Source organism: Streptomyces sp. RG80 (genome assembly GCF_040446465.1).
Classification (GTDB): Bacteria; Actinomycetota; Actinomycetes; order Streptomycetales; family Streptomycetaceae; genus Streptomyces.
The window spans coordinates 517999-574895 of record NZ_JBEAAJ010000003.1 but is presented as its reverse complement, the minus strand read 5'-3'; the positions used below and the strand labels follow the sequence as shown (position 1 = coordinate 574895).

At 71.3% G+C, this 56897-nt stretch carries 51 protein-coding genes (2 of these 51 only partly in view); 22 read left to right on the top strand and 29 right to left on the bottom strand.

Annotated elements, in window-relative coordinates:
* Positions 1–969, bottom strand: partial view of a DUF2278 family protein gene (locus tag ABKA17_RS12655; RefSeq protein WP_353692330.1) — the 5' portion only. It extends 42 nt beyond the left edge of the window; only the first 969 of its 1011 coding nucleotides appear in the window; it begins with the start codon at positions 967–969; its stop codon lies off the left edge, out of view.
* A gap of 184 nt (positions 970–1153) precedes the next feature.
* Between ABKA17_RS12655 and ABKA17_RS12650 the strand changes: the two genes are divergently transcribed.
* Entirely contained in the window at positions 1154–1594 is a 441-nt protein-coding gene (locus tag ABKA17_RS12650) for an SRPBCC family protein (RefSeq protein WP_353692079.1), read from the top strand.
* Positions 1591–2166, top strand: coding sequence for a class I SAM-dependent methyltransferase (locus ABKA17_RS12645; RefSeq protein WP_353692078.1), 576 nt, complete (start codon positions 1591–1593; stop codon positions 2164–2166). Before ABKA17_RS12650 ends, ABKA17_RS12645 begins: the two co-directional genes overlap by 4 nt.
* 177 nt (positions 2167–2343) lie before the next feature.
* On the opposite strand, the gene ABKA17_RS12640 is transcribed toward ABKA17_RS12645, so the two are convergent.
* The 5 genes from ABKA17_RS12640 to ABKA17_RS12620 all read right to left on the bottom strand — a co-directional run bounded on the left by ABKA17_RS12640 (position 2344) and on the right by ABKA17_RS12620 (position 9153).
* Entirely contained in the window at positions 2344–3498 is a 1155-nt protein-coding gene (locus ABKA17_RS12640; protein WP_353692077.1) for an XdhC family protein, read from the bottom strand.
* Between the two features lie 46 nt (positions 3499–3544).
* Positions 3545–5002, bottom strand: a complete 1458-nt coding sequence (locus ABKA17_RS12635) for an NCS2 family permease (protein ID WP_353692076.1) — start codon at positions 5000–5002, stop codon at positions 3545–3547.
* Between the two features lie 254 nt (positions 5003–5256).
* Complete coding sequence (locus ABKA17_RS12630; RefSeq protein ID WP_353692075.1) at positions 5257–7650, bottom strand: xanthine dehydrogenase family protein molybdopterin-binding subunit; 2394 nt, start codon at positions 7648–7650, stop codon at positions 5257–5259.
* Between the two features lie 4 nt (positions 7651–7654).
* On the bottom strand, positions 7655–8263 hold the full coding sequence (locus tag ABKA17_RS12625) for a (2Fe-2S)-binding protein (RefSeq protein WP_353692074.1): 609 nt from the start codon (positions 8261–8263) through the stop codon (positions 7655–7657).
* On the bottom strand, positions 8263–9153 hold the full coding sequence (locus ABKA17_RS12620) for an FAD binding domain-containing protein (protein WP_353692073.1): 891 nt from the start codon (positions 9151–9153) through the stop codon (positions 8263–8265). The genes ABKA17_RS12625 and ABKA17_RS12620 overlap by 1 nt, the downstream gene beginning before the upstream one ends.
* A gap of 367 nt (positions 9154–9520) precedes the next feature.
* Between ABKA17_RS12620 and ABKA17_RS12615 the strand changes: the two genes are divergently transcribed.
* Together ABKA17_RS12615 and ABKA17_RS12610 are read left to right on the top strand one after the other, a co-directional pair.
* On the top strand, positions 9521–11194 hold the full coding sequence (locus ABKA17_RS12615) for a PucR family transcriptional regulator (RefSeq protein WP_353692072.1): 1674 nt from the start codon (positions 9521–9523) through the stop codon (positions 11192–11194).
* A gap of 127 nt (positions 11195–11321) precedes the next feature.
* Positions 11322–12095, top strand: coding sequence for a hypothetical protein (locus ABKA17_RS12610; RefSeq protein WP_353692071.1), 774 nt, complete (start codon positions 11322–11324; stop codon positions 12093–12095).
* 37 nt (positions 12096–12132) lie between these two features.
* Here ABKA17_RS12610 and ABKA17_RS12605 read toward each other — a convergent pair whose 3' ends face one another.
* Entirely contained in the window at positions 12133–12969 is an 837-nt protein-coding gene (locus ABKA17_RS12605) for a GntR family transcriptional regulator (protein ID WP_353692070.1), read from the bottom strand.
* Positions 12970–13138: 169 nt separating this feature from the next.
* Here ABKA17_RS12605 and ABKA17_RS12600 point away from each other — a divergent pair, with 169 nt between their 5' ends.
* Both ABKA17_RS12600 and ABKA17_RS12595 read left to right on the top strand, forming a co-directional pair.
* The gene (locus tag ABKA17_RS12600; RefSeq protein ID WP_353692069.1) at positions 13139–13984 is read left to right on the top strand and encodes a (2Fe-2S)-binding protein; all 846 of its coding nucleotides are present in this window, start codon (positions 13139–13141) and stop codon (positions 13982–13984) included.
* A 303-nt stretch (positions 13985–14287) separates the two neighbouring features.
* A complete protein-coding gene (locus ABKA17_RS12595) occupies positions 14288–15331 on the top strand; it encodes a DUF2637 domain-containing protein (protein ID WP_353692068.1) in 1044 nt (347 codons plus the stop codon).
* Positions 15332–15390: 59 nt separating this feature from the next.
* Here the strand turns inward: ABKA17_RS12595 and ABKA17_RS12590 are convergent, their stop codons facing one another.
* Positions 15391–15843 carry an ATP-binding protein gene (locus ABKA17_RS12590; RefSeq protein ID WP_353692067.1) on the bottom strand — a complete coding sequence of 151 codons (453 nt, stop codon included), beginning with the start codon at positions 15841–15843 and terminating at the stop codon, positions 15391–15393.
* Positions 15844–16652: 809 nt separating this feature from the next.
* Positions 16653–17267 (bottom strand): hypothetical protein, encoded by a 615-nt coding sequence (locus ABKA17_RS12585; RefSeq protein ID WP_353692066.1) that lies wholly within the window; start codon positions 17265–17267, stop codon positions 16653–16655.
* A gap of 225 nt (positions 17268–17492) precedes the next feature.
* On the opposite strand from ABKA17_RS12585, the gene ABKA17_RS12580 reads away from it, so the two are divergent.
* On the top strand, positions 17493–18959 hold the full coding sequence (locus tag ABKA17_RS12580; protein ID WP_353692065.1) for a helix-turn-helix domain-containing protein: 1467 nt from the start codon (positions 17493–17495) through the stop codon (positions 18957–18959).
* Positions 18960–18963: 4 nt separating this feature from the next.
* Here ABKA17_RS12580 and ABKA17_RS12575 read toward each other — a convergent pair whose 3' ends face one another.
* Both ABKA17_RS12575 and ABKA17_RS12570 read right to left on the bottom strand, forming a co-directional pair.
* Positions 18964–20706, bottom strand: coding sequence for a pyruvate dehydrogenase (locus tag ABKA17_RS12575; RefSeq protein ID WP_353692064.1), 1743 nt, complete (start codon positions 20704–20706; stop codon positions 18964–18966).
* 64 nt (positions 20707–20770) lie between these two features.
* Positions 20771–22168 carry a protein phosphatase 2C domain-containing protein gene (locus ABKA17_RS12570; RefSeq protein ID WP_353692063.1) on the bottom strand — a complete coding sequence of 466 codons (1398 nt, stop codon included), beginning with the start codon at positions 22166–22168 and terminating at the stop codon, positions 20771–20773.
* A 314-nt stretch (positions 22169–22482) separates the two neighbouring features.
* Between ABKA17_RS12570 and ABKA17_RS12565 the strand changes: the two genes are divergently transcribed.
* Positions 22483–22965 carry a DUF456 domain-containing protein gene (locus tag ABKA17_RS12565; protein WP_353692062.1) on the top strand — a complete coding sequence of 161 codons (483 nt, stop codon included), beginning with the start codon at positions 22483–22485 and terminating at the stop codon, positions 22963–22965.
* 101 nt (positions 22966–23066) lie between these two features.
* The gene (locus ABKA17_RS12560) at positions 23067–23447 is read left to right on the top strand and encodes a PPOX class F420-dependent oxidoreductase (protein ID WP_353692061.1); all 381 of its coding nucleotides are present in this window, start codon (positions 23067–23069) and stop codon (positions 23445–23447) included.
* Here ABKA17_RS12560 and ABKA17_RS12555 read toward each other — a convergent pair.
* From ABKA17_RS12555 to ABKA17_RS12520, 8 genes are all read right to left on the bottom strand, one after another.
* Positions 23424–23930: a methylated-DNA--[protein]-cysteine S-methyltransferase gene (locus tag ABKA17_RS12555; protein ID WP_353692060.1), complete on the bottom strand. Its 507-nt coding sequence runs from the start codon at positions 23928–23930 to the stop codon at positions 23424–23426. The genes ABKA17_RS12560 and ABKA17_RS12555 overlap by 24 nt on opposite strands.
* On the bottom strand, positions 23927–25294 hold the full coding sequence (locus tag ABKA17_RS12550; RefSeq protein ID WP_353692329.1) for a DNA-3-methyladenine glycosylase 2 family protein: 1368 nt from the start codon (positions 25292–25294) through the stop codon (positions 23927–23929). The genes ABKA17_RS12555 and ABKA17_RS12550 overlap by 4 nt, the downstream gene beginning before the upstream one ends.
* Before the next feature lie 155 nt (positions 25295–25449).
* Entirely contained in the window at positions 25450–26562 is a 1113-nt protein-coding gene (gene rsgA / locus ABKA17_RS12545; RefSeq protein WP_353692059.1) for a ribosome small subunit-dependent GTPase A, read from the bottom strand.
* Positions 26563–26814: 252 nt separating this feature from the next.
* Positions 26815–27120: a hypothetical protein gene (locus ABKA17_RS12540; RefSeq protein ID WP_353692058.1), complete on the bottom strand. Its 306-nt coding sequence runs from the start codon at positions 27118–27120 to the stop codon at positions 26815–26817.
* A gap of 217 nt (positions 27121–27337) precedes the next feature.
* A complete protein-coding gene (locus ABKA17_RS12535; protein WP_353692057.1) occupies positions 27338–28816 on the bottom strand; it encodes a cellulose binding domain-containing protein in 1479 nt (492 codons plus the stop codon).
* A 264-nt stretch (positions 28817–29080) separates the two neighbouring features.
* Positions 29081–30400: a radical SAM protein gene (locus ABKA17_RS12530; RefSeq protein ID WP_353692056.1), complete on the bottom strand. Its 1320-nt coding sequence runs from the start codon at positions 30398–30400 to the stop codon at positions 29081–29083.
* Between the two features lie 59 nt (positions 30401–30459).
* Positions 30460–31125, bottom strand: a complete 666-nt coding sequence (locus tag ABKA17_RS12525; RefSeq protein WP_353692055.1) for a pyridoxamine 5'-phosphate oxidase family protein — start codon at positions 31123–31125, stop codon at positions 30460–30462.
* Between the two features lie 120 nt (positions 31126–31245).
* A complete protein-coding gene (locus ABKA17_RS12520; RefSeq protein WP_353692054.1) occupies positions 31246–32253 on the bottom strand; it encodes a hydroxyacid dehydrogenase in 1008 nt (335 codons plus the stop codon).
* A 108-nt stretch (positions 32254–32361) separates the two neighbouring features.
* On the opposite strand from ABKA17_RS12520, the gene ABKA17_RS12515 reads away from it, so the two are divergent.
* From ABKA17_RS12515 to ABKA17_RS12475, 9 genes are all read left to right on the top strand, one after another.
* On the top strand, positions 32362–33615 hold the full coding sequence (locus ABKA17_RS12515; RefSeq protein WP_353692053.1) for an FAD-binding protein: 1254 nt from the start codon (positions 32362–32364) through the stop codon (positions 33613–33615).
* Positions 33616–33727: 112 nt separating this feature from the next.
* Positions 33728–34972, top strand: a complete 1245-nt coding sequence (locus tag ABKA17_RS12510) for an ROK family transcriptional regulator (protein ID WP_353692052.1) — start codon at positions 33728–33730, stop codon at positions 34970–34972.
* Positions 34973–35202: 230 nt separating this feature from the next.
* Complete coding sequence (locus ABKA17_RS12505) at positions 35203–36459, top strand: ABC transporter substrate-binding protein (protein ID WP_353692051.1); 1257 nt, start codon at positions 35203–35205, stop codon at positions 36457–36459.
* A gap of 20 nt (positions 36460–36479) precedes the next feature.
* A complete protein-coding gene (locus tag ABKA17_RS12500; RefSeq protein ID WP_353692050.1) occupies positions 36480–37445 on the top strand; it encodes a carbohydrate ABC transporter permease in 966 nt (321 codons plus the stop codon).
* Positions 37442–38329, top strand: coding sequence for a carbohydrate ABC transporter permease (locus ABKA17_RS12495; protein ID WP_353692049.1), 888 nt, complete (start codon positions 37442–37444; stop codon positions 38327–38329). The genes ABKA17_RS12500 and ABKA17_RS12495 overlap by 4 nt, the downstream gene beginning before the upstream one ends.
* Before the next feature lie 39 nt (positions 38330–38368).
* A complete protein-coding gene (locus ABKA17_RS12490; protein WP_353692048.1) occupies positions 38369–41233 on the top strand; it encodes a glycoside hydrolase family 2 TIM barrel-domain containing protein in 2865 nt (954 codons plus the stop codon).
* A 124-nt stretch (positions 41234–41357) separates the two neighbouring features.
* Positions 41358–42353, top strand: coding sequence for an ABC transporter ATP-binding protein (locus tag ABKA17_RS12485; protein ID WP_353692047.1), 996 nt, complete (start codon positions 41358–41360; stop codon positions 42351–42353).
* A gap of 1 nt (position 42354) precedes the next feature.
* Positions 42355–43158, top strand: coding sequence for an ABC-2 family transporter protein (locus ABKA17_RS12480; protein WP_353692046.1), 804 nt, complete (start codon positions 42355–42357; stop codon positions 43156–43158).
* Positions 43159–43163: 5 nt separating this feature from the next.
* On the top strand, positions 43164–43964 hold the full coding sequence (locus ABKA17_RS12475; RefSeq protein WP_353692045.1) for an ABC transporter permease: 801 nt from the start codon (positions 43164–43166) through the stop codon (positions 43962–43964).
* Between the two features lie 39 nt (positions 43965–44003).
* Here ABKA17_RS12475 and ABKA17_RS12470 read toward each other — a convergent pair whose 3' ends face one another.
* Complete coding sequence (locus ABKA17_RS12470; protein ID WP_353692044.1) at positions 44004–46001, bottom strand: calcium-binding protein; 1998 nt, start codon at positions 45999–46001, stop codon at positions 44004–44006.
* A 130-nt stretch (positions 46002–46131) separates the two neighbouring features.
* Here ABKA17_RS12470 and ABKA17_RS12465 point away from each other — a divergent pair, with 130 nt between their 5' ends.
* Positions 46132–46683: a hypothetical protein gene (locus ABKA17_RS12465; RefSeq protein WP_353692043.1), complete on the top strand. Its 552-nt coding sequence runs from the start codon at positions 46132–46134 to the stop codon at positions 46681–46683.
* A gap of 7 nt (positions 46684–46690) precedes the next feature.
* Here the strand turns inward: ABKA17_RS12465 and ABKA17_RS12460 are convergent, their stop codons facing one another.
* The 5 genes from ABKA17_RS12460 to ABKA17_RS12440 all read right to left on the bottom strand — a co-directional run bounded on the left by ABKA17_RS12460 (position 46691) and on the right by ABKA17_RS12440 (position 50242).
* Complete coding sequence (locus ABKA17_RS12460) at positions 46691–48049, bottom strand: MFS transporter (protein WP_353692042.1); 1359 nt, start codon at positions 48047–48049, stop codon at positions 46691–46693.
* The gene (locus ABKA17_RS12455; protein WP_353692041.1) at positions 48046–48645 is read right to left on the bottom strand and encodes a helix-turn-helix domain-containing protein; all 600 of its coding nucleotides are present in this window, start codon (positions 48643–48645) and stop codon (positions 48046–48048) included. The genes ABKA17_RS12460 and ABKA17_RS12455 overlap by 4 nt, the downstream gene beginning before the upstream one ends.
* A 67-nt stretch (positions 48646–48712) precedes the next feature.
* Positions 48713–49183: a hypothetical protein gene (locus ABKA17_RS12450; protein WP_353692040.1), complete on the bottom strand. Its 471-nt coding sequence runs from the start codon at positions 49181–49183 to the stop codon at positions 48713–48715.
* Positions 49184–49196: 13 nt separating this feature from the next.
* Positions 49197–49520: a hypothetical protein gene (locus ABKA17_RS12445; protein ID WP_353692039.1), complete on the bottom strand. Its 324-nt coding sequence runs from the start codon at positions 49518–49520 to the stop codon at positions 49197–49199.
* Positions 49502–50242, bottom strand: a complete 741-nt coding sequence (locus tag ABKA17_RS12440) for a VOC family protein (RefSeq protein ID WP_353692038.1) — start codon at positions 50240–50242, stop codon at positions 49502–49504. Before ABKA17_RS12440 ends, ABKA17_RS12445 begins: the two co-directional genes overlap by 19 nt.
* Before the next feature lie 204 nt (positions 50243–50446).
* Between ABKA17_RS12440 and ABKA17_RS12435 the strand changes: the two genes are divergently transcribed.
* A complete protein-coding gene (locus ABKA17_RS12435) occupies positions 50447–51034 on the top strand; it encodes a TetR-like C-terminal domain-containing protein (protein ID WP_353692037.1) in 588 nt (195 codons plus the stop codon).
* 52 nt (positions 51035–51086) lie between these two features.
* Here ABKA17_RS12435 and ABKA17_RS12430 read toward each other — a convergent pair whose 3' ends face one another.
* Both ABKA17_RS12430 and ABKA17_RS12425 read right to left on the bottom strand, forming a co-directional pair.
* Positions 51087–51545, bottom strand: a complete 459-nt coding sequence (locus ABKA17_RS12430; protein ID WP_353692036.1) for a hypothetical protein — start codon at positions 51543–51545, stop codon at positions 51087–51089.
* Between the two features lie 54 nt (positions 51546–51599).
* Complete coding sequence (locus tag ABKA17_RS12425) at positions 51600–51983, bottom strand: VOC family protein (protein ID WP_353692035.1); 384 nt, start codon at positions 51981–51983, stop codon at positions 51600–51602.
* Between the two features lie 78 nt (positions 51984–52061).
* Between ABKA17_RS12425 and ABKA17_RS12420 the strand changes: the two genes are divergently transcribed.
* Together ABKA17_RS12420 and ABKA17_RS12415 are read left to right on the top strand one after the other, a co-directional pair.
* Complete coding sequence (locus tag ABKA17_RS12420) at positions 52062–53453, top strand: hypothetical protein (RefSeq protein ID WP_353692034.1); 1392 nt, start codon at positions 52062–52064, stop codon at positions 53451–53453.
* 110 nt (positions 53454–53563) lie between these two features.
* Complete coding sequence (locus tag ABKA17_RS12415; RefSeq protein ID WP_353692033.1) at positions 53564–53773, top strand: hypothetical protein; 210 nt, start codon at positions 53564–53566, stop codon at positions 53771–53773.
* Here ABKA17_RS12415 and ABKA17_RS12410 read toward each other — a convergent pair.
* Together ABKA17_RS12410 and ABKA17_RS12405 are read right to left on the bottom strand one after the other, a co-directional pair.
* Positions 53745–55718: a PE-PGRS family protein gene (locus ABKA17_RS12410; RefSeq protein WP_353692032.1), complete on the bottom strand. Its 1974-nt coding sequence runs from the start codon at positions 55716–55718 to the stop codon at positions 53745–53747. The two genes, ABKA17_RS12415 and ABKA17_RS12410, sit on opposite strands and share 29 nt — an antisense overlap.
* A gap of 23 nt (positions 55719–55741) precedes the next feature.
* Positions 55742–56897 carry the 3' portion of a DUF2264 domain-containing protein gene (locus tag ABKA17_RS12405; RefSeq protein ID WP_353692031.1) on the bottom strand. Its footprint extends 515 nt past the window's final position, so only the last 1156 of its 1671 coding nucleotides appear in the window; the start codon falls outside the window, past its right edge; it ends in the stop codon at positions 55742–55744.

Genomic DNA, 56897 nt, shown 5'->3' with positions numbered 1-56897 from the left:
GGTGTACGAGACTCCGTGCACCTTCAGCCCCTTGGCGTCGAAGAGGGTGATCTCGCCACCGTGGTTGCCCAGTTGGGCGCCGCCCGCGAGCGGAACCGTGAGACAGGCGCCGGCGGCGAGCGGGCCGGAGGGCACCGGGGACTTCTGGCCCAGCCGGTCGCCGACGCGCCAGCCGGTGAGGTCGACGGGGTCGGGCGAGGCGTTGAGCAGGGTGACCGTCTCCGCCTCGGGTGCCGGGCCGCGCGGGTTGACGAGGGCCGCCACGATCCGGACGGGCAGCGTGCCCGGCTCGGGCCGGTTGCCCTCCACGTCCTCCAGGGCGTGGCCGGTGACGTCGTCGGTGTGCCAGGACTGGCTCTGGAAGGCGAGGAAGACACCCACCCAGCGGTCCTGGGCCGGGAAGTGGATCAGGATCCCGCCGTCCTGCCAGACGCCGTCGTCCTTGCTGAACTTGCGACTGTTGCCCTGGTTCATATGGATGTCGTGGACGCCGTTGCCCGGCAGGAAGCCGAACACCTTGTCCTTGACGCCGGGTTCGGGCCCGAAGCGCTCGCCGAAGACGTACAGCCGGGCCTCCGGGTCGTCGACGGCACGCCGTACCCAGTGGTCGAGGACGTCGGCAAGGTCGTTGTCGACGCCCGGGGCGTCCGGGGGCAGCGTGCGCATCTTCGCCGGGTCGAAGAGGTTGCCGCGCACGAAGTCGAGGTTGGGGCCGCCGGGGCCGGGCGGCAGGGTGTTCCAGCCGCCGGCCAGTCCGGCGAGCCGGGCGGTGACGGGGTGCCGGAAGTCCTCGTCGACGAGGTAGAGCAGCTCCGAGGGGCGCTCCTGGGACAGTACGTTGACGGCGGCCCGGTAGTGGACGTTCTGATCGTCCGTCAGATGGATCTGGTAGTGCGGGGTGTCGACGGCGCCCTCGCGCCGGGTGTCGACCGCCCTGGTGATCAGTACGCCGTAGGCCTTCAGTGGCATGGTGACCAACTCCCCCTGGGGGTGGGCGGAATGCCCACCCATGGCCGGAATCGTAGGGGTCGCGGGCGTGGGGGCGGGCCGGATTCACCGCGGGTACGCCCACTCGACTACCGCCCGCTCGGCCAAGTATGTGAGGCGGCTGTGCATACGCCGCTGAGCTGGCCGGATTCCATAAGATCGGCGCGTGGTCACCTTCATGCTCGAACGCACGGCGCCGCTGCCCCTCGACGAGACCTGGCGCCGCCTCACGCGGTGGTCCCGCCATGGCGCGGTGGTCCCGCTGACCCGCGTCACGGTGGAGACCGCGGAACCGACGCGCGAGGGCACGGTCTTCGTGGCCCGCACCGGCGTCGGCCCGCTCACCTTCGACGACCGCATGGAGGTCACGGAGTGGCGGCCCCCGACGTCCGGCGCGGCCGGTCTGTGCCGGCTGGAGAAGCGGGGCCGGGTGGTGACCGGGTGGGCCGAGATCGAGGTCGGTCCCGGTCCGGGCGGACGCACCCGGGTGGTGTGGCGGGAGGAACTGGGCTTCCGGTTCCTGCCCGGCCTGCTGGACCCGGTGGTGCGGCGGACGGCCCGGTATGTGTTCGGGCGGGCGGTGAACCGGCTGCTGAGGACGCCGTGACGTCGGGGCGGGACGACTGGGAGGAACGCTTCGCGGCGGGGCGGGGCTTCCGGGGCGTCGACGCGCACGAGCTACGGCTCTTCCGGCAGGCGGTGCGGCCACGGCCCGGGGCCCGGGTCCTGGACGTCGGATGCGGCCTCGGCGGATACCCGGCCGCCCTCGCCGGCCTCGGCTGCGACACCCTCGCCGTCGACTGGACGGACGCGGCGGTGGCGGCGACCCGCGACCGGTACACGGATCTGGAGCCTCGCCTGCGGGTGCAGCGGCTGGACTTCGAGGACGCGGCCGAGGTGGCCGCGCGGCTGCCCCGGGCGAGCTACGACGTGGTGACGATGCGGCTGGTGCTCGCGTTCATGGCCGACAAGGCCGCGGTGACCGAGACGGTACGTGGCCTGCTGGCTCCCGGTGGGATGTGGGTGGTGACGACACCCTTGGCGGGGCGGCTGCCCGAGGAGCGGCAGCGCATCGGGGTGACGGCCGAGGACGTCGCGGTGGTCACGGACGGGTGGGAACGGGGGCACTGGTACGACCTGGAGCCGGGCGGGGTGCGGTGCTTCGTGCTGCATGCCTGAGGGAGCCGTAGGGACAGGGCTGCGGCTGGTGGGCGGAACGCCGCTGCTGGACCCGGCGTGCCTGGTGAGCGAGGACGGCGCGGAACGGCCCGAGACACCGGCGTCGGCGGCGGCACTGCCGCGAGACCGGCCGACGGGGCACCCCGTGCCGGTGCGCTTCCCGCTCACGGAGGCTGCTCAGGCCACCGACCCGATCCGCCCGACCGCCGACGACGACGTCACATCGTGGTGGATAGGCGTGTGCGCCCCCGTCAGTGAGACCCCGCTCCCACCCCGCCGGTTCGCGACGATCTCCGCCCCGATCGACAGGGCCGTCTCCTCCGGGGTGCGGGCGCCGAGGTCCAGGCCGATCGGTGACCTCAGGCGGGCCAGCTCCATCTCGGTCACGCCGACTTCGCGGAGGCGGTCGTTGCGGTCGAGGTGGGTGCGGCGGGAGCCCATCGCGCCCACGTAGGCCACCGGCAGGCGCAGCGCCAGTCGGAGGAGCGGGATGTCGAACTTGGCGTCGTGGGTGAGGACGCACAGGACCGTGCGGGCGTCGACCTGGGTGCGTTGCAGGTACTCGTGGGGCCACTCGACGACTATCTCGTCGGCCTCGGGGAAGCGGGCGGCGGTCGCGAAGACCGGCCGGGCGTCGCACACCGTCACCTCGTAGCCGAGGAACTTGCCGACCCGTACGAGCGCCGACGCGAAGTCGATCGCGCCGAAGACGATCATCCGGGGGGCCGGCACCGAGGACTCCACCAGGACCGTGAGCGGGGCCCCGCAGCGGGAACCCTGCTCGCCGATCTCCAGCGTGCCGGTGCGGCCGGCGTCCAGGAAGGCGCCGGCCTCGGCCGCCACCGTGCGGTCCAGCTCGGGATGGCCGCCGTAGCCGCCGTCGTAGGAGCCGTCGGGGCGGACCAGCAGGGCGCGGCCCATCAGGTCCGAGGGGCCCGACACGATCCGGGCGACGGCCGCCGCCTCGCCAGACGCCGCGGCGGCCAGCGCCGCCGTCACCACCGGTCGGACGGGGTCGCCCGCCCGTACCGGGGTGACCAGGATGTCGATGACGCCGCCGCAGGTCAGACCGACCGCGAAGGCGTCGTCGTCGCTGTAGCCGAAGCGCTCCAGGACCGTTTCGCCGTCCTGGAGGGCCTGTTGGCACAGTTCGTACACCGCGCCCTCCACACAACCGCCGGAGACCGAGCCGAGCGCCGTGCCGTCGGCGTCGACCGCGAGGGCGGCGCCGGGCTGGCGGGGGGCGCTGCCGCCGACGGCCACCACGGTGGCCACGGCGAAGTCGCGTCCCTGCTCGACCCACCGGTGCAGCTCTTCGGCGATGTCCAGCATCTGTCGGTCTCCTAACGGAAGGCGGTTGCGTCGGGTGCGGGGTGGGCTAGTGCACGCCCATCCAGCTCTCAATGGGATTGAGGGCGAAATAGACGAAGAAGATCACTGTGAGGGCCCACATGAAGGCCCCGATCTCCCGCGCCTTGCCCTGGGCGGCCTTGATCGCGACGTACGAGATGACGCCTGCGGCGACGCCGGCCGTGATCGAGTAGGTGAACGGCATGATGACGACAGTCAGGAAGACCGGGATCGCCGTCGCGCGGTCCGCCCAGTCCACGTGCCGGGCGTTCATCATCATCATCGCGCCGATGACCACCAGGGCCGCGGCCGCGACCTCGCCCGGCACGATCGCCGTCAGCGGGGTGAAGAACAGACAGGCCGCGAAGAACAGGCCGGTGATCACGGAGGACAGGCCGGTGCGGGCGCCCTCGCCGACTCCCGTCGCCGACTCCACGAACACCGTCTGGCCCGAGGCTCCCGCCACGCCGCCGATCGCGCCGCCCGCGCCGTCGATGAACAGCGCCTTGGACAGGCCCGGCATCCGGCCCTGCTCGTCGGCGAGCTTGGCCTCGGTGCCGACGCCGATGATGGTCGCCATCGCGTCGAAGAACCCGGCGAGCACGAGCGTGAAGACGATCATGCCGACCGTCATCGCGCCGACCTCGCCCCAGCCGCCGAACTCGACGTTGCCGAAGATCGAGAAGTCCGGCATCGAGACCGCGCTGCCGTGCAGTTCGGGTGCGCCGCTCGCCCACTGCTCGGGGTCGATGACGTCGAGCGCGTTCAGCACGACGGCCAGGACCGTGCCGCCGACGATGCCGATCAGGATCGCGCCGGGGATGCCGCGGGCCTGGAGCATGAAGATGGCGAGGAGCGTGGCCGCGAAGAGCAGCACCGGCCAGCCCGCGAGTTCGCCCGCCGGACCCAGCGACACCGGGGTCGCCTTGCCCTGGTGGACGAAGCCGGCCTTGTAGAAGCCGATCAGGGCGACGAACAGGCCGATTCCCATGGTGATCGCGTGCTTGAGGGCCAGCGGGATGGCGTTCATGATCATCTCGCGGAGGCCGGTGACGACCAGCAGCATGATGACCACGCCGTACATCACGCACATGCCCATGGCCTGCGGCCAGGTCATCTGCGGGGCGACCTGCGAGGACAGGACGCCGGAGACGGAGAGGCCGGCGGCGAGGGCCAGGGGCACCTTGCCGAAGAAGCCCATCAGCAGCGTGGTGAAGGCCGCCGCGAACGCGGTCGCGGTGATGAGGGCCTTCTGTCCGAGCGTGTCCCCCGCCGCGTCCTTTCCGGACAGGATCAGGGGGTTGAGCAGGAGGATGTACGCCATCGCCATGAAGGTCGTGACGCCGCCGCGCACCTCGCGCGCGACCGTGGATCCTCTCCTGGATATGTGGAAGTACCGGTCGAGCCAGGACCGTCCGGCCGGGACGCGGGTGCCTTCTCCCGCGTCTTCGGCGACGGTCTTCGGCTCCATGGACTGCTGGGTCATGTGGGCCTGCTCCCAAGGTTCAAAGGGACACCCGCATCGATCAACCGACTGGGCGGCTGCGGGATTTGGGAAGGTGCTGCGGCCGCACGACCCGGGGGACGGCCCGAGACGAACGATCAGGATCTGGTACTGCACTGAACGAACTGCACTGAACAACTGGCCCAGGTGCCGCGAGCGGTGCGGTCCTTGGTACTCCGGGCGGCGCGGCGAAGTGTGACGTTCCCGGCGCCGCCCGGAGAGACTTAATGGATGCCCTACGCCATGCCCGTGAGGTGTTCGGGCCTGACCGGCGTCCGGTCGAGCTCCAGCCCGGTCGCGTTCCGGATCGCCGCGAGGACGGCCGGGGTGGACGACAGGGTGGGGGCCTCGCCGATGCCGCGCAGCCCGTACGGGGCGTGCTCGTCGGCGAGTTCGAGCACGTCGACGGGGATGGTCGGCGTGTCGAGGATGGTGGGAAGCAGGTAGTCCGTGAAGGACGGGTTGCGGACCTTCGCGGTGACGGGATCGACGACGATCTCCTCCATCACCGCGATGCCCATGCCCTGGAGGGTGCCGCCCTGGATCTGGCCGATCACGGAGAGCGGGTTGAGGGCCTTGCCGACGTCCTGGGCGCAGGCCAGTTCGATGACCTTGACCAGGCCGAGCTCGGTGTCGACCTCGACGACGGCGCGGTGCGCGGCGAAGGAGTACTGGACGTGGCCGTTGCCCTGTCCGGTGCGCAGGTCGAAGGGGACGGTGGGCCGGTGGCGCCACTCCTCCTCGACCTCGACGCTCTCGTCCTCCAGTACGTCGACCAGGTCGGCCAGCACCTCGCCGCCGTCGGTGACGACCTTGCCGCCCTCCAGCAGGAGTTCGGCGGTGGCCCACGCGGGGTGGTAGGTGCCGAGCTTGCGGCGCCCGATCTCCAGGACCTTCTCGCGCACCAGCTCACAGGCGTTCTTGACGGCGCCGCCGGTGACGTACGTCTGACGCGAGGCGGATGTGGAGCCGGCCGAGCCCACCTGGGTGTCGGCGGGGTGGATGGTCACCTGGGCGACGCCGAGTTCGGTGCGGGCGATCTGCGCGTGGACGGTGACGCCGCCCTGGCCGACCTCCGCCATGGCGGTGTGCACGGTGGCGACGGGCTCGCCGCCCACGACCTCCATGCGCACGCGCGCGGTGGAGTAGTCGTCGAAGCCCTCGGAGAAGCCGACGTTCTTGATGCCGACCGCGTAGCCGACCCCGCGGACGACGCCTTCGCCGTGCGTGGTGTTGGACAGACCGCCGGGCAGCTGACGTACGTCGGAGCCCTCGCTGGACTCCCACTGGCGCTCGGGCGGCAGCGGCATGTCCTTGACGCGGCGCAGGAGTTCGGCGACCGGGGCCGGGGAGTCGACCGGCTGTCCGGTCGGCATGATCGTGCCCTGTTCCATCGCGTTGAGCTGACGGAAGGCGACCCGGTCCATGCCCACCTTGTCGGCGAGCTTGTCCATCTGGGCCTCGTAGGCGAAGCACGCCTGGACCGCGCCGAAGCCGCGCATGGCGCCGCAGGGCGGGTTGTTGGAGTAGAGCGCGATCGCCTCGATGTCGACGTCGTCGATGACGTACGGGCCGACGGACAGGGACGAGGCGTTGCCGACGACCGCGGGCGACGCGGACGCGTAGGCGCCGCCGTCGAGCACGATCCGGCACTTCATGTGGGTGATCTTGCCGTCCTTGGTCGCCCCGTGCTCGTAGTAGAGCTTGGCGGGGTGACGGTGGACGTGCCCGAAGAAGGACTCGAAGCGGTTGTAGACGATCTTGACGGGCTTGCCGGTGCGCAGCGCGAGCAGGCACGCGTGGATCTGCATCGACAGGTCCTCGCGGCCGCCGAACGCGCCGCCGACGCCGGCCAGCGTCATGCGCACCTTGTCCTCGGGCAGGCCGAGCACCGGGGCGATCTGCTTGAGGTCGCTGTGCAGCCACTGGGTGGCGATGTACAGGTCGACGCCGCCGTCCTCGGACGGTACGGCGAGACCGGACTCGGGGCCGAGGAAGGCCTGGTCCTGCATGCCGAAGGTGTACTCGCCCTTGACGATGAAGTCGGCCTTCTTGGCGGCCTCTTCGGCGTTGCCGCGGATGATCGGCTGGCGGTGCACGATGTTCGGGTGCGGGACATGGCCGATGTGGTGGTCGTCGCGGTTCTCGTGGACGAGGATCGCGTCCGGCGCGGTCGCGCTCGCCTCGTCGGTGATGACCGGGAGTTCGCGGTACTCGACCTTGATCTTGGCGGCGGCGCGGCGCGCGGTCTCCGGGTGGTCGGCGGCGACCAGGGCGACGGGCTCGCCGTGGTGGCGGACCTTGCCGTGCGCGAGGACCGGGGTGTCCTGGATCTCCAGACCGTAGTTCTTCACGTCGGTCGGCAGGTCGTCGTAGGTGAGGACCGCGTAGACGCCGGGCGTCGCGAGGGCCTCGCCGGTGTCGATGGAGAGGATCTCGGCGTGCGCGACCGGGGAGCGCAGGATCTGGCCCCAGAGCATGTCCTCGTGCCACATGTCGGAGGAGTACGCGAACTCGCCGGTGACCTTGAGGGTGCCGTCGGGTCGGAGCGTGGACTCGCCGATGCCGCCCTTGGTGTGGGCGCCCTGGGTGACGTTGGCGGGGATGCCGGTGGTACGGGTGTCGGCCATGGCGTCAGACCCCTTCAGGCTCGGACTGGCGGGCCGCGGCGAGCCGTACCGCGTCCATGATCTTCTCGTAGCCGGTGCAGCGGCACAGGTTACCCGAGAGCGCCTCGCGGATGTCCGCGTCCGACGGGTTCGGGTTGCGCTCCAGCATCTCGTCGGCGGCGACCAGCAGACCGGGGGTGCAGAAGCCGCACTGGACGGCGCCGGCGTCGATGAACGCCTGCTGGATCGGGGAGAGTTCGGTGCCCTCGCCGGTCTGGGAGTCCTGGCCCTTGGCGGCCCACTGCTGGGCGTCGTTGAGGGACGTACCGGACTTGCCCGCCGTACCGCAGGCACCGGACGCACAACCGCCGTGCTCGGCGCGCTGCTTGGCGAAGTCCGCGAGACCCTCGACGGTGACGACGTCACGGCCCTCGACCTGGCCCGCGGCGACGAGACACGCGCACACCGGCACGCCGTCGAGGCGGACCGTGCAGGAGCCGCATTCGCCCTGCTCGCAGGCATTCTTGGAGCCGGGCAGGCCCATGCGCTCACGCAGCACGTAGAGCAGGGACTCGCCCTCCCAGACGTCGTCGGCTTCCTGCGGGCGTCCGTTGACAGTGAAGTTGACGCGCATCAGGCGACTCCCTCCGAGCGGGCGGCGGTGCCGCGGTACGACTCCCAGGTCCAGGTCAGCGTGCGGCGGGCCATGATGCCGACCGCGTGGCGGCGGTAGCTCGCCGTGCCCCGGACGTCGTCGATCGGGTTGCAGGCGGCGGAGCACAGGTCCGCGAACTGCTTGGCGACCGACGGGGTGATGATCTTTCCGTTGTCCCAGAAGCCGCCCTCTTCGAGCGCCGCGTTCAGGAACTCCTCCGCGGTCTTCGCCCGCACGGGGGTGGGCGCCGCCGAGCCGATGCCCGTACGGACGGTCCGGGTCTCGGGGTGCAGCGCGAGCCCGAAGGCGCACACCGCGATGACCATGGCGTTGCGGGTACCGACCTTGGAGTACTGCTGCGGTCCGTCGGCCTTGTTGATGTGCACGGCCCGGATCAGCTCGTCGGCGGCGAGCGCGTTGCGCTTCACGCCGGTGTAGAACTCGTCGATCGGGATACGGCGGCTGCCGCGCACCGACTCGACCTCGACCTCGGCGCCGGCCGCGAGGAGCGCGGGGTGGGCGTCGCCGGCCGGGGAGGCGGTGCCGAGGTTGCCGCCGACGCCGCCGCGGTTGCGGATCTGCGGGGAGGCCACCGTGTGCGAGGCCAGGGCCAGGCCCGGCAGCTCGGAGCGGAGGTTCTCCATGATGGCCGTGTACGGGACGGAGGCCCCGAGCCGCACCGATTCCTCGCCGACCTCCCACTCGGTGAGGTCGGTGACGCGGTTCAGGTCGAGCAGGTACTCGGGCCGCCGGTGGTCGAAGTTGATCTCGACCATCACATCGGTGCCGCCCGCAATGGGCACAGCGGTGGGGTGCTCAGCCTTGGCGGCGAGCGCCTCCTCCCAGCTGGCGGGGCGAAGGAAGTCCATGACCGGCTCTCTTCTTCGTCTCGTGGGTCGTTCAGATTGAGCCAGATCGTGTGCGGCGGGCCCGGCTCGTTCATGTGCTGTTTACGCGGAGTGGGCTCAGTACACAGCGCCGTGCTCCGACCGGGTCAGTCACGGAAACTCTGAAGGAGTTGGCTGGTCGGGGCAGGCATCTTGTAGATTCGTATGAACGGAGGTCCTCAGTAACCTCCATGTTTTCCTGTGGAAACGCGCGACACAGTGGGCGTGACCTGGGACACAGCCCGGGAGACCGGGAGCGGTGATCTTCGGCCCGTCCGACGGGCCTCCGGCACCACGACACCCTCCCTGTTCATCGTAGATTTCGAGACAAAGATCGGCGGCGACGAGAATGCGGCTGCGCGCACTGCTGGACACCGACGCGCTGGGCCTGCGGCTGCTCGGCGGCGAGGACGAGCTGGACCGCACCGTGCGGGGTGTGATGACCACCGACCTGCGGGACCCGAGCCGCTATCTCTCGGGCGGGGAGCTGGTCCTCACGGGTCTGGCCTGGCGCCGGGACGCCGAGGACTCCGACGCGTTCGTACGGATCCTGGTGCAGGCCGGGGTCGCCGCGCTGGCCGCCGGTGAGGCCGAGCTGGGCGACGTCCCGGACGACCTCGTGCTGGCCTGCGCCCGCAACAGGCTGCCGCTGTTCGCGGTGCACGAGTCGGTGGCCTTCGCGACGATCACCGAGCACGTCGTACGGCAGGTCTCCGGCGAGCGCGCCGGGGACCTCGCGGCGGTCGTCGACCGGCACCGCCGGATGATGACCTCGGGTCCGGCGGGCGGCGGCCCGGACGTGGTCCTGGACCTGCTCGGCTCGGACCTGGACCTCAGGGCCTGGGTGCTGTCGCCGACGGGCCGGCTGATCGCGGGCTCGAAGACCACGGGCCCGGCGCTGCCGGCCGACATGTGCGCGAAGCTGGCGGCGGAGCACCTGGCCGCCGCCCGCACCGGCCGCCGCGGACCGCACCGGCTGACGCTCGGCTCCACGACGTACTCGCTCTTCCCGGTCCGCAGCAGCGGCCGCGCGCCGCAGGCCTCGCGGGACGTCCGGGAGACGGTGCTGTCGGACTGGCTGCTGGCCGTCGAGGCGGACGCCGGGGACTGGCCCGAGGAGCGCCTGGACCTCCTCCAGGGCGTCACCCAGCTGATCTCGGTGGAACGGGACCGCAGGGATGCGGCCCGTACGGTCCGTCGCCGGCTGGCACAGGAGGTCCTGGAGCTGGTCCAGACGGGTGCCGCGCCCGCCGAGATCGCCGCGCGCCTTCGGGTGGCCGCGCCCGTCCTGCTGCCCGGCCTCGGGGCGGCCCCGCACTGGCAGGTCGTCGTCGCCCGGGTCGAGTGGGACGGCGGCGACATCGAGGGCGGCGCGGTCGCCCAGTCGCTGCTCGAGGAGATCCTCGTCGACCCGCTGTCCGCCGGGCCCGAGCACTCCGACCGGCTCGCCGTGGCCCACACGGGTGACGAGGCCATCGCGCTGGTCCCGCTGCCGGCCGTCTCGACCGAGCACGACGGCTCCGAGGCGGGCATCCTCGCCGACGTGCTCCTGGAGTCCGTACGGGACCCCCTGGCCGCCGGTCTGGACGACGACGGCCGGGTCACCCTCGGCGTGAGCGCGGCCGTGCACTCGGCGGAGGGGCTGCGGGGCGCCCTGGAGGAGGCGCGGCACGCCCGCCGGGTGGCGGCGGCGCGGCCGGGCCGGGTGTGCGCGGCGGGCCACCAGGAGCTGGCCTCGCACGTCCTGCTGCTGCCGTTCGTCCCGGACGACGTCCGCAGGGCCTTCACGGCCCGTCTGCTGGACCCGCTGCGCGACTACGACCGCCGCCACCGCGCGGAGCTGATCCCGACCCTGGAGGCCTTCCTCGACTGCGACGGCTCGTGGACCCGCTGTGCGACCCGTCTCCACCTGCACGTCAACACGCTGCGCTACCGGGTCGGCCGGATCGAGCAGTTGACGAGTCGTGATCTTTCGAGGCTGGAGGACAAGCTGGATTTCTTCCTGGCGTTGAGGATGAGCTGAAACCTGGCGGGGCCAGGGATCCCACGACTTTGTGAAATCCTTCACCCACCCCCTTGGCCGAGCCACGGAATTCGTGCTGAGATGCGGCCACCACTCAACAGCTCAATGGTGTGCCGGGGAGGGCGAGGTGGCGTATACCGCCATGTCTGGTAACGGAACGACCCCTGACGATCCACTCCAGACCGCGGTATGGCGGTTGCGCTCACGCGCCTGCTGGGCCGACGCGGCTGCGCTGCTCCAGCCGGTGGAGGCGGATGCCGCGTTGCAACGGGCGTCCTTGCTGGTCGAGCGATGTCTCTACACCGAGCAGGGCTGGCAGGACGCCGAGGACGCGCTGCGTATCGCCGAGGCGATGGCGCACACCGACGACGAGCGGGGTGCGGCCGCTTGTGAACGCGGGCAACTTGCGTACGCGGCCACGCTGCACCAGGTGCGGGACCGGGCCGACGAGGCGCGGGCCGCGCTCGGGCGGGCGGCGGCGCTGATCGCTCCGGGGGCTCCGGGGCGGGCGTTGCTGGACTTCCGGCGCGGGTTGCTCGCGGAGAACCTGTCCCGTTCGCCGCAGGCCGCTCGCGCGGCGTACCGGCGGGCGCACGCGGGCGCGGTGGCGCACGCCGATCCGCTGCTGCTCTCCTTCACCTGGCGCCATCTCGCCGGACTCGCCCTGCGGGACGGGGAGTTGGCGGAGGCGCGGCACGGGTTCGCCGAATCGCTGCGGATCCGGGAAGAGTTGGGGTACCTGGTCGGGACGGCTCCGGCGCTGGCGTCCCTGGCCGACGCGGAAGTCGAGCCGGAGGCCTCGCGGTTGCGGGAGGAGGCGCGACGGCTGTACCGACTGCTGGGCGGTGTCCCGACCTGGCTGTCACGCCAACTGGCCCCACCACCGGCGGCGACGGCCTGAAGCAGGGGGTGAGTAAGGGCGGCGGGGGCGAAACCCCTCAGTTCCCGCCCCTGAAGTGCTCCCCCACCAGCGCCCGCACCACGTCCACGTTCCCGGCGATCAACGCGTCCAGCAGCGCGGTGTGTTCCGCCGCGTCCGCCACGAGTTCCGCGCGACCGCGTGAGCCCGGGCCGCCGCCGAGGGGCCACTGCGCGCGGCGGTGGAGGTCGTCGGCGACCTGGACGAGCTGTTGGTTGCCGGCAAGGGCGAGGACCGCGCGATGGAAGGCGCGGTCGGTCTCGGCGTACGTGGCCCGGCAGCCGCCGGAGGCCGCCCGTACCGTCGCCTCCGCGAGCGGCCGCAGCTCCGCCCACCGCTCGGCGGGCACGGTACGAGCCAGTCGCAGCAGCACCGGGACCTCGATCAGGGCCCGCACCTCGGCCAGCTCACCGAGCTCGCGCGCACCCCGCTCCACCACCCGGAACCCGCGGTTGGGCACGACCTCGACGGCCCCCTCCAGCGCGAGCTGCTGCATGGCCTCACGGACCGGCGTCGCGGACACCCCGAAGCGGTCGCCGAGGACGGGCGCGGAGTAGACCTCGCCGGGGACCAGCTCGCCGGAGACCAGCGCGGTGCGCAGCGCGTCGAGGATCTGACCGCGGACGGAGGACCGCTGCACGACGGGACGGATGGGCCGCTCCGCGGGGGGCCGCTCGGCACGCGCCCGCTCGCCGTGGGTGTGCTCACCGCGGGTGTGTTCACCGCTGACCGCACCGGCGGCGGGACCGGTCGGTCCGCCCCGCTCCCGGTCCACGTCCGCCGCCATCATCTGCGGCGGCACCCGTACCGCCCGCGGAAGCCCGGTCCCGGTGAAGCCCTGCGTGCCCTGCTCCACGGGGTCCTCCTCCGGACGTGTCGGTACTTGGGGTCATTACGGCGGGTTGTTACTCGTCCGTCAAGCACCTTAGGCGCAGATGCGCCTGGTTCAAATCCCGACGATCTTGGGTAAGGTTAGGCTTACCTTCAAAACAGTCGTCACAACTGTCTTGGATCGGTGGCCCCGCATGACCGTGCGCACCTCGGCCCTCACGGACGCCTACAACCGTCTGACCGAGGTCTACCCGGGACTGACCGTCGCGGAGCTGGACAGCGGGGAACAGGCCCCCCGGGGTGGCGGTTGGGTCACCGCCGCCTCGCTCGCGGAGGGCGGGGCCGGCCTCGAGGCCTTTCTGGCGTGGGACGACGCACAGGTGCTGCGGGACCACGGGCGAAGCGGCCGCCCGGACGTCATCGCGAGCTTCGGGCTGCACCGGTACGCCTGGCCGGCCTGTCTGCTGATCACCGCGCCGTGGTTCCTGCACCGCCGGGTGCCGCGCCTGCCCGTGACGCATGTCTCGTACGACCGGACGGCGGGCCCGATGGCCTTCGCCGTACGCACCGGCGCCTTCGCCTGCCTGCCCGGCGACCCCGCCGCCGCACTGCCCGGCGCCCGGGTCGTCGCCGACGAGGAGGCGCTGCGGGCCGAGGTGCGGGAGGCGATAGCCGAGCACATGGAGCCCGTGCTCGGCGGCTTCGGGCCGCGGACGCGGCGCCGCGGACGGGCGCTGTGGGGCATGGTGACCGACGAGATCGTGGAGAGCCTCTGGTACGTCGCCCAGCTGCTCGGCGAGAGCGAGCAGGCCCGGGCCCGGCGGGAGCTCGAGCTGCTGCTGCCGGGCTCGACCACGCCGTACGTGGGCGCGGCGGCCTTCCGGCAGCTGACGGGACCGCGCGGCGAGGCGCTGCCGACCCGGGACCGGGCCAGCTGCTGCATGTACTACACCCTGGAGCCCGAGGACACCTGCGCGACCTGTCCGCGCACCTGCGACGCCGACCGGGTCGTCAAACTGCTGGCCGAAGCCGCCAGTTGAGCACCCCTGGGGCAGAGGCGGAACCGAACGTCCCGTAAGATCATCCGCGAACAGGGCTGCCACTCGGTTACAGGCGATTCACAATTTCCTCACCTGCCGCAGGAACTTTCCGTGGAACCACCCGTACGGGTAGTCTTATTCGAACTCAACTCCCGCCCCTCACGCGGCAGTTCGAGCAGAACGCCGCCCTGGGCATTCCCTTGCACCTCCTTGGCGGCCTCTTGCCCCGAAACCCCCTGAGGGCCAGTGGGATTGGGCCACTATGGCGGGCGTTACGCCCTATCCCAATGCAAGGGACCCCAGATGAGACTGACCGACATATCGCTGAACTGGTTGCTTCCGGGCGCCGTACTGCTCCTGGGCATGCTGGCAGCGATGGCGGTGCTGGCGCGCGGCAAGCGGTCCGGCGGGGAGCATGCGAAGACCGAGGACTCTTGGGAACGCAGCGAGGAACGCCGCAGGCGCAAGGAAGCCATATACGGCACCGCCTCCTATGTCCTCCTCTTCTGCTGCGCCGCGGTCGCGGCCGCGCTCTCCTTCAAGGGCCTGGTCGGCTTCGGTGAGCAGAACCTGGGCCTCGACAACGGCTGGCAGTACCTGGTGCCGTTCGGCCTCGACGGCGCGGCCATGTTCTGCTCGGTGCTCGCGGTGCGCGAGGCCAGCCACGGCGACGCGGCCCTCGGCTCCCGGATACTCGTGTGGACGTTCGCGGGTGCCGCGGCCTGGTTCAACTGGGTGCACGCGCCCCGGGGCCTCAGCCACGCGGGTGCCCCGCACTTCTTCGCCGGCATGTCCCTCTCCGCGGCCGTCCTCTTCGACCGCGCGCTGAAGCAGACCCGCCGGGCCGCCCTGCGCGAGCAGGGTCTGGTGCCGCGTCCACTGCCGCAGATCCGCATCGTCCGCTGGCTGCGGGCGCCTCGCGAGACCTACAAGGCCTGGTCGCTGATGCTGCTGGAGAACGTGCGCAGCCTGGACGAGGCGGTCGACGAGGTCCGCGAGGACAAGCGCCAGAAGGAGACCGCCCGACTGCGCCGCCGCGAGCAGGAGCGCCTGGAGCGCGCCCAGCTCAAGGCCATCAGCCGCGGTCACCGCGGATTCATCGGCCGCGGTGGCGGTCGCTCGGGAGAGACCCAGGCCCTGGAGCGGGGCTCCGACATGGTCTCCGCGGAGCCTGCCATATCGACGCCGGAGCAACTGCCCGTGCGCTCACGGCCGTCTCTTCAGCCCGTCCGCAAAAATTCTGACCCCATCACCGTCGACCTCACCTCGGAGGACGACACCATGGCCCTGCCGCGCCTCGACTCCCTGGAGCGCAAGCTCAAGGACCTCGAGCAGCAGTTCGGCTAGAGCCTTCGGGCACCACGGGAGGGGGTACGGCCAGGCGGCCGTACCCCCTCCCGTTTGCCCTACACGGCCCCGGCGTCGAGTTCGAACCAGACCGACTTGCCCACCCCGTGGGCCCGTACACCCCACGCGTCCGCGAGGGACTGGACGAGGACCAGGCCCCGGCCGTGCGTACCGTCGTCGGCGTTCGGTACGCGCAGTCTGGGCCGGCGGGCCACGAAGTCCCGTACCTCGACCCGGAGTCCACCGGGTCCGACGGTGGCCGTCAGTACCGCGTCGTGGTCGGTGTGGACGAGTGCGTTGGTGACGAGCTCACTGGTGAGCAGTTCCGCTATCTCCGATCGCCCGGGCCTCCCCCATTGCCGTAGCAACTCACGCAGGGCCCGGCGGACTTCGGGCACCGCCCGCAGATCCGCCCGCCCGAGTCTGCGCCTGAGCTGAGGCGCCTGCCCCTGTTCCCCGGCGCCCGCGGTCACTTCCTCCACTGTCTGTGCCGAGAAGGCCCCGATCGCCATGGGACCGCCTCCTCGCGCCTGCCTCTTCATGACCCCCGCCCGCGTGCCGATGTCGGTTCCCCTCCTGCTCGAACACGTTCACGGGATCCATGCCCCGTCGGACCGGCGGCAGTCATGTCGAATCGTCAACGACCAGGTGTTCGGCCATGGTTGGGCGGCGCCGGAAGGAGGGCGGAGCGGCGCTGTCCCGGCGCCTCGGGGCGCAGGGCGGGGCGGCCGGCATGCGGTGCGGATGGGGCCGGGGCGCCGTGCGAGACGGTCCGTGCGGCGCGGTCGGGGCGGGGCGCGCGTGCCCACGGTTGCGGCGGGTGACCTGTGCCGCTCGGCGGCCGACCCGCCGGGACGAGGCCCGGGCGCGGGGAAACCGCTGGTCGATCCGCGGGTTCCGGTTGGCGGCCGGGAAGGCGTCCATGGCACCCGCCCACCTGGTCCGTCCGCTGTTCGGCACCCCGGTCGCCCGCGTCGACGGTGGCAGCCCGCGGACCCGCGCCCCGCCAGGAGCGGAGGCGGGCCGGTGCATCTGCCCTCGCGGGCGACGGCCGACCCGGTGCCACGGAATGGGTTCGGACCTCCACACCGGGGCGACGCGAGGACCGCGGGCGTCGGTCGTTCCGTCTACCCCCGTCTGCCGAACCGGCCGTACCCGACGAAGCGGTGGGGCCGCTGGTCCTGGACGCCGGGGCGCGGCGGACCTTCGCCCGCCTTTGAATCTGGCCTGAATCCGCCGCTCGCGCACCGGATGTCACACAGCGGAAGCCGCCCTCCCGTACCCCCGTCGCAGGAGGGCGGCTCCGCTTCTTCGGTTGGTCTCAGTAGAGCTTGGCGACCGCGGTGGTCGTCGTCTTCTTGAACGCCTTCACCGGTGCGTCGTCGAAGTCGCCCATCTGCCCCCACTGGACGACGGTGACGGTCCGCCCGTCCCGGCCGACCGACAGCAGGTGGATGTCGGTGGCGCCCCAGGAGGCCTCGGTGTGCAGGCCGTGGACGCGGGCGCCCTCCTCCACCGGCAGCTTGCCGTAGCTCTTGTAGGTGGCTTCGACCTCCGGGTCGGCCTGCTCGATGCGCGTGGCGCAGGAGCGCATGTCCTTGTCGAGGCGGGTGGCGAGCGCCTTGGCCTTGGCGGCGCTGCCCACGACGATCGTGAGCTGCTGGGCGTTGGTCTCCAGATCCGTGGTGAACGAGCGGTAGCGGGAGTCGTAGCCGGGCATCGTCTCCCGCACACAGCTCAGGAGTTCGTCCGGGACGCCGTCGGTGACCTTGCCGGCCTTCCAGTCGGACGAGGGGTGCGGCGGCAGCTGGGCCGCCGACAGGAACTTCGGCGTGGTCGTCGGTGCGGCGTCCGCCGGTGCGGCGAGCGTCGCGCCGAGGGCGAGGCCCGTGGCGGCGACTGCGAACAGGGCGCCAACTCGGGTGCGCATGGGCATGGGTGTCCCCCGTGTACGAGTGAGTGCTTGGATGTGAGACGCCGCCGACGGCGGATGGTCGGTCCGGCCCGGTCGGTGCGACACCAAGAGCATCAGCCGTCACAGGCGGCCTGCGCAACAGCCGGCGCCCGATCCACCACGGTGGAACCATCCCAGCCCGTCTGACGTGCAGGTATATGGGGTGCCTGGGATGGGGACACGGGTCCGGGAGACACAGGGGGAACGTTGTCAGGACAGGATGACGTCAGGGAGTTCGCGGCGCTGCTCACAGGGTTGAAGGAACGCACCGACCGCAGCTACGGCCAGTTGGCCCGCCGGCTGCACATGAACACCTCGACACTGCACCGCTACTGCGCCGGCGACGCGGTGCCGCTCGACTTCGCCCCCGTGGAGCGCTTCGCCGCGCTGTGCGGGGCGGCTCCGGAGGAGCGGCTGGAGCTGCACCGGCGCTGGCTGCTCGCGGTGGCGGCGCGACAGAGGCCTCGGGTGCCGGGGGCGGAGGACGGGACGGAGGGCGAGGCGGCGACCGGGACCGGGTCGGAGGTGGTGCCCGAGCCGGTGGCGGTGGCCGGGCCTGAACTGGCGGCGGAAGCCGAGCCCGTGCCCGTACCGCCCGTCGAGTCGTACCCCGAGCCCACGCCCGCCACCGAGCCCGAGCCCGCGTCCACCTCGTCCGCCGTCGAGCCGGATCCGGCGCCGGATCCGAGCCCGGTCCTGGAGGCCGACCCCGTCACGAATCTGGGTGTCCCTCCCCGTCCTCTCCCCTGGTACCGCCGGCGCAGGGTGCTCGTGACGACGGCCGTCGCCGTCGCGTCGGCCGCCACGCTCGCCGGTCTGTCAGCGCTGTCGAACGACCGTTCCCCCTCCGCCGACGCTGTACGCCCCACCGACCCGGCGGTCACGACCTCGGCGGCGCCCAACTCACCGGACCCCTCCTCCTCGAAGAAGTCGAAGAGCCCCTCCCCCTCCCCGGACCGGAGCTCGCCGTCCGCCTCCCCCGGCAAGGGCGGACCGGCCCCGGCCCCGTCCGCCAAGGACCCCGGCAGCCCGACCGGTGGCGCGGACCCGGGCGCCGCCGTGCCCCTGGCCTGGACCGTCAACTCCCATGTCTGGAACGCCGGCTGCGGCCACCAGTACGTCGTCGACAAACCTCCGGCCCAGGTCCCGCCGCCCCCGACCGCGCAGGACGCCGCGGCCTGGGCGGCGGCGCAGGGCGCGCTGCACGGCGGCGACACCATGGTCCAGATCTCCGTGCAGGGGCGCAGCTCCACGGCCGTGGTCCTCGAGGCGCTCCGGGTGCGGGTCGTCGGTCGCGCGGCCCCGGCCGGGGGCAACTCGTACGCCATGGACAACGGCTGCGGCGGCGCGCTCACACCTCGTTCGTTCTCGGTGGACCTGGACGCGGACCGGCCGGTGGCCCGCTCGGAGGCGGGGCACGACGGCGAGAACGTGATCCCGGCGATGCGGATGCCCTACCGGGTCTCCGCCGAGGACCCGGAGATCCTGCTGGTCACCGCGCGCACGGTGACCTGCGACTGCAGCTGGTACCTCGAACTGGACTGGTCCTCCCAGGGCCGCAAGGGCACCGCCCGCATCACCGACAACGGCGCCCCGTTCCGCACGACCGGCGACAAGAGGCTGCCGCAGTACGCGTACGACTACGTCAACCGCCGCTGGGCGTCGGAGGATTAGGCCCCTAAGGCCGGGGGACGTTGCGCAGGTTGGACCGGGCCATCTGGAGCATCCGCCCCACGCCGCCGTCGAGCACGATCTTGGAGGCGGACAGGGCGAAGCCGGTCACCATCTCGGTGCTGATCTTCGGCGGGATGGACAGCGCGTTGGGATCGGTGACGACGTCGACGAGGGCCGGGCCCTTGTGCCGGAACGCCTCCTTCAGCGCGCCGGCCAGCTGCTTGGGCTTCTCCACGCGTACGCCGTGGGCACCGCAGGCGCGGGCCACGGCGGCGAAGTCGGGGTTCTTGTTGGTGGTGCCGTACGAGGGCAGGCCGGCGACCAGCATCTCCAACTCCACCATGCTCAGCGAGGAGTTGTTGAAGAGGACGACCTTCACGGGGAGGTCGTACTGCACCAGGGTCAGGAAGTCGCCCATCAGCATGCTGAATCCGCCGTCGCCGGACATCGACACGACCTGTCGCCGACGGTCGGTGAACTGCGCGCCGATCGCCATCGGCAGCGCGTTGGCCATCGAACCGTGCGAGAAGGAACCGATGACGCGGCGGCGCCCGTTGGGCGAGATGTAGCGGGCGGCCCAGACGTTGCACATGCCGGTGTCGACGGTGAACACGGCGTCGTCGTCGGCGAGTTCGTCGAGTACGGCGGCCACGTACTCGGGGTGGATCGGGACGTGCTTGTCGACCTTGCGGGTATAGGCCTTCACCACCCCCTCCAGCGCGTCGGCGTGCTTCTTGAGCATCTTGTCGAGGAAACGCCGGTTCGACTTGGCCCGCACCCGGGGCGTCAGACAGCGCAGGGTCTCCTTCACATCGCCCCACACCGCGAGGTCGAGCTTGGAACGGCGGCCCAAGTGCTCGGGCCGGACGTCGACTTGGGCGATCTTCACGTCGTCGGGCAGGAAGGCGTTGTACGGGAAGTCGGTGCCGAGCAGGATCAGCAGATCGCACTCGTGGGTGGCCTCGTAGGCGGCGCCGTAGCCGAGCAGCCCGCTCATGCCGACGTCGTAGGGGTTGTCGTACTGGATGTGTTCCTTGCCGCGCAGCGCGTGTCCCACCGGGGACTTGATCTTCTCGGCGAACTCCATGACCTCGGCGTGCGCGCCGGCGGTGCCGCTGCCGCAGAAGAGGGTGACCTTGTCGGCCGCGTCGATCATCTCGACGAGCCGGTCGATCTCGGTGTCGCCGGGGCGGACGGTGGGCCGGGAGGTGACGAGGGCGGTCTGGAGCGGCTGGTCCGGGGCGGGGTCGTCGGCGATGTCGCCGGGCAGGGAGACGACGCTGACGCCGGAGCGGCCGATCGCGTGCTGGATGGCGGTCTGGAGCAGCCGTGGCATCTGCTTCGGGCTGGAGATGAGCTCGCTGTAGTGGCTGCACTCGCGGAACAGCTGGTCGGGGTGGGTCTCCTGGAAGTACCCGAGCCCGATCTCGCTGGAGGGGATGTGCGAGGCGAGGGCGAGGACCGGGGCCATGGAGCGGTGGGCGTCGTAGAGGCCGTTGATGAGGTGGAGGTTGCCGGGACCGCAGGAGCCCGCGCAGGCGGTGAGCTTCCCGGTGATCTGGGCCTCGGCGCCCGCGGCGAAGGCGGCGGTCTCCTCGTGCCGGACGTGCACCCAGTCGATGGCGGAGTTGCGGCGTACGGCGTCGACGACCGGGTTGAGGCTGTCGCCGACGACGCCGTAGAGGCGCTCGACTCCGGCGCGGACGAGGATGTCGACGAACTGCTCGGCGACGTTCTGCTTGGCCATGGATCCATGCCCCTCTGGTGTCCTCGGGGTCTCCCTTGGGTCCATCAATCCACAAGGGGACCGGTTACGCCTCCCACACGGCGGCGGCCGTACGGTCGTCGGCGTACCCCTTCACCCGGACCTGGGTGTCGGCGAGGAACGCGGCGAGGCCGGGCGGGGTGGGTCCTGACCACCGGCTCGTGAGGTACTCGCCCAGCTCCGGTTCGCCGCGCAACGGCTCCGCGAGGCCGCTGCTGCACATCAGGAGCGTGTCACCCGGGCGGGCTACCGAGGCGCGGAAGCGGAAGGGTTCGCGGGGCGGGGCGGGGGCGGCCTCGTACGGGCTCGGCGGGGTGGGGATGCCTAGGTCCATGGTGAGCCGGTCGCCCTCGGGGGTCTCGGCGGGCAGCGAGCCGAAGCCGACGACGGGTTCGCCGGCGATGTCGGAGACCCGCGGCTCGATGTCCTGCCACTCGCCCTCCCTGAGCCGGAACAGTCCGCCCGCGCCGACGCCGAAGAAGACACGGGTACGGCAGTCCGTGTCGGCCGGCAGGAGCAGACAGCGCAGGGTGGCGGAGTACTCCTCCGGGTCGATGCCCTGCTCGGCGGCGCTGGCACGGAGTTTGCCGAGACTGCGGTCGGTGAGACGGTGCAGGCCTGACTTCAGGTCGCCTCGGCGGGCGGCGCGGAGGTCCTCGGCGAGCCGTGCGTGACTGCGGCCGACGGCCCGGCCGATCCAGTGGCAGGCCTCGGCGGCGGCGCGGTGCGCGCCGGGGGTGGCACGGGCGCCGGTGGCCATCGCGACCAGGACGAGGGCGTGTTCGCCGGTGCCGAAGCGGGCGGTGAGCAGGGAGTCCCGGCGCGGTTCGCCACGGAAGCGGGCGGAGTCGCCCCGGACGGAGGCGGCGCGCAGGGTGCTGCTGCCGTACCGGGCGCCGTCCAGGACGGTGTCGGCGACGAGATCGTCCAGGTCGTCGGGGTCCGCGGGCGGGAGGGCGGTGGGCTCGGCGTCGTAGGTCGGGGGGCCGGAGCCGACGTAGTCGAGGGGGGTGGGAGGGAGCGTGGGGAGGTCGACGCGGGTGGGTGTGCGGACCGGGGGCGGGTCGGTGGAGGGAGGACGGTCGGCGGGGGCGGGGGGCGGGTCGGCAGGGCGCGGGGGTTCGGCGTCACGCGGCGCCGCTGTCGATGCCGGCTGTCCCGGGGCCGGTCCCGGTGCCGCTGTCGGTCCCTGTCCCGGCCCCTGACCCGGAGCCGGTGCCGGTTCGTGTTCCGGGGGGTTGCCCGAGAGGCGGTCGAACGCCGGTGATTCCGTGGACGCCCGCGGTGCGGGAACCCCCTCGCCCACCGCCCCCGCCGCCGAGGCGAACCTGTCGTCCAGGGTGTCCGGCGCGGGTGTGGGGCCCGCGTCCTCGGTGGTTTCGTCGTACAGCTGCCCCCACCAGTCGTCCTCGTGACCGGTGGGCTTTCCCCCCTGCTGGCTCATGCCCCTAATTGTCCACCGCACGGGCCGTATGAAAACGGGGCATCCGGAAAATCCCGCCGCGCGTGACTCCTCGAACGGTGTTGCGAAACAGGTCGCCGGGCGGTCCCACCCCCCACGGGAGAACCGCCCGGCGACGTACGAGTGACCGAGTCGCCGTTCGCGTCGGTCAGGTCGGTCCTGAGTGTGACCTGCTTTCCTGTCGCCGCGCTGTGGTCGTCGAACGGTCGGTCCTCGACCTGCCCGACGGTCACCGAGCTGACTCGGGCGCGCCCATCTGACCTGCGGGTTCTTCCGCTCTCCGGCACCCTGGACAGATGGGAGCGTGGGATCTCCTGCTGGTCGGCCTCGTGCTCTTGCTCGGCCTGTGCGGAGTACTGGTGCCCGGGGTGCCGGGGTCGTGGCTCGTGTGGGCCGCGGTCTCGTGGTGGGCGCTGAAGGATCCCCGACCGGTCGCCTGGTGGGTGCTGGTGGGGGCCACGGTCGTGCTGTTCCTGTCCCAGGTGGTGCGCTGGGCGCTGCCGCCCCGCCGTCTTCGCACCAGCGGCGCCACTCCCCGGATGGGCGTGTACGCCGGGATCGGCGCGTTCCTCGGCTTCTTCCTGGTCCCGGTGCTGGGCGCGATCCCCGGCTTCATGGCCGGCGTCTACGTGCACGAACGCCTCCGTCTCGGTCGGCACGCCGAGGCGACGGCGGCCCTGCGCACGGTGATGCGCTCGGGCGGCTCCAGCGTGCTGGCGGAGCTGTTCACCTGTCTGCTGATCGCGGGCGCGTGGCTGGGGGTGGTGCTGTGGGGGTGACGCGGGGGTGCGGGGCTGTGGCGTAGCGCTACGGCGTAGGGCCGCGGCCCTAGGCCCGGGAGCCGATGTGCCGGGCCCGGCGGGCGTGCTTGGGTGACGTCATGACCGAATTCAGCGAGGCCGAGCGGGCGTATCTGAAGTCGCAGCGACTGGGGCGGCTCGCCACGGTGGACCCCCACGGGCAGCCGCAGGCGAACCCGGTCGGTTTCTTCCCGCAGGACGACGGGACGATCCTGGTCGGCGGCTACCAGATGGGCCACAGCAAGAAGTGGCGCAACCTCCGGGAGAACCCCAAGGTCGCCCTGGTCGTCGACGACATCGTCAGCCTGCGCCCCTGGACGGTCCGTGGCATCGACATCCGCGGTGAGGCCGAACTCCTCGTCGGACCGCACGAGTTGGGACCGCACTTCAGCGAGGAGGTCATCCGGATCCATCCCCGGCGGATCCACAGCTGGGGTCTAGAGGACACCCTCGAGGGTTAGCAGCGTCGTCTTGCACTCCAGTCCGCCCGCGTACCCCGTCAGGGACCCGTCCGCCCCGATCACCCGGTGGCACGGCCGGACGAGGAGCAGCGGGTTGGCGCCGATCGCGCCGCCGACCGCCCGCACCGCGGCCCTGGGCGCGCCGATCCGCGCGGCGATCGCGCCGTACGTCGTCGTACCGCCGTAGGGGACGTCGTCGAGGGCCGCCCAGACCCGCTCGCGGAACTCCGTGCCCTCGGTGCGCAGCGGGAGCCGGAACTCCTTCAGCTCACCGGCGAAGTACGCCGCGAGCTGCTCCTCGGCCTCCCGGAAGAGGGCGGGGTCGTGCGTCCACCCGTCCTGGACGGTACGGCCGCCCTTCTGCCCCGGCACCGACAGGGAGGTCAGGACGCCGACCGGGGTGGCGGTGAGCAGGAGCGGGCCGACGGGGCTGTCGACGGTCGTCCAGTGGGTGGGTGTCGGGGTGGGCGGCGAGGTGTTCATCGGGACTCCAACTCCCCTGCGGTGCGCAGGTGTTGTACGGCGTACGAGCGCCACGGGCGCCAGCTGTCGGGGATGTCCAGGGCGTTGTCCGGGCCGGGCGGGGCCACGTCGGGGTCGCCCAGGGCACGGGTGCGGATGACGGCGACGGTACGGGGGTCCATGCCGGGCAGGGCGAGCAGCGCCGCCTGTGCCTCGTCGCGGTCGGCGCCGGGGTCCAGGCGGACGGCTCCGTCGGCGAGGGCGGCGGTGAGTGCGCCGAGGGTGCCGTCGGGCTCGGCCTCGGCGAGGACCGCGGGTTCGGGGAAGAGGTGGGTGAGGGTGCCGCAGGGCGCGTCGAGCGCCTTGCCGTACCGCCGCACCAGTCGCTCCGCCGCCGGTCCGGCCAGCGCCCGCACCGCGAGCTCCTCCGGGTCCGCGGCTCCCGGCGACCGCAGTCCCGGCCGGGCCGCGACCAGCGGGGCGAGCCGCGGGTCGGTGCCGAGCCGTTCGTCGACGGCGTAGGGATCGGCGTCGAGGTCGAACAGGCGCCGCAGCCGCTGTACGGCGGTGGTCAGGTCGCGCAGGTCGGTGAGGTGGAGCCGGGCGTCGAGCCATCCGCGGGGCCGCTCGTCGACGGCGACGATCCCGGTGCCGTACGGCAGCCGCAGGGTGCGCCGGTAGGTGCGCCTGCCGCTCGGGCCGCCGACCTCCTCGACGCCGGGGACGGCCTCGGCGGCGAGCACGTCGAAGAGGGCGCCCGCCTGGTACGCGCCGCGGTAGGCGAGCCGCAGCGGGACGCCGGCCGCCGGGGTGGCGGTACGGCGGGAGGCGGGCGCGGCGGCGCGCAGCTCGCTCGGGGTCGAGGCGTACACCGAGCGGATGGTGTCGTTGAACTGCCTCACGCTGGCGAAACCGGCGGCGAAGGCGATGTGGGTGACCGGGAGCTCGGTGGTCTGGAGCAGGACGCGTGCGCTGTGCGAGCGCTGCGCGCGGGCGAGCGCGACCGGCCCGGCGCCGAGTTCCGCGGTGAGCTGCCGCTGGACCTGCCGGGCGCTGTAGCCCAGCCGGTCGGCGAGCCCCGCGACGCCCTCCCGGTCGACGACGCCGTCGCCGATCAGCCGCATCGCGCGCCCCACGACATCGGCCCGTACGTTCCACTCCGCGGACCCCGGCACGGCGTCCGGCCGGCACCGCCGGCAGGCCCGGAATCCGGAGCCCTGCGCGGCGGCGGCCGTCGCGAAGAACCGCACATTGCGCCGCTTCGGCGTGACGGCGGGGCAACTGGGCCGACAGTAGATCCCGGTCGTCTCGACGGCGAAGAAGAACTCCCCGTCGAACCGCCCGTCCCGGCTCCGCACCGCCTCGTACCTGCTGTCTTCGTCCATCACACAGTCCAGTGTGCGGCCTGGGCAGGGACGGGGCTGGCGGATTTCGGACACGGCGCTGGTAGCGCCCCCGAAGGGGCGCGGGGAACGGCGCGACCAGCCACGACGCTACCCGCACCCGCGAACGGACACAGCGAGGCACCCCAAGAAGCGCCCTACCGCATCCTCCCCCGCTTCGCCTCCATCGCGGCCTTCCCCTCGGCGCCCCGTCGCTTCCAGTCCTTCCGAAGCTCCGCACGGACCCGTGCGTCGGTCTTGGCCACGATCCGCTGGTTCTCCCGGATCAGCTTCCGGTAGCTCTCCAGCCGTCGCTCGGCCAGCTCACCGGTCTCGATCGCGTCGAGCACCGCGCACCCCGGCTCGGCCTCGTGCGCGCAGTCGTGGAACCGGCACCGCTCGGCCAGCTCCTCGATCTCGGCGAAGACCTGCCCGACACCGCTCTCGGCGTCGAAGAGGCCGACCCCCCTGAGCCCCGGGGTGTCGATGAGCACGCCCCCGTCCGGCAGGGCGAGGAGGTTGCGGGTGGTGGTGGTGTGCCGGCCCTTGCCGTCGACGTCCCGCGCGGCCCGGACGTCCATGACGTCCTCGCCGACCAGGGCGTTGGCCAGGGTGGACTTCCCGGCACCGGACTGTCCGAGCAGCACCGACGTACCGCCGGAGACGATCGCGGTGAGCGTGTCGAGCCCGTCGCCGTCGCGCGCGCTGACCGTGAGCACCGGCACGCCCGGCGCCGTGGTCTCCACGTCCTGGACGAGATGCGCGAGCGTCACCACGTCCGGCACGAGGTCGGCCTTGGTGAGCACGACCACGGGCTGCGCCCCGCTCTCCCAGGCGAGCGCGAGGAACCGCTCGATGCGGCCGAGGTCGAGTTCGACGGCCAGCGACACGGCGACGATCGCGTGGTCGACGTTGGCGGCGAGGATCTGCCCCTCGGACCGCTTGGAGGAGGTGGAGCGCACGAAGGCGGTACGGCGCGGCAGATACGTACGCACATAACGCGGGTTGCCGCCGGGCTCGACGGCGACCCAGTCCCCGGTGCACACGACGCGCAGCGGGTCGTGCGGGGTGACGAACGCGGTGTCCGCGCGCAGCGTCCCGTCGGCGGTGACGACGTCGCACTGCCCACGGTCGACGCGGACGACGCGGCCGGGCAGGAGGCCCTGCTCGGCATACGGAGCGAACTCGGCCTCCCAGTCCGCATCCCAGCCGTACGGCGCGAGGAGATGCGAGAAGGACGAGGACGAACTCAGGAGAGAAGAGGAAGACAAGGGGTGACCCTTCACAGGGGTGGCCCCGGCACCGCGCGCACAGGCGCGGAAGAAGCAGAGAGGTCAGCCGGAGGCCACGGGAGTGGACTGAATGAACTTCCGGATGCGGGCAGCGCCCATCTCAACGACAGCCATCGGTCACACCTCCCAGACACACTCAAGTCACCGGCAACCCCGGGTCACCGCTTCGACAGAGCCGACCCTAGACGCACCCGGGACAGTGACGCCACCGAATTACGCCTTCGGCGACGGTCACGCCATGCCGTAGAGCGCCTCCAGGTCGACGAGCCGGACATCGGGACCTGCCTGTGCGGCCGCGCACGCCTTGTCGTCGAAGCCGGCGCCGCTGAAACACATGAGCCGGGTGCCGGTGGTGTCGTAGCGTCCCGCCTGGGTGATGAGATCGCGAACGTGCCGCAGGCGCTCGATGTGGGCGACGCCCATCGTGTCGTTCCATGTGGCCTCGCCGATGGCCAGGAGAGGCGGCTTGGAGCCGTCGCCGATGCCGACGACCGCCACGTCCACCTCGTGTCCGACGCGGGCCTTGGGATCGTGCACCACCCGATCACGACGGGAACGGGCCGCTCCGTGCCCAGCGCGAGGAGCGCGTCGACGCCCTCGGCCCAATCGGCGAAGTGGTACAGGCTGGCTGGTCCCACATGCGCGGTGAGCGAAGCGCCGATACGCCGTAGCGACTCGGCATCGGCGGCCTCGGTCGCCCCGAAGCAGAACCCGCCCGCGGCCCGGCAGGCCGCGTCGAGAAACGCAGATCGGTTCAGGCCTTCGTACAGCGGTGTCCGTTCAGCGTGAAGTCGTACGCCGGGGAGTTCGTGCCCTGCCAGGAGGCGAGGAAGCCGAAGGCGAGGTTGTCGCCGGCGGCCACGGTCCGGTTGTAGTCGGCGGCGGTGGCGGTGACGCGGGAGCCGGACTGGGAGTAGTCGCCGTCCCACATCTGGCTGACCCTCTGGCCGTCCTTGAAGGCCCAGGTGACGCGCCAGTCCTCGAGCGCCTCTTTCGTGGTGACGGTGACCGTGGCCTGGAAGCCGTCGGGCCACTGGTTGACCAGGTCGTAGCGGACCTCGCAGGTCGCCGGCTCGCTCGTCGTGGACGCCGTGGGCTTCGGCTTGTCGTCGTCGCGGGCGGCGGAGGAGGTGGTGCCCTGGGGTTCGGGGTCGGGGTTCTTGCGGGTGGGGGTGTCGGCGCTCGCGGACGGGGTCGGGGACGCCGACGGCCGGGAGGTCGGGGACGGCGAGGGCAGGGCGCCGCCGGGATCCGCGACCGGCTGGCGGTCGGTGGGCGCCGAGGCCCCGTCGTCCATGGAACCGCCCCCGGGCATCATCGACACGGCGAGGGCCAGCAGCGACACCAGTACGGCGGTGACGAGCAGCCCGCTGCGCACCACACGTGCCTTGTGCGCGCCGGGGTTCGGGGGGCCGGCGTCGGCCGGTTCCGGGCGGCCGGCGCCCATCCGTACCTCCGCGGCCCGGCGTCTGCGCTCCAGGTAGGCGAGCCCGCCCCAGCCGATCACGCCGCCGGCGAGCGCCCCGGGCAGTCCGCCGCCGTGCAGCCGCAGACAGGCGGCGGCCTCGGCGCACTGCACACAGGTGGCGAGGTGGCGTGAGAGGTCCTCGGGGGTGTCGGCGGCGGCCGAGCGGGTGACCGCGTCGAGGAGACGGGCGTAGCTGCGGCACTGCGGGGCCATCGGCGCGTCGAGGTGGTCGCGGTGGCTGCGGTCCCGGAACAGCCCGCGCACCTGGGCCAGTTCCTCCGGCACGTTGGCCGGGTCCAGACCGAGCCGGCGGGCCACCACGGACAGCGGCAGCGCCTCCACCTCGGCCAGCCACAGCAGGTCCGCGTCGTGTTCCTGCATGTCCCGCAGACCGCGCAGGGCGAGCGGGCGTTGCAGGGGCGGTCCGGTGTAGCGTGCGGCCTTGTCGGAGTTGAGCCACAGGCGCAGGTCCGGGTCGAGCCGGTGCCCCTGACCGGCGGTCTCCCAGGCGGCGGCCGTGGTGCGAACCGCGGTCAGCAGCAAGGGGATCACGGGCAGTCGGGGCGCGCGTCGGCCGGCGCTCCGGGTGGTGCCGCCGGCGTCGGTGCGGGCCTCGCGCATACCGAGGGCGAACGCCTCCGTGGCCAGTTGGGTGGCCGCGGTGGAACCGGCCGTGCACAGGTCGGCGTAGGAGAGGACGGCGTCCCAGCACTCCGTGAACAGCGCGGCCTCGGTGGCGTCCTGGGGGGTCGGCAGGTCGGGCATCAGACTCCTGCATCGGGAGCGAGGTCAACTCACCTTATTGGCAACGGAGTTGTGGGGAACCTCGCGACAGTGCACGAGCTTTTCACGGGTTTCACACAACTGACAAGCTCACCATTCAAATCGGTTACCCGGAGTTCGAGCCCTCCCACAGCTCGTTGCCGTTGTTGCGCGTGTTACTCCTGGAGTACGCAGAAAAGGCCCGGACGTCTCGATCCGGGCCCTGTCTGTTCGGTCGGTTCTCGCCGCGACCGGTTCTCGCCGCGACTACACGTCGGCGGGCTCCTTCGCCGGGAGGCTGTCCATGAAGGAGCTCACGGAGAAGACGGCACGGCCGGGGCCGGGCTCACCGTAGCCGGGGGGCGAGGAGAGGCCGAAGTCCTCCATCGTCTGGCGATAGGCCTGGAGCAGCCGGATGTGGTACTCCAGCGGCGCGCCCTGCGGGTTGGCCTTGCCGAGCGGGGTGGTCGGCTCGGGGCACCACGTGGTGAAGCGCGGCGTGATGCCGTGCGACATGAAGAAGCGCAGCCCCTCGGTGGTGGAGTCGATGGCCTCGTCGACCGTCTTGAAGCCGAAGGGCTCGGCCATCTCCACACCGGCCACGAAGTTGGGGATCACGTTGCGCGCGCCGAAGATGTCCGCCGAGTCCAGGATCCGCTTGTGCCACTCGTCGCGGCCGACGTACCGCTCCTTGCCCGGGCAGTACATCTTGAACAGGTACTCGTCCCACACCTCGTAGTTGGGGTGGTAGATCTGCACGCCGTAGTCCTTGAACCGCTGCACGTCGTCCTTCGGCAACGCCTGTGCGACGACCTTGCCGATCCAGCGGCCCGGGAAGTGCTCCTCGATGGCCTTGGCGTACCGCCCGTAGAAGTCCGCCTCGTCCCGTCCGCCGACCGTCTTGGTGATCGCGCCGCCGGTCAGGGTGTAGGCGGTGGACGCCTTCTGGGTGTCGTACCGGTCGATGATCTCCAGGGCTTCGAGGACCTCGTCGACGTCCTTGACCCCGGTGTACGGCCGCCCGGCCGCCTTGTGCTGACGCCAGTTGTGGTTGATGTCGCAGTACTGGCACTCCTCCTTGGCGCCGAAGTACTGGCAGACCCGGAAGACGGTCAGATAGATCAGGTAGCCCCACTGGATCGTGGGGGCGACCTCCATGACGGACTTCCCGTTGGAGAGCTTGTGCTTGTAGTACTCCGGCATCGGCGGCACCCCGACGTCGGCGATGCGCTTGCCGTCGAGGTAGAGGCCGAGCACCCCCTCGTCGTCGGCGGCGACCCGGTAGGGCGACGCCGGGTTCACCCGTACGGAGACGACGGTGCGGCGCAGGTCGTACGGTCCGCCGGTGAGGATGATCTCCTCCGGCGGGCGGCGCAGCGCGGCCTCGCCGAGCTCGGGGAGGGTGCCGTGGTCGAAGGAGAAGATGAAGTACGACTTCGGCTTGACCTCACCACCCTCGTTGTCGCTGAGGGCGGACGGATCGAAGGCCACCCCGCCACGCAGCAGATCCTCCTTGAAGACGGCTTCCCGCGGTACGTGCGGGAATCGCTCCATCAGATCTTCGACCAGTGCGGTGCGGCTGCCCATCCGTAAATCTCCTCCCGGCTCAGGCGTTCGACTCCTCACGGTATGCCCCCGCCCGCCCGTCACGCGTACCGGGTCCCCTCGCGTCGAGCGATGTGTTCCGGTACAGGCGTTTCGTCCGGCAGTACGGGGTCTCCGACCGGCGCGCCCCACGCCGAGGTCAGCGGCAGGACGCCGGCCCAGAGGCCGAGCTCCGCGTCGGGTCCGTCGCCGTCCTCCGGCGGGCCGGTACGGATCTTGACGGAGGCCTCTTCGAGGGAGAGGGCGAGGAGGGTGGTGGCGGCGAGTTCCTTGCGGTTCGGGCCGCGGGCGTACGACCACTGCCCCGGGGTCGCGTGTTCGGTGAGCCGGCGCAGGCCCGCGAGCTTCTCGTCGGGGTCGGTGACCTTGCGGGCCTCGCCGTGGATCATCGCGCTGCGGTAGTTCACGCCGTGCTCGAAGACGGACCGGGCAAGGACCAGCCCGTCGATGTGGGTGACCGTGACGCAGACGGGGGTGCCGCCGGCCAGGCTGCGGCTCGCCACCGAGCCGTGGAGGTAGAGCTGCCGGTCGTCGCGGCCGTAGACGGTCGGGACGACCAGCGGCCGGCCCTCGACGACCACGCCCAGATGGCAGACGAAGCCCGCGTCCAGGACGGCGTACAGGTCGGCACGGTCGAGGCTGCCCTGGTCGCGCAGCCGGCGGTGCCGGGTGAGGTCGGTCTCGGGGAGGCGTGGGTCGAGAGTCACGACGAGGGAGAGTACCGATATCGCAGCCGTACGACCAGATACCCGCGGATAACGTTAGGTCCGATCGCCGACATCAACGAAATCCGTACCCGCATCGGAAATCCACACCCGGACCGTCGGTCAAGCGCCGTGCTCCAGCGCCGCCCGCTCCACCGGGTACGCCACTCCCCCGCCCGCCGCCAGGCGTTCCGCCTCCTCCGCCACGGTCGCGCCGAGGCGGGCCAGCTCGTTGCCCTGGGAGCCGGCGAGGTGCGGGGTGACGAAGGCGTTGGGGAGGTCGTAGAGGGGCGAGTCGGCGGGGAGCGGCTCGGGGTCGGTGACGTCGAGGATCGCGCTGAGCCGCCCGGTGCGGAGCTCCGCCACGAGGGCGTCGTGGTCGACCAGTCCGCCGCGCGCGGTGTTGATCAGCACCGCCCCGTCGGGCATCAGGGCGAGTTCGCGGCGGCCGACGAGGTGGCGCGTCTCGGGGGTCTCGGGGGCGTGGATCGTGACGATGTCCGAGCCGCGCAGCAGCTCGTCCAACTCGACGAGCGGTACGCCGAGTTCGGCCGCCCGGCGCTCGTCGACGTACGGGTCCGTGAGAACGGGCCGCAGGTCGAAGGGGCGCAGGAGTTCCAGGACGCGGCGGCCGATGCGGGAGGCGCCGATGACGCCGACCCGGCGGCCGTGGTTGCCGATGCCCGGGACGATGCCCCAGCCGGGGTGGGCACGTGAGGTGCGCAGGTGTTCGCGGGCGACGAAGAGGTCCTTCCCGGCGAGCAGGATCATGGCGAGGGTGTACTCGGCGACGGGCAGCGCGTTGGCGTCGGCGGCCGAGGAGACCACGAGGCCGCGCTCCCAGATCTCCGGCGTGGCGAAGCCCTTGACCGAGCCGGCGGAGTGCAGGACCGCGCGCAGCTTCGGCGCCGCGTCCAGGACGGCCGTGTCGATACGGGGGCAGCCCCAGCCGGTGACGAGGATCTCGGTGCGGGCGAGGGCCTTGGCGACGCGCGGGTCGGTGAAGTCCTCGGCGACGAGGTCCGGGTCGATGTCCACCGCCTTCCCGAGCCGCGCCATCACCTCCGGCGGGAAGACATGCGGGAGGTTCTCGGCGGTCATGGCGAACAGCGCCTGGGGACGCTCGGGCACAGTGGTGACCCCCGGTCGAGGAAAAGGGATAGAAACCGCTCTCTACGTTAGGCGGCGGTGAATGAGAGGGTCAACGCACAGGACTGCCATCGAAAGGGACGAACAGGGATGACGGAGACGGTCACCAACTGGGCGGGCAACATCACCTACGCCGCGAAGGAGCTGCACCGCCCGGGCTCGCTCGACGCGCTCCGGGCCCTCGTGGCCGACAGCGCGAAGGTGCGGGTGCTGGGCAGCGGCCACTCGTTCAACACCATCGCCGAGCCGGGCGCCGAAGGGGCGCTGGTTTCGATCGCCGGGCTGCCGCCGGTGCTGGACGTGGACACCGCGGCCCGGACGGTACGGGTCTCCGGCGGTGTCCGGTACGCGGAACTGGCCCGCGCGGTGCACGGATACGGCCTCGCGCTGCCCAACATGGCCTCGCTGCCGCACATTTCGGTGGCCGGTTCGGTCGCGACCGGCACCCACGGCTCGGGCGTCGGCAACGGTCCGCTGGCGTCGGCGGTGCGCGAGGTGGAGCTGGTCGTCGCCGACGGGTCGACGGTGACCATCGGGCGCGGCGACGCGCGCTTCGGCGGTGCCGTGACCTCGCTGGGCGCCCTCGGTGTGGTCACCGCCCTCACCCTGGACCTGGAGCCGGCCTTCGAGGTCGAGCAGTATGTGTTCACCGAACTGCCGCTGGCCGGGCTGGACTTCGAGACCTTCTCGGCGATCATGTCGGCCGGGTACAGCGTCAGCCTGTTCACGGACTGGCGGGCGCCGGGCTTCCGCCAGGTGTGGCTCAAGCGGCGCGCGGACCAGCCGCTCGCCGCCTTCCCGTGGGCCGCGCCCGCCACCGAGAAGCTGCACCCGGTGCCGGGGATGCCGGCGGTCAACTGCACCGAGCAGTTCGGGGTGCCCGGGCCCTGGCACGAGCGGTTGCCGCACTTCCGGGCGGAGTTCACGCCGAGCAGCGGGGCCGAGCTCCAGTCGGAGTATCTGCTGCCGCGCGAGCACGCCGTCGACGCGCTGTATGCGATCGACCGCATCCGGGAGACCGTCGCCGGTGTACTGCAGACCTGCGAGGTGCGCACGGTCGCCGCCGACGAGCAGTGGTTGAGCCCGTCGTACGGACGGGACACGGTGGCGCTGCACTTCACCTGGATCGAGGACACGGCGGCCGTGGTGCCGGTGGTGCGGCGGCTGGAGGAGGCGCTCGACGGCTTCGGGCCGCGGCCGCACTGGGGGAAGGTGTTCACCACGCCCGGCGAGGTGCTGCGCGGGCGCTACCCCAGGCTGGAGGAGTTCCGGGCACTGGCGCGAGGTCTGGACCATGAGGCAAAATTCGCCAACGCATTTGTCCGGGACGTGCTCTCCGACTGACTTTATAAACCCCCTTTCCTAACCCCTTGTCGAAAGTCCCGGCGGGCCATAGCCTTGCGCCGCGCCGGTGCCGATGTCGTCCCGGCAAGAGCTGGAGGGACGGGGCCGACCGGTGAAGCGCACATCACGTGACATCCGCACCGCGAACCGCTACGAGGTGCTGCGCCAGATCATCGCCGCGTCGCCCACCTCCCGGCAGGAGCTGGCGGCCGCCACCGGGCTGAGCCTGGCAACGGTCGCCACGCTCGTCGGCGAGCTGCTCGACCTGCGGATGATCACGGAGGTCGGGTTCGAGGACTCGGCGGGAGGCCGCCCCCGGGGACTCGTCGCGGTCAACGCGTCGGGGGGCGCGTTGATCGGCGTCGACATCGCGGAGACCTACGTCCATGTCGAGCTGTTCGACCTCGCGCTGAACGTGCTGGCCCGCGCCGAGGAGGACGTCCGCCCCGGCGAGAGCCGCCCCGAGCAGGTGGTCGGCCATGTCGCCGCGGTCGTCGGCTCGGTGGTCGCACAGGCCGGCGTCGAGGGCGCCCGGGTCCTGGGCGTCGGGGTGAGCGTGCCGGGTCAGGTGGACCGGGACACCGGCTTCTCCGAGTACGCGCCCAACTGGGACTGGCACGACGTGCCGTTGCTCGACCTGCTCACCGAGCACATCGCCTACCCGCTGTACCTGGACAACCCGCTGCGCGCCTCCGCGGTGGCCGAGCTGTGGTTCGGGGCGGCGCGCGGGCGCGGGAACGCCGTGGTGGTCAACCTCGGGACCGGCGTGGGCGCCGGGCTCGTCCTGGGCGGCGGGCTGCACCGCGGGGTCAGCAACAGCGCCGGCGAGTGGGGCCACACCACGATCGTGCTGGACGGCCGGGAGTGCCGGTGCGGCAAGCGTGGCTGCGTCGAGGCGTATGTCGGCGCGTCCGGAATCATGCTGAACCTACGGGAGTTGAGCCCCGACAGCCCCCTGCTGCACGACGACGACCAGACCGCGACCATCGCCGCGCTGGCCGAGGGACTGCGGCGCGGCGACCCGGTGGCGGTGGACGCCGTCCGGGACACCGTCCGCTACCTCGGCGCCGGTGTCGCCAATCTGGTCAACCTGTTCAATCCCGAGGTGATCGTGCTCAGCAGCTGGGTCGCGGCCGCCCTCGGCGAGCCCCTGGTCACCCAGGTGCGCGAGGCCGTCGCCCGGCATGCGCTGCCCAGGCCCATGGCCGCCACCGAGATCGTCCTCTCCCCGATCCCCACGGATCCGGTGTGCCTGGGCGCGGCGACGTTCGCGCTCGAAGGTGCCCTGGAGTCGGTCGGGCAGAGGTCGCCCAAACGCACCGCCACCCCACGGGCGAAAGCGCACAACCGGCAGTAACTCACAGTGTCCGAAGGGGGTTTCGGGCCGCTGGTGCGGCGGTCCGCGACTTGTGACGTCCGGTATCCCGAACGCTCCACAACGCTTCGAACAGGCTTCGTCCAACCCCTTGCCGAAGCCTTAGCCGAAGGTTAACGTCCCGCACCGCAAGTCCATTTGAGCCACCTGGCGCTGAGCCGCTCCAGGCAGGGGCGCAGAGCCGCAGCCGTACTCGAGACAAGGACGTCAGCATGTCGGCAATGAGGAACGTCAACTGGGACCGCCGCACCGTTCTGCGGGCCGCCATGGGTGCGGCCGCCGCCGGCTCCCTCGCCGCGTGCGGTGGGAACACCGGCCGGAGCAGCTCCGGCGACAGCCTCACGCAGTACTTCCACGCGTACGGCGAGGCGGGCACCGAGCAGGCCATCAAGCGGTACGCGAAGGCCTACAAGGAAGCCAACGTCACCACGCAGTGGATCACCGGCAGCAACTTCGAGAACAAGCTGTTCCCGGCGCTGCTCACCAAGAACGCGCCCGACGTCTTCGAGTTCCACCCGCAGCTGCAGCTGGTGACGAGCGGTCAGGTCGCGGACCTGTCCGACATCATCAACCCGGTCAAGGACGACTTCAACCCGGCTGACATCGCCTCGCACACGGTCGACGGGAAGATATACGGCGTCCGGATGATCGACGACCCGCAGTTCTTCTACTACCGGCCCTCGCTGTTCGAGAAGGCCAAGGTCGAGGTCCCCCAGACGCTGGAGGAGCTGATCGAGGCGGCCAACAAGCTCACCACGGACAAGGTCAAGGGCGCCTTCCTCGGCAACGACATGACCACCGTCCAGAACCCGCTGATCTGGTCGGCCGGCGCGGACACCCTGAACGACAAGAACGAGATCGCGTACCACACGGACGCCGTGGCCGACGGCCTGAGCCAGCTCCGCAAGCTGTTCACCAGCGGCAACCTGCTCCTCGACGCCCCCGCCGACTGGTGGGACCCGTCCGCCTTCACCCAGGGCCTGACCGCGATCCAGTGGTGCGGCATGTGGGCCATGCCGGTCATCCAGAAGGCGCTCGGCGACGACGTCGGCATCTTCCCGTTCCCGAAGGTCGGCTCCGCCGGCAAGTTCTCGGTCACCAACGGTGGTTGGTCGATGTTCGTCAACGCCAAGGGCAAGAACGTCGACGCGGCCAAGGAATACGTCAAGTGGCTGTGGATCGACCAGAAGAAGTACCAGGAGGACTGGGCGCTGTCCTACGGCTTCCACATCCCGCCGCGCACCTCGATCGCGGAGTCGGCCACCAAGCTGAAGTCGGGTCTGCCGGCCGAGGGCGTCAAGCTCTTCACCGACTACGGGCACTTCGACAACATCGGCTGGACGCAGGCGATGATCGCCGCGATCAACGACGTGATCGCCAACTCCGTGCGCAAGGGCGGCAGTCCGGACGCCGCGCTCGACGCCGCCGACAAGAAGATCAACGCAGAGCTCAAGAAGCTCTTCGGATAGACCGGCGGGCGGATCACACCATGTCGACCACCACCAAGATCGACCTCGCGAACTCCGCCCCGGCCAAGCCTGTCAAGGCGCGGCCGCGGCGGAGTCTGCGGGCCAACGCGACCCTCAACTTCTGGCTCTTCACCAGCCCGTTCCTCATCGGCCTGATCATCTTCGTGTTCGTGCCGATGGGCTGGAGCATCTACCTCAGCTTCTTCGAGGCCCGCTTCACGGTCTCGCCGAGCAGCTTCATCGGCTTCGACAACTACAAGGCGATCCTCGACAACCCCGACTTCACCGGGGCGCTGGTCACCTTCACCGTCTTCGCCGCGTTCATCGTGCCCACCACCTGGGCGCTCTCGCTGGGCCTGGCGCTGCTGGTGCACCGCATCCGGTTCATGAAGGCGTTCTTCCGGTCGGTGTTCTTCCTGCCGACCGCGGTCTCCTATGTCGCCGCGGCGCTGATCTGGAAGATGTCCATCTTCAACGGCGTCCGCTTCGGTATGGCGAACACGATCATCGGCTGGTTCGGCGTCGACAACGTCGCCTGGCTCGCCAACCCCGACCCGCCCTGGTACTGGCTGGTCATCGTGACGCTGCGACTGTGGCTTCAGGCCGGCTTCTACATGATCCTGTTCCTGGCGGCCCTCCAGAACATCCCGGCCGAGCTCTACGAGGCCGCGTCCATCGACGGCGCCAAGCCGGGCTGGCAGACCTTCCGGTACATCACCCTGCCCCAGCTACGCGCCACCTCCACCGCGGTGATCCTGCTCCTGCTGATCGCCGCATACCAGGCCTTCGACGAGTTCTGGAACCTGCTGAGCAAGGCGACCTGGGGTCAGCCGCCGCTCGTCGAGCTGTACAAGACGGCACTGGGCGAGAACCAGGACTACGGCCAGGGCAGCGCGGGCGCGGTCATCCTGACCCTGCTCATCCTGATCATCACGCTGTTCCAGGGCAAGATCATGGGCTTCGGAAGGGGTGAGGAGTCCAAGTGACCACCACCGCACCTGACATGAGGAAGACTCCGGCGGCTCCCGCGAAGAAGAAGCGCGGGGGCGGGGTCCTCGGCAACACCGGCCTCTACATCGCCACGGGTGTCGCCGCCCTGCTCTTCCTGATCCCCTTCTATCTGATCGTCCGCAACGCGCTGATGACGGACCCGGAGATCACGGGCGAGAACTGGAAGTGGTTCCCCACCGACATCCAGTGGGGCAACATCACCGAGCCGTTCAAGGACGAGACCGTCGACTTCGGCCGCGCCCTGTGGAACTCGTGGGTCGTCGCGATCCTGCACACCAGCGGCATCCTGCTGATCTGCTCGCTCGCCGGCTACGGCCTCGCCCGGATCCCGTACCGGCACACCAACAAGATCTTCTACGCCGTGCTGGTCACCCTGATGATCCCGACGGCTGTGACCTTCGTGCCGAGCTTCGTGCTGGTGTCGTCGCTGGGCTGGGTGGACACCTACCGCGGTCTGATCATCCCGGGGCTCTTCAGTGGTTTCACCTGCTTCCTGTTCCGGCAGTACTTCCTGGGGTTCCCCAAGGAGCTGGAGGAGGCGGCGCGGGTGGACGGGCTCTCGTACTGGGGGGCGTACTGGCGGGTCGTCGTGCCCAACTCGCTGAACTTCTTCGCGGCGATGGCCACGATCACGTTCATCAGCGGCTGGAACTCCTTCCTGTGGCCCCTGGTCATCGGCCAGGACCCGAGCGCCTGGACCATCCAGGTGGCGCTGTCGGCGTACATGACGAACCAGACGGTGAACTACCACCTGATCTTCATGTCCACGGCCATCTCCATCCTGCCGCTGGTGCTCGTGTTCCTCTTCCTCCAGCGCTGGCTGGTTCAGGGCATCGCGCAGACCGGCATCAAGGGCTGATCCCCGAGTCACACGACGTTTCACACGACCTGGAGACCGATGTCTTTCCGCACCACCGACGTCGACTACGTAGAGGACGTATCGCCGGGCAGCGGGGCCCTCGCGCCCCGCGCCTGGTACGCGTCCTCGGACGCCAAGTCCCTTTCCCTGAACGACAGCTGGCGCCTGCGTGTCGCACCGACCATCGACGCCGAGGACGACTCGTTCGCCGCGGAGGGCTACGACGCCGGGGACTGGGCCGAGGTCACGGTCCCCGGGCACTGGGTCCTCCAGGGCCACGGTTCGCCCATCTACACCAACCATCTGTACCCCTTCCCGGTCGACCCGCCGCATGTCCCGACGGCGAACCCGACCGGCGACCACCTGCGCGTGTTCGACCTGCCCGAGGACTGGCCGGACCTCGCTCAGGGCGGCGCGGTCGTTCGCTTCGACGGGGTGGAGTCCTGCGCCCGCGTCTGGCTGAACGGCACGGACATCGGTGAGTTCAAGGGCTCCCGGCTGCCGCACGAGTTCGCGGTCGGCCATCTGCTCAAGCCGAAGGGCAACGTCCTCGCGGTCCGCGTCCACCAATGGTCGGCCGGCTCGTACCTGGAGGACCAGGACCAGTGGTGGCTGCCCGGCATCTTCCGTGACGTCACCCTGCTGCATCGCCCGGCGGGCGGCGTCCTGGACTTCTTCGTGCACGCCGACTACGACCACGTCACCGGCGCGGGCACCCTGCGGGTCGACTCCGACGTCGACGGGCGGGTGCTCGTGCCCGCGCTGGACATCGATGTCGCGACCGGCGAGCCGGCGACGGCTGCGGTCGAGCCGTGGTCGGCGGAGTCACCGAGGCTGTACGACGGTGAGCTGGTCACCGAGGGCGAACGGGTCCCGCTGCGCATCGGGTTCCGTACGGTCGTCCTGGAGGACGGCCTGATCAAGGTCAACGGCTCGGCGATCCTCTTCAAGGGCGTCAACCGCCACGAGTGGCACCCGGAGAAGGGCCGCGCCCTGGACCTTGCGACCATGCGCGAGGACGTGCTGCTGATGAAGCGGCACAACCTCAACGCGGTCCGCACCTCCCACTACCCGCCGCACCCGGCCTTCCTGGACCTGTGCGACGAGTACGGCCTGTGGGTCGTCGACGAGTGCGATCTGGAGACCCACGGCTTCACCGAGCAGGACTGGCGGGACAACCCCGTCGACGACGACCGCTGGACCCCGGCCCTCCTGGACCGCGCGGCCCGGATGGTCGAACGCGACAAGAACCACCCCTCGATCGTCTTCTGGTCGCTGGGCAACGAGGCCGGCACCGGCCGCGGCCTGACCGCGATGGCCGAGTGGATCCACGGCCGGGACTCCTCGCGCCTCGTGCACTACGAGGGCGACTGGAACTGCCGTGACACGGACGTCTATTCACGGATGTACGCCGACCACGCCGAGGTCGAGGCGATCGGCAAGGAGCTCGACGGCGGCACCCACAAACGCCGTCAACTCCCCTTCATCCAGTGCGAGTACGGCCACGCCATGGGCAACGGGCCGGGCGGCATCGCCGACTACCAGGAGCTGTTCGAGAAGTACGACCGCATCCAGGGCGGCTTCATCTGGGAGTGGATCGACCACGGCATCAAGCACCCCGAGCTGGGCTACGCCTACGGCGGTGACTTCGGCGAGGAGCTGCACGACGGCAACTTCGTCTGCGACGGCCTGATCTTCCCCGACCGCACGCCCACCCCCGGGCTGGTCGAGTACAAGAAGGTCATCGAGCCGGTCCGCTTCGAGGGCGACGCCGACACTGTACGGGTCACCAACGGTTACGACTTCGCCGACCTGTCGGGGCTCGCCTTCGAGTGGTCGTACGAGGTCGAGGGCGAGAGCGTGGAGTCCGGCTCCCTGGCGGTGCCCGGGCTGAACCCCGGCGAGACGGCCGAGGTGAAGCTGCCGGAGCCGCCCTCGGACACCCGCGGCGCGGAGTCGCGGTGGACCGTGCGGGCGCTGCTGGCGTCCGACACCTCGTGGGCGCCGAAGGGGCATGTGGTGGCGTGGGGCCAGTTCCCGGTCACCGCTCGGCAGTCGCCGTCCGTGGCGGCCACCGACGGGCCGGCGCTCGGCGAGGGCGAGCGGCAGATCACCCTCGGCCCGGCCGCCTTCGACGCCCGCACCGGTGCGCTGAGGTCGATCGGCGGGGTGTCGGTCGAGGGCCTGCGGCTGGACGTGTGGCGGGCCACGACCGACAACGACGAGGGCGCCGACTGGCAGACCCACACCCGGAACGCGGACCTGTGGCGCACGCTCGGCCTGCACCGCATGCAGCACCGGCTGGATGCGGTGGAGCTGTCCGACGACACGCTGACCGTGCGGACCCGGGTCGCGCCCGCGGCCCGCGAGGTCGGTCTGGCCACGGAGTACCGCTGGACCTCCGACGGCAACCGCGTGAAGCTGACGGTGGCCGTGACGCCCGAGGGCGACTGGACCGTGCCGCTGCCCCGCCTCGGCATCCGCTTCGCTCTCGCCGAGGCCGACGCGGTGGAGTGGTTCGGCGGCGGCCCCGGTGAGGCGTACCCGGACACCCGGGCGGCGTCGATCGTCGGCCGCTGGCGGTCGACTGTGGACGGTCTCCAGACGCCGTACGTCCGTCCGCAGGAGAACGGCGCCCGCGCGGACGTCCGTTGGGCGGAGCTCGGGGGCTTGCGGATCGAGGGCGACCCGGAGTTCTGGTTCACCGCCCGCCGCTGGACGACCGAGCAGCTGGACGCGGCCACGCACCGCACCGACCTCACTCCCGGCGAGAAGGTGTGGGTCAACCTCGACCACGGCCAGCACGGCATCGGCTCGCAGTCCTGCGGGCCCGGCCCGCTGCCGCGGTACCACCTGCGGGCGGAACCGGCCGAGTTCTCGTTCGTGTTCTCGACCGGAAGGTAAGAAACCTCTTAATCGATTGACCAATTGATCGACATTCCGACACTGTCGGAACGTCGTCCGCGGTCGGTCGGCAGCCAAGCCGACCGGCCGCGATTTGCTGTTCCCACAAGGGAGTTGATGCCACTTGGATGCCAGCATCGAGGTCCGCGGACTGTCCCGCACCTTCCACTCCACCGTCCGCCGACCGGGCTTCACCGGCGCGGTCCGTTCCCTGGTCAACCCGGAGCGGGTCGCCAAACACGCCGTCGCCGACATCACCTTCGACGTGTCCCCGGGCGAACTCCTCGCCCTGCTGGGCCCCAACGGGGCCGGCAAGTCCACCACCATCAAGATGCTCACCGGCATCCTCACCCCCACCTCGGGGCACGCCAAGGTCGCCGGCGTGGTGCCCTACCAGAACCGCGAGCGCAACGCCCGCAACATCGGCGCCGTGTTCGGACAGCGCACCCAGCTGTGGTGGGACCTGCCCGTGCGCGAGTCGTTCGCGATCCTTCGCGACATCTACGAAGTCCCGAAGGCCGAACACGCCGCCCGGCTCAAGGAGTTCGACGGCCTGCTGGACCTGTCGTCCTTCTGGGACACCCGGGTGCGCCATCTCTCCCTCGGCCAGCGGGTACGCAGCGACCTGGCCGCCGCCCTGCTGCACGACCCGCCGGTGGTCTTCCTCGACGAGCCCACCATCGGCATGGACGTGGTGGTGAAGGAGCAGGTGCGGGAGTTCCTGCGACACCAGGTCGAGGAACGCGGCCGTACCGTCCTGCTCACCACCCACGACATGACGGAGGTCGAGCGGCTCGCCGAACGGGTCGTCCTCGTCAACCACGGGCGGCTGGTCCTCGACGGCACCCTGGACGAGATCCGCCGCAAGTTCGGCTCGACCTGGCAGATCCGCACCACCCTCGCCGACCCGCACACCGACCTGGTCCCGCTGCCCGGCATCACCCTGCACCAACGAACCGGCGCCCAGCTGGTGTTCGGCCCCGAAGGCGCCGACGCGCCGACCGTGCACCAGGCGCTGAAGGCCGTCATCGAGGCGTACGAGGTGACGGACATCGCGCTCGACGAGGCGGACCTCGAGGACGTCATGCGGGCCGCGTACGTCCATGCGGAAGAGGTCTGACATGGCGGCGATCCACGCCTGGCGTGCCGCCCGCGTGACCCCGCTCGGCGAACTGCTCACCCCGCCCCGGATGACGGCCGCGCTGCTGCGCCTGACCGTGCAGCTGGTGCTGGTGGCCTCCCTGTGGCACGGCCTGTACGCGAGCACCGGCACGACGGCCGGACTCGACCGCGACCAGGCGGTGACGTACGCCGTGCTCGCCGTACTGGCCTCCCGGCTGCGGGAGTTGGACCAGTACGCGGGCCGTGACACCGTCCTTCAGCACATGCACTTCGGCACGATCGTGTACTGGTACCTGCGCCCCCTGAAACCCCAGCGGTACTACGCCCTGCGCGCCCTCGGCGAGCGCCTGTACGGCCTGGTCTGGGCGCTCGGCGGCTACGCGGTCTGTCTGGCCTTCGGGGTTGTCGAGGCACCCGGGTCGGCGGCCGTGGCGGGGGTGTTCACGGTCAGTCTGCTGCTCGGCCAGCTGGTCCTGTACTACGTCATGCTCGTCATCGACCAGCTGTGCTTCTGGACCCTGCGCAACGGCGCCGCGATGCTCATCCTGATCTTCGCGCAGAACCTCCTCGCCGGTGTGTACGCGCCGCTGTGGTTCTTCCCCGACTGGTTCATCACGCTGAGCACCTTCCTGCCCTTCCAGGCCACGCTGAGCGTACCGTTGTCCCTCTACATCGGCCGGATCGAACTGTCGGACGCGGGGCTCCAGTTGGCGATCCAGGCCGCCTGGGTCGTCGTACTGGCTCTGTTCACCCGGCTGTTGTGGCGCCGGGCCGCCCGCCGTGTCATCTCGCAGGGAGGCTGAGGCCCGTGAACGCCGTCCGGATCGTCTGGCGCATCACGCGTCTCAACTTCCGTGCCCAGCTGGAGTACCGCTCCGAGTTCCTGATGATGATCGCGATCGGTGCGATCTGGCAGGTGTCGGTGATCGTGTTCGCGACGGTGCTGCTCACCCGGTTCACCGGGATGGGCGGCTGGGACAGCTCCGACGTGCTGCTGATCCCGGCGACACGGATGCTGGCGCACGGCCTGTTCGTGCTGTTCCTGGGCCGGGTGCACGGTCTGGGCCGGCACATCCAGGAGGGGATCATCGACACCTACCTGGTCCGCCCGATGCCGGTCCACCGTCAGCTCCAGCTGTCGTACTTCCCCACCAACGCCATCGGCGACCTGACGGTCGCGGTGGGCCTGATGGTGGGCGCGCTCAGCCGCAGCGACCTCGACTGGACGGCCGGCCGGATCTCGTACCTGGCCGTGGCCGTGCTCGGCGGTCTGCTCCTGGAGGCGGCCCTCTTCACGGTCGTGGCCTGCGCCTCGCTGCGTTTCCCGACCGCCGACTACTGGGGCCGCTGGCTGGAGGAGCTGCTCGGCACCTTCGGCAGCTACCCGCTCAACGTGCTGCCCAGGGCGGTGAGCGGCTTCCTCACGTACGGGCTGCCGCTCGCGTTCGTCGCCTACTTCCCGGCCGCCGTGCTGACCGGGCACGGCCATGGCACCGGCGTCCCGTACTGGCTGGCGGCGGCCTCGCCGCTGCTCGGCGTGGTGGCGTATCTGGGGGCGCGGTGGCTGTGGCGGTACAGCCTGCGGCACTACACGGGGGTGAACGGCTAGGGCCCGCCGGGGCCGTGAGGCCCCGGCGAACCCAGACGGTCATGGACAGCTGACCCGGGTGTCCCCGGTGTCCGTCGTGCAGGTGTCGGTGCCCATGCCGCCGTTGGCGGTGTCGTTGCCGGAGACGCTGTCGACGGTGTTGAGGCGGTCGTTGCCGTAGTTGCCGATCACGTTGTCGTTCCCGGGACCGCCGTAGAGGGTGTCGTCGTTGAAGCCGCCGTCCACGCGGTCGTTGCCGAAGTCGCCGTAGGCGGTGTCGGTGCCGTAGCTCGCGTTGATGGTGTCGTCGCCACCCAGGCCGCAGATCACATCGGTGCCGTAGGTGCCGGTGAGGGTGTCGTTGCCGCTGGTGCCGATGCGGGTGCAGCCGCGGGCGTTGTTGACCGTGGTGGTCACCGTGGCCGTGTTGTTCGCGGCGTTCGGGTCGCTCTGGCCGCCGGTGACCGAGGCCCGTTCGGTGAGGGTGCCGGTGGCCCGGGGCTCGGCGACGACCTTCACGGTGACCGTCTCGGCGGGGGCGAGGGTGCCCAGCGAGCAGCTGACGGCGGTCGTGCAGGTGCCCTTGGTGGTGGTCGCCGAGATCACCGAGCCGGCCGGTCCGGTGAAGGTGTCCGTGAGGGTGACGCCGGTGGCGGAGGCGGTGGAGCTCTTGTTGGTGACCGTGATGGTGTACGTGGCGCGGTCCCCGATGCTGACGGTGACGGGGCCGGTCTTGGTGACCTGAAGGTCGACGCCGGACGGCGGCGGGGGCGGCGGCGGGGTGCCGGTACCGCCGAGGTAGCGGGCCAGCGCGCGGTCGTCGCCGGTGTCGCCGTACGCGACGATCTTGCCGTCGCTCTGGAGGGCGAGGGCGCCCACCCGGTCGAAGGCGCCGAAGTCGGTGGTGGTCCGGCCGCCGGTCGCGAAACCGGTGTCGGCGGTGCCGTCGGCGTTGTAGCGGGCCACGGCGAAGTCGGTGCCCGCGCCACCGGCGGCGACGATCCGGTCGTCGGACTGCACCGCGAGGTCGTTCACCGCGGACGGGGGGCCGAAGTCGGTGCGGACGACGCCGCCGGTGCCGAAGCCGCCGTCGAGGGTGCCGTCCAGGTTGTAGCGGACCAGGGTGAAGTCCTCGCCGGTCCCGCCCGACACGAGGATCTTGCCGGTGGACTGCACGGCCACGGTCTCGCCCCACTGGTAGCCGCCGAGGTCGGTGGTGACCTTGCCGTCGCCGCCGAAGGTGGTGTCGAGGCTGCCGTCCGGGTTGTAGCGGGCCACCGCGAAGTCGAAGTAGACCTCGCCCGAGTAGCCGGCCATCACGATCTTCCCGTTCGGCTGCACCACCATGTCCTTCGCGATGGCGCCGCCCTCGTCGAAGAAGGAGGTGTCGACCACTCCGTCGCCGTCGAAGGTCGTGTCCAGGGTGCCGTTGGGCAGGAGGCGCACCAGTGCGAAGTCGCCGCCCGCGCGGGCCCCGGCGAGGATCTTCCCGTCGGACAGCACCGCGACACCGGCCGCGTCCTCGGCGCCGCCCGCGAGCCCGGGGCTGATCCAGCCGTCGCCGCCGAAGGAGGTGTCGAGGTCGCCGTCGGTGGTGTAGCGGGCGACCGTGAACCAGCAGCAGCCCGCGAACTCGTCGTCGGTCTCCTGATGGCGTCCGACCACGACGATCTTCCCGTCGCTCTGGATCGCCACCCCCTGGGCGATGTCCTCGCCGAACTCGAAGTCGGTCAGCACCTCGCCGTCACCGCCGAACGAGGTGTCCGGGCTGCCGTCGGCGTTGTGTCGCATCACGGAGAAGTCGGCCGCGTCGAAGTCGGAGCTCTGGCTGGAGCCGACGGTCACGATCTTGCCGGTGCCGGCCTGTACGGCGACGTCCTCCGCGTCGGCGCGGAAACCGTTTCCGACGACGACTTTCCCGCCGGACCCGAACGCGGTGTCCAGATCACCGGGCGCGGCCAGGGCGCTGCCCGGCAGGGCGACGACGAGTGCGAGCGCGGCGGCACCCCGCAGGACCGCCGTTCGCAGAGATCCCCGTAGGGAGACAAGGGTGGGCATGCGCCCAGCTTCCGGACGCCCCTACGCCGACGTGGGACGCCTGGCCAGGCGCTGAGCCCACTGGGCCGCAGACTTCCACCCCACGGGGTGACCGGACCGACTATCGGCCCGGCGGCTACGCTCAGCCACGATGAGCGACCGAGACAAGCAGATGACGGCCTACGCCGCCGAGGCCAAGGTCTGGACCCGGCTGGCCGGACTGCTGCCGTCCCCCGACGACGTGGAGATGATCCAGGGCTGCTGGGACATCGGGGAACAGGAGGCCGGGCTCTGGCAGCTCGTGGAGAAGCTCCTCGAACAGGGCGTAGGCGTCGACGGGTTCACGCGAGCCGAGATCGCGGCGATGGCCGTGCAGTGGGACGTGTGGGACCAGTACGGGGACGACATCGTGGCGCTCCCGGAGGACCCTGCCCGGCCCGGGCCGCTGCGGGTGTACGCCGACATGGAGCCCGTCGAGGAGGGCGAGCGACTCCTCGTGCCGTGGATGCGCTGTCTGCCCTGCGACCGCATTCTGACGCGCAGTCATGAGCGCGCGTCCTGGGGGATGTTGCACTGTCCGTCGGGGTTCGTGGTCACCGCGCGCGGCGAGGCGCCGCTGGTCTTCGACAACGAGGAGCCAGGGGCGGTATGGACGGCCCTGGCCGCGGTCTCGGCGACCTGCCGGGCGCCCGGCGACGGCTGAGGTCCGGCTACGCCGGCTTGTCCGACGACACGAACTCGGCTTTTCGCGCTGGCTGTTGGACGGGCAGTTCGGCCAGCGAGCGGATCCCCGGTATCGGTGACGGCAGCAGCCACAGCACCGACAACACCCCGCCGACGGCGACCGTGACGAGGGTCGCGCGCAGGCCGAAGGTCGTGGCGAGCACCCCTCCGACGAGCGCGCCGAGAGGGCGCGCACCGTAGTTGACGGTGCTGAAGGCGCCGGTGACGCGGCTGCGCAGGGCGTCCGGAGTCACCGCGGTCTGGAGGGAGTTGAGGTTGACGTCGAACCACATCACCCCGAGACCCACCAGGAAGTACGTGCCGCCGAGGCACCCGGCGGCGGCCCACGCCGGTCCGCCGGCGACCGCGGCGAGGGCATAGGGCGCGGGAAACAGCACGGCCCCCACGACGACCGCGCGCCCGACGCCGATACGCCGGGACAGCCAGGGGGCGGTCAGCGCGCCGACGAGCGAGCCGGTCGCGCCGACACCCATGGTCAGCCCGATGGCCGCCGGGGAGAGCCCGAGGACCCGGTCGGCGAAGAGCACCACCATCCCGGTGCCCGCGAGGAACGTGAAGAAGTTGACCGTCGTACAGCAGCCGAGGCTCGCCCGCAGCACCCGGTGCCGTACGACGAAGGCGAGTCCGTCGCGGGCGTCGCGCAGCAGCGCGGGTACGGCGGCCCCGGCCCGGACGGCGGGCGCCGCCTCCTCGACCCTGACCCGGCCCAGCAGCAGCGCGGACACCAGGAACGACAGGGCGTCCACGACGACCGTGACCGGTGCGCTGAGCGCCTGCACCAGGCCGCCGCCGATCGCGGGACCGGCCACGAACGACGCGGAACGGGCGGCGCTGAACTTGCTGTTGGCGTCGACGTACGCCGAAGGCGGCACCAGCCGTACGAACAGCGGCTGCCACGCGCAGCCGGCCACCACGCCCGCGAGACCGGTCAGCAGGGCCACGGCGTACAGCTGCGTGAGCGTAAGCGTGCCCCACAGATAAGCGATGGGCAGCGAGAGCAGTACGCCCGCGCGCACCAAGTCGGTGGCGATCAGCAGCCGCCGTTTGCGCCGCCGGCCGTCGACCCACGCGCCCAGCAGGATGCCGAGCAGGTTGGGAGCCGAGGCGAGCGCGATCAACCAGGCGATCTGTGCGGCCGAGGCGTCCAGCAGACCTACGGCGATCAGCGGGACCGCCACCTCTGAGACCTCGTCGCCTAACCGCGAGACGGCGCCGCTGGCCCAGCAGCGGACGAAGCGGGGGTCGCGCCAGAGGGAGGTCTCGGAAAGGGATATCCGGGGGCGCGGGGCGCGTTGGGCGTGCCGGGTGCGCAGGGTGCGCCTCATTCCGGCGCTCCGGGCTCGTCGGCCGCCGCCTCCGGCAGGGCGTACAGAAGCATCCGTACGACCCTGCTGTCCGGTGGCTGCTCCACGGGCTCCCGGTTGACGTAGGGGGCGAGGAGCTCCTCCAACGCGTCCCTGAGGGCCACCAGTTCCTCGGCGGTGACCGTGAGCCCGGTGTTGTTGGACATCGCCGCGCCGAGCCACTCCGGCTCCAGGTGCGGGGCCGTCTCGGTCAGCCAGCGCATGGGGAGTTCCGCGCGGCTGGCGAACATCTCGCCGGCGAGCACCTGGGCGGCCGCCCGGCCCTCCTCGTCCTCCGGCATCGTGAACCGGTACCCGCGCGCCACGGCCTCCCAGCGCCGCTCGCGCCGGTCCGCCCCGCCCTCCGCGTCCCGGACCAGCCCGAATCCCGCGAGGTGCCGCAGGTGCCAGCTGGTCACGGACGGGGTGGCCCCCACGTGCGGGGACAACTGGGTGGCCGTGGCGGGCCCGTACCGCTGCAACCGCTCCAGGGCGGCGAGCCGTACGGGGTGGGCCAGCGCGCGCATGGCCTTGGGGTCGGTGATCTCCAAGTCGCCGAAGCGATTGTCGGCATCCATGACGTGAGAGTGTCCTCTCACAAAGTATGAGAGTCAACTCTCACGACTGCTCGTCAACGGCCGGAGGTCAGCGGATCCACGCGTCGTCGTTGCGATGCCGGTCCAGCCCCACGGCTTCGAACTCGTCCACGGCGGATCCCACCGACGCGCCCAACCGCCGCAGCGCCTGGGAGACCGGGCTCCCGAGAGACGAGAACCGCTGTCCCTCCCCCACGTGGACAGGCCCCAGCACGACACCGCCGCCCTCCCACACGACGGCCCGCTGCTCCCCCGTCCCGCCGAAGTACTCGGCCTCCACATACGCCACCGGCCCACCGGCCGACCAGGCGGCGAGCTGCTTCACCCACCCCTGTGACAACCGCCAGAACCCCAACGCGCGCTCGCCGCCGCCTTGCGCGACTGCGTCCGGCAGGGCACCCGTCATCGGCATGAGCGCCAGGCCCTGGCCCAGTGCCGCGATCCGGGCGACGGGCACGTCCCGCGCCGCCCGGCGCAGGGCCGCGTCCTCGGCGATCACCGCGTGCAGGTCGTATCCCATGCCGGAGCTCTCTTCAGTTCGGTCGGTCGGTGGCGGGGCCGGTCTCGGCGGCCGTGCGGAGGTCGATCTCGTGGTGGTCGGGGCAGCTGCGGTCGTCGACCGGGCACAGCTTCACCGGCGCCGACACGCACCCGGGGGACATCGCCTCCATCGCGTCGAGGCACATGGTGCAGAGCACTTCCGCCGCCGGGTTGACGCTGTCGGCGCCACTGAGACCACAGAACGTCCGCTGCCACGACACGTCTCGGCAGCACACCAGGTGCGTGATGAGTTCGGCGTCCGAGACGAGTCGGAGTTCGGCGCGTGCCGTACCGGTATTCAGGCGTTCTGCAGACAAGGCCCTGATTCCAGTACGCAGAACTCGTTGTCGTCGGGATCGAGCAGCGTGACCCGGCCGGTGTCGTCCCGGCCGTTGTCGAGGCGCCGCGCCCCGAGGGCGAGCAGACGGTCGATCTCCGTCCGCTGGTCGCCGTCGGCGGGGGGCGCGAGGTCGAAGTGCATCCGGTTGCGGCCGGTCTTCGGCGCCACGGGCGGACCGCCCCAGGTGATCTTCGTGCCGCCGTGCGGTGACTGGATCGCGGTCTCCTGGTCCTGGTCCCAGACCAGCGGCCAGCCCAGCGCCGCACTCCAGAAGTAGCCGATCTCCTGTGTGCCGTCGCAGGCGAGCGCGCCGATGAACCCGGTGTCGGCGAGGAAGTTGTTGCCCGCCTCGATGACACAGAACTCGTTGCCGTCGGGGTCGGCGAGCACCACATGCCCCTCCTCCGGTAGCTGTCCGACGTCGATGTGCCGGGCGCCGAGTCGGAGTGCCCTGTCCACCGTCTCCTGCTGCTGCTCCGGAACGGCACTCGTCAGATCGAAGTGCATCCGGTTCTGGCCGACCTTCTTGTCCTCGGTCGGAACGAAGCGCAGCCGGAAGCCGTGCTCGTCACCCGGCAGCAGCGCGAAGCCGCCGTCCGGGTCGTCGACCGACTCCCACCCGAGGACCCCGGACCAGAACCTCGCAAGACCCTGCGGCTCGCTCGCTCCGAAACTCAACGCGAACAGTTGACAAGTCATGGCCCTGCGCCTCCCCGATCCGCTGCCCGACCACCGCCGACAGGGCGCCCGCCGGCCCTTGGGGCGGAAGCCTAGGGGCGGGTCGACGTCACTCGCAGCCCAATATAGGGGGGCCCGGACAGGGCTGGCTGCATGGACCAGCCTGCCGCCTGGATACCCTAGGTTTTCCCTTCACCACCCGACCCGCCTCGCCCCGGAGACCCCATGGCCCGCGCAGGAATCACCCCGGAACGGCTCACCGCGGCCGCCGCCGACCTCGCCGACGAGGTCGGGTTCGAGAAGGTCACCCTCTCCGCGCTGGCCCGGCAGTTCGGTGTGAAGGACGCCAGCCTGTACTCGCACGTCAGGAACCTCCAGGAACTGCGCACCCGGGTCGCCCTGCTCGCGGGCGGCGAGCTGATCGACCGGATCGCCGTCGCCGTGGCGGGGCGGGCCGGCAAGGACGCGCTGGCCGCGTTCGCCGGGGCCTACCGGGAGTTCGCGCTCGAACGCCCCGGGCGCTACGCCGCCACCCAGATCCGCGTCGACCAGTCCCTCGTCGCCGACTCCCCGGCCCTGCGCCGCACCGCCGAGATCACCTACGGCATGCTCCGCGCGTACGGCCTGGAGGAACCCGACCTCACCGACGCCGTACGCCTGCTGCGCAGCACCTTCCACGGCTACTGCGCGCTGGAGGCTAGCGGCGCCTTCGGCGCCCCCCGCGACGTACAGAAGTCATGGCGGCGGGCCATCGACGCCCTGCACGTCCTGCTGCAGAACTGGCCTCGTGAGGAGGGCGACGCGGACGACTGATCCGCACCACGGCATCCAGAGCAGCGGGCCCGCTCACGGAATCGCCGGGCGGTCACGACAGGTCGCCCAGCGCGTCCGCGTAGTACGTCGATTCCTTGAGGTGGAGGGCGAGTTCGCGGAAGCTCCAGCCCTCGCCGGGGGAATCGTCGAGTTCGGCGCCGGTGAGCGCGTCGAGGCGGGCGGACCAGATCCCGGCCAGCCGGGTGAGCCGACTGCGGGACTCGTCCAGGTCCTGTTGGGTGAACGGGGCGAGGTCGGCCTCGGTCGTGATCGCCGAGGCGTGCCAGTGGTCCGGCTGGGGAGCGACGCCCGCCAACCGGGCCTCCATCTCCGCCAGATGGTCCACGAGGTGGTCGGCGACCCGGCGGATCGCCTTGTGCGGGGTGTGGACACGGCCATCGCTCTCGAGCGGTCTGCCGTCCCAGACGGTCCAGGTCGCGGCCAGGGCGAGGACGTGGTCGACCATCCCGGTGACGGCCTGTGCGGGGGTTTCCTGCGGACTTTCGGTCATGGCGGCACGCTAGGAGCGCATCGGTTCGGTGCTCGCCGAACTGTCGCCGGCCGGTCAGCCTGTCTCCTCCTGCTCGCCGCGTTCTGCAGCGCTGCGCTCCACGCAGAACTCGTTGCCCTCCGGGTCGGCCAGCACCACCCAGCCCGTGCCGTCCGGCCGGCGCTGGTCGTCGAACACCTTGGCGCCCAGGCCGAGCAGGCGCTCGACCTCCTCGTCGCGGGTGCGGTCCTGCGGCTGGACGTCCAGGTGGACGCGGTTCTTGACCGTCTTGGGCTCCGGCACGGTGACGAAGAGCAGCCCCGCCCCCTCGATGAGTGCTTCCTCGTCGCCGGGGTGGTCGTCCTCGTGCAGGGGCAGGTCGAGGACCTGGGACCAGAAGCGGCCGAGGGCGTAGGCGTCGGCGCAGTCGATGGTGGTGCGGCGGATGGCGGAAGTCATGCGGGGATTGTTCTGCACGGCCTCGGAAGAGATCAACGAGCACGGCAACCCTTTCCGCACCGGCGGCCACTTGAGGGCATGACTTCAGCAAGACGCAGCACCAGTCACCGCCGTATCCGTGGCGCCCGCAAGCCCGTGATCGCGGGGCTCGCCGCCACCGCCGCCCTCGTCGGCGCCTGGTACGCGACGGCCGGGGCCAGCACGACCGCCGCCTCCGGTCTCACCCCCACCACCAGTACGGTGACGCTGGCCGCCAAGTTCCCCTATCTGACGGCGGGTTACAACAACAGCCGGGAGTGGACGCGGACGGCGACGGCGGCCGCCCCGGACGGCACCCTGCGCCTGGCCTGGCCGGCCTCCGACGGCATCCACGTCACTCCGCTTACCGCTGCCGGCAAGCGCGCGGGCGCGGACACGGTCGTCAAGGGCGCCAAGGAGGTCGGTGGTCTGGTCGCGCACAACGACGGGTTCGCGCTGCTCACCCGGGTCTCCGACACCAACAAGTGGAAGGAGACGGCGGCCGCGATCGTGCGGTACACGAACGGCAAGAAGACCTTCCAGACCAAGCTCACCGGCACGTCGACGAACGACACCTCGCCGACCCTCGACGGTCAACTCACCTGGAACGGCGCCAAGTACGGCGCGTACTTCGTGGTGCACGGGGCGGGCGGCTTCGCCGACGGGCACTTCGGCGACAAGATGCAGTACATCAGCGCCAAGGGCAAGAAGACGAGCGGCGGCTGGAGTTGGGGGTGCAGCCACAACGAGGGCATCGCCCTGTACCCGGAGAAGACCGGCGCCTTCACCTCCCTCTGCTTCGACGACTGGCGCTCGGGCCTGTTCGTGTCGACGGGCATCGGCGCCCCCGACAACGCGCCGGTCGTACAGCGCGAGCAGTGCTGGGCGGGCTACTGCGGCGGCACGTTCGCGGGCCGTACGGGCGACCTGGTGAAGTCCGCCACCGGCCGTTACGCCACCGCCTTCGCCTCCCGCGGTGCCGCCTCGGCCAAGAAGAACCCCGACGACTCCAGCGGGCGCGGCTGGACGGTCACCCCGCAGACCGGCACCCACCAGGTCGCCGTCGCCTTCCTCAAGAACCGCAACACCCCGGCCGCGGGCAAGGCGATCCGCCTGTCCAGCACCAAGGGCACGGAACACGTCAACGTCCGCCTCGCCCCGTATGGCAAGGACCGGCTCCTGCTCTCCTGGGAGTCGATCAAGAACGCCAAGTGCAAGGCCGGCACCTGCACCGGCACGTTCGCGGGCACCCATCTGCGGCTCATCGACTGGAACGGCAAGTTCCAGAGCGCGGACAAGGTGGTCGACACCCGAATCACCGGTGACATCGCGGTCCAGAAGGACGGCACCCTGACCTGGGCGTCCGTGCCCGTGAAGCCGTCGTACGCGAGCGCCCTGACGGGCGCGTCGCCGACCACGAAGACCCTGAAGATCACCCGCCTGACGCCCTGACGGCGGCCCTCCGTACAACCTCCTCCCCCGTTCCGCACGTCTCGCCGGTCGAGGTACGCGGACGGGGGCACCGGCGGTGACGACGCTGCTGGTGGGCGGCAAGCGCCGCCATGGGGGCCTGTCTCACCGCCCTCGGCTGGGCGGATGCCGTGATCGTCATGACCGCGATGGCGGCGGGGTGGGGCGTGGACCGGCTCGGCTATGTCGTGGCTCCCGAATCCGTGCCGCTGTGGGGCGAGTTCGGCCTCTTCGCCCTCTGGACCGCGGTGGCGTTGGGCGTGTTCGTCGGGGTCACCCGGCTTCCGTGGCCGAGGGGTTGATCAGTTCGACCATCCGGTGCATGACGTCGACGGGCAGCGCCGGATTCCGGGCGGCCGTCTCGACTCCTCCGCCCCTCAGCAACCCGGTCAACAGGCGTGCCGGCAGGCGGGGGTGGAGCGCGGCGGCCTGCCGGATGTGCTCATGCGGATCCTCCAGCAGCCGCGCGGCGGCGAACGCCGACAGCCGCGGGTCGGTGGCGACGCGGTGGCGCACCTCGTCGCTGGGGTCCCGGCTGAGCCGTTCCACCAGGTCGGGCGTGGACTCCGGGTCGTCCAGGGCCAGTCGGCGCATCCGCGGGCTCGGGTCGTCGGCGTACCGGAGGAGGTCGTGGCGGGGGAAGTTGGGGTGGCCGCGCGGCCGGTCGGGGGCGGTGAGGCTGCCGTCCCACCACTGCCACACCCGCATCAGCATCTCGGCGGGCGCGTCGTCGCAGGACTCGGCGAGGAACAGCTGGACGACTCGGTCCTCGTCGCGGGCGAGGCGTTCGACGACGTCCGCGGGGAGGTGCCGGGCGCGGGCGACGCTTCGGCGTACGAGCGGGTGGGAGGAGGCGGCGAGGCGGCGCATGGCTTCCTCGTCGTCGTGCAGGGCCACGACCCAGTCCAAGGCGTGGGAGCTCTGACGGGGGTCGAAGTCGATGCGGATCGCCGCGCGTTGCTCCTCGGTGAGGTCGGCTCGTGTCGACACCGCGGCACGGACGCTGTCGTCGGGGTCCTCTGCGAGGAGGGCGACGAGGTCCGGGGCCAGCCGGGGGTTGGCCGCGAGGGCGCGGCGCTCACCCAACTCCCCGTGCCGTACGAGGCGTTCGACGAGTTCGCGCTCCAGCAGGCAGCTCTCCAGCGCGTCGCGCTGGACGGCCGACGCCTCGAACACCGAGCGAGGCATGGGGTGTTCACGGTGGTGCAGCAGCAGGGCCCGAGCGCGGACCGTGCCGTGCGGGTCCGCCAGAAGGGCTTCGCGCGCCCGCGTGTCGAGGTGCGGCCAGGCCGTCAGACAGGCCACGGCCCGTACGCCACCGTCCGGGTCGGCGCTCAGCTCGACGGCCAAGGCGTCGGGCAGCCCCTTGAGGCGGGCGGTCTCGGAGCGCACGCGGGCGGACGGGTCCGCGGCGAGCCTGCGGCAGGTCTCCTCGGGGATCCTGGCCCAGCGCTCCGCGGCGAGCATGGTGGCGAGCCACCGGTGCCGCTCCTCCCGCTCCCCGAGGATCAGGCGGGACCACTGCTCGGGGGTGAGGTCCGGCGAGGACTCCGCCGCCGCCTTCCTCATCGTCCAGTCCGGATGGGCCAGGACCGCGTCCACGACCTCCGTCGGCAGCCGGCTGTAGAGCGTGTAGGGAGATCTCTCCACCAGGCGGACGCGCAGCTCCGCCGGGGCCGCCGGGTTGAGCGAGAGCCCCCTGGCCCACGCGTCGAGCATCCGCTCCGTGGGCTTCGGCCCCTCGAACAGCTTCGTCCAGGCGGCCGCCCGGTCCTCCGCCGTCTCCGCGGCCACCGCCCGCGCGGCCTCCTCCTGCCGCTGCCTGAGCCGGTCGACGGAGACCAGCCAGACGTCGTACTCCTCGGTCGTGGCGCCCAGCAGCATGTCCCCGTCCGGCGACAGCGTGACGAACTCCGGCTGTCCGGGCCGCTCGCCCAGCACTCCGGCGAGGTCCCAGTCCTCGGTGAGCCGGACCCGGACCCAGCCGCCGCTGCCGGAGGTGTGCAGGAGGAACACCCCGTCCGCGTCGAGGACCCCTGCCTCGGTCGCCAACCGGTGCCACTGCGCGTTGAGTTCGTCCACCAGGTCGGTTCGGTCCGAGCGGACCCGGACGGCCGGCTCGGCCTCCCAGGCGGCGACCCGCCGCCAGGCGAACGGCGGCGGCAGCACCTCCTCGACGCGCCGGTCCCCCACGAGTTCCAGCCCGGCCCGCCCCAGCAGTGCGGTCAGTTCGTCTCTCCCACCCATGATCCCCATCCTGCCCGAGGGGGTCAGCCGACCTCCACGCCGGAGCCGTCCAGCCGTGCCCGGACCTCACGCCCGGTGCTCCAGCGGACGTGGAGCGCGCCCGCGTCGTCCACCCGGACGCTCACCAGCTTGTCGAGCGGCGCGGGATCCGGTTCGGCGGTCAGCCGGGCCAGGGCCACGAACAGGGTGGGCCCGTCCCCGGTCGACTCACCGTGCACCTGCCGCAGTTCGGTGCGTACGCCGTCCGTCCCGGCCCACCCGGTCACACGCACCGGCGTGCCGGGGGCCGCCCCCGCGACCAGATGGGCCCGCACCTCCACCGCGCCCTCTGCCAGCACCAGGCTGGTCACCCGGACCCCGTCCCCGACCAGGTGCCGCGAGGCCACCCAGCCGTCGCCGGTCCCGAGCGGTTCGATGTCCGTACGGCTCGGATCGTCGCCGACGATCACGCTGTTGTCGTACGACGGTGCCGGTGCCGTCACCGTCGAGTAGGCGAGGCGCGTGTAGTACGGGTCGTAGCGGACGTCCTCGCTGCCGTGGTTGTGCAGGCGCACCAGGCCGTCCGAACGGGTGGACTGGAGCAGCCAGTTGGGGGCGGCGACCGGCCGCACCTCGTCGGCGAGCTCGACCGGGGAGGGCTCCTCCTCGGCCGTCCACACCTCGTGGTCGGGCGGTAGGAGCAGGCCGAGGAAGGCCTTGCTCGCCCAGTACGGCGAGGCGGGGCCCGAGTAGCCCTGGAGGACGGCGGGGTCGGGGCCGTGCCAGCCGAGGGTGAGCAGCCCTTCGGAGTTCACCGCATCCCGGTCGAGGAAGTACTTCAGCGCCCCGGACGCCAGCCGCCGGGTCTGCCCCGGGGTGAGCGGGGTACGGCCGGTGAGGGCGCCGAGCCACAGCGGAGCCGTGGTGGCGAAACGATAAGTCAGTGAGCGGCCCTGGTGCATGGGGGCGCCGTCGCCGCCGAAGAGACGGGCGTAGTCGGCGAGGTGGGCCTCCAACCGTTCGCCGTATACGGTCGACAGTCGGCTGTCGTCGGCGAACCAGGCGTGCAGCACCGGATACAGGTGCATCGCCCAGCCGTTGTAGTAGTCGAACTTCCGGCCGTCGCCGTCCGTGTACCAGCCGCCGCCGACGTACCACTCCTCGATCCGCCCGAGCCCGCGGTCGATCGCCTTGCGGGAC

Excerpts from the sequence above, each read along its gene's own strand:
- ABKA17_RS12640 (WP_353692077.1), bottom strand. The coding sequence starts at position 3,498 with ATGCTGGACATCGCCGAAGAGCTGCACCGGTGGGTCGAGCAGGGACGC.
- ABKA17_RS12635 (WP_353692076.1), bottom strand. The coding sequence starts at position 5,002 with ATGACCCAGCAGTCCATGGAGCCGAAGACCGTCGCCGAAGACGCGGGA.
- ABKA17_RS12630 (WP_353692075.1), bottom strand. The coding sequence starts at position 7,650 with ATGGCCGACACCCGTACCACCGGCATCCCCGCCAACGTCACCCAGGGC.
- ABKA17_RS12625 (WP_353692074.1), bottom strand. The coding sequence starts at position 8,263 with ATGCGCGTCAACTTCACTGTCAACGGACGCCCGCAGGAAGCCGACGAC.
- ABKA17_RS12620 (WP_353692073.1), bottom strand. The coding sequence starts at position 9,153 with ATGGACTTCCTTCGCCCCGCCAGCTGGGAGGAGGCGCTCGCCGCCAAG.
- ABKA17_RS12615 (WP_353692072.1), top strand. The coding sequence starts at position 9,521 with ATGCGGCTGCGCGCACTGCTGGACACCGACGCGCTGGGCCTGCGGCTG.
- ABKA17_RS12600 (WP_353692069.1), top strand. The coding sequence starts at position 13,139 with ATGACCGTGCGCACCTCGGCCCTCACGGACGCCTACAACCGTCTGACC.
- ABKA17_RS12595 (WP_353692068.1), top strand. The coding sequence starts at position 14,288 with ATGAGACTGACCGACATATCGCTGAACTGGTTGCTTCCGGGCGCCGTA.
- ABKA17_RS12590 (WP_353692067.1), bottom strand. The coding sequence starts at position 15,843 with ATGGCGATCGGGGCCTTCTCGGCACAGACAGTGGAGGAAGTGACCGCG.
- ABKA17_RS12585 (WP_353692066.1), bottom strand. The coding sequence starts at position 17,267 with ATGCCCATGCGCACCCGAGTTGGCGCCCTGTTCGCAGTCGCCGCCACG.
- ABKA17_RS12575 (WP_353692064.1), bottom strand. The coding sequence starts at position 20,706 with ATGGCCAAGCAGAACGTCGCCGAGCAGTTCGTCGACATCCTCGTCCGC.
- ABKA17_RS12570 (WP_353692063.1), bottom strand. The coding sequence starts at position 22,168 with ATGAGCCAGCAGGGGGGAAAGCCCACCGGTCACGAGGACGACTGGTGG.
- ABKA17_RS12565 (WP_353692062.1), top strand. The coding sequence starts at position 22,483 with ATGGGAGCGTGGGATCTCCTGCTGGTCGGCCTCGTGCTCTTGCTCGGC.
- ABKA17_RS12560 (WP_353692061.1), top strand. The coding sequence starts at position 23,067 with ATGACCGAATTCAGCGAGGCCGAGCGGGCGTATCTGAAGTCGCAGCGA.
- ABKA17_RS12555 (WP_353692060.1), bottom strand. The coding sequence starts at position 23,930 with ATGAACACCTCGCCGCCCACCCCGACACCCACCCACTGGACGACCGTC.
- ABKA17_RS12550 (WP_353692329.1), bottom strand. The coding sequence starts at position 25,294 with ATGGACGAAGACAGCAGGTACGAGGCGGTGCGGAGCCGGGACGGGCGG.
- ABKA17_RS12535 (WP_353692057.1), bottom strand. The coding sequence starts at position 28,816 with ATGCCCGACCTGCCGACCCCCCAGGACGCCACCGAGGCCGCGCTGTTC.
- ABKA17_RS12530 (WP_353692056.1), bottom strand. The coding sequence starts at position 30,400 with ATGGGCAGCCGCACCGCACTGGTCGAAGATCTGATGGAGCGATTCCCG.
- ABKA17_RS12515 (WP_353692053.1), top strand. The coding sequence starts at position 32,362 with ATGACGGAGACGGTCACCAACTGGGCGGGCAACATCACCTACGCCGCG.
- ABKA17_RS12505 (WP_353692051.1), top strand. The coding sequence starts at position 35,203 with ATGTCGGCAATGAGGAACGTCAACTGGGACCGCCGCACCGTTCTGCGG.
- ABKA17_RS12500 (WP_353692050.1), top strand. The coding sequence starts at position 36,480 with ATGTCGACCACCACCAAGATCGACCTCGCGAACTCCGCCCCGGCCAAG.
- ABKA17_RS12490 (WP_353692048.1), top strand. The coding sequence starts at position 38,369 with ATGTCTTTCCGCACCACCGACGTCGACTACGTAGAGGACGTATCGCCG.
- ABKA17_RS12480 (WP_353692046.1), top strand. The coding sequence starts at position 42,355 with ATGGCGGCGATCCACGCCTGGCGTGCCGCCCGCGTGACCCCGCTCGGC.
- ABKA17_RS12470 (WP_353692044.1), bottom strand. The coding sequence starts at position 46,001 with ATGCCCACCCTTGTCTCCCTACGGGGATCTCTGCGAACGGCGGTCCTG.
- ABKA17_RS12465 (WP_353692043.1), top strand. The coding sequence starts at position 46,132 with ATGAGCGACCGAGACAAGCAGATGACGGCCTACGCCGCCGAGGCCAAG.
- ABKA17_RS12460 (WP_353692042.1), bottom strand. The coding sequence starts at position 48,049 with ATGAGGCGCACCCTGCGCACCCGGCACGCCCAACGCGCCCCGCGCCCC.
- ABKA17_RS12455 (WP_353692041.1), bottom strand. The coding sequence starts at position 48,645 with ATGGATGCCGACAATCGCTTCGGCGACTTGGAGATCACCGACCCCAAG.
- ABKA17_RS12450 (WP_353692040.1), bottom strand. The coding sequence starts at position 49,183 with ATGGGATACGACCTGCACGCGGTGATCGCCGAGGACGCGGCCCTGCGC.
- ABKA17_RS12440 (WP_353692038.1), bottom strand. The coding sequence starts at position 50,242 with ATGACTTGTCAACTGTTCGCGTTGAGTTTCGGAGCGAGCGAGCCGCAG.
- ABKA17_RS12435 (WP_353692037.1), top strand. The coding sequence starts at position 50,447 with ATGGCCCGCGCAGGAATCACCCCGGAACGGCTCACCGCGGCCGCCGCC.
- ABKA17_RS12430 (WP_353692036.1), bottom strand. The coding sequence starts at position 51,545 with ATGACCGAAAGTCCGCAGGAAACCCCCGCACAGGCCGTCACCGGGATG.
- ABKA17_RS12425 (WP_353692035.1), bottom strand. The coding sequence starts at position 51,983 with ATGACTTCCGCCATCCGCCGCACCACCATCGACTGCGCCGACGCCTAC.
- ABKA17_RS12420 (WP_353692034.1), top strand. The coding sequence starts at position 52,062 with ATGACTTCAGCAAGACGCAGCACCAGTCACCGCCGTATCCGTGGCGCC.
- ABKA17_RS12415 (WP_353692033.1), top strand. The coding sequence starts at position 53,564 with ATGGGGGCCTGTCTCACCGCCCTCGGCTGGGCGGATGCCGTGATCGTC.
- ABKA17_RS12410 (WP_353692032.1), bottom strand. The coding sequence starts at position 55,718 with ATGGGTGGGAGAGACGAACTGACCGCACTGCTGGGGCGGGCCGGGCTG.